The organism is Bradyrhizobium sp., assembly GCF_004799405.1.
Taxonomy (GTDB): domain Bacteria; phylum Pseudomonadota; class Alphaproteobacteria; order Rhizobiales; family Xanthobacteraceae; genus Bradyrhizobium.
The window spans coordinates 56888-107382 of the sequence record NZ_SSMW01000085.1 but is presented as its reverse complement, the minus strand read 5'-3'; the positions used below and the strand labels follow the sequence as shown (position 1 = coordinate 107382).

Here is a 50495-nt window from a genome sequence, read left to right as displayed (position 1 = left end):
GGTCACCACGCTCGGCCTGCCGCACGCGCCGCGGCGGATCGAGGTCTACGACAACAGCCATATCCAGGGCACCAACGCGGTGGGCGCCATGATCGTGGCCGGGCCGGACGGCTTCATCAAGAACCAGTACCGCAAGTTCAACATCAAATCCGAGGGGCTGACGCCGGGCGACGACTACGCGATGATGCGCGAGGTGCTGCAGCGGCGCTTCAAGCGGCTGTTGACGCCGCCGGCGGATGGCGATGCAGCCAGGACCAAACCGGACGACGATTCGTTCCCGCAATGGCCGGACCTCGTCATCATCGACGGCGGTCGCGGCCAGCTCAACGCCGTCCGGGAGATATTCGAGGGCCTCGGGTTGACCGAGGTGGCGCTGCTGGCGGTGGCAAAAGGGCCGGACCGCGACGCCGGCCGCGAAACCCTGTTCATGCCGGACCGCGAGCCGCTCAAGCTCGAGCCACGCGACCCGGTGCTGTACTTTATCCAGCGGCTGCGCGACGAGGCTCATCGCTTCGTGATCGGCTCACACCGCAAGCTGCGCAAAAAGGACATTCGCGAAGCGGGATTGCAGGAAATTCCCGGCATCGGCCCGTCACGCAAACGTGCCTTGCTGCATCATTTCGGAACCTTGAAGGAGATCGAGCGGGCGTCGATCGCCGACCTCGGCAAGGTTCCGGGCGTCAGCGCCGAGAGCGCGCGCAAGATTTTCGAGTTTTTCCACGCCCGGCCGGGGTAGGGCGTGGGGTTGGTGTCATATATGCGTCACCTGCAACGGATCACGTGCGCGGCACGGTTGACCTTGATGCTTTGGCGGTATTGGTAAGGCGGATGAACATTGCGACCACAAGGGCGGCGGCGAAGAGCTCGCTGTCGCTGCCGAACATCCTGACCTATGCCCGGATCGCCGCCATCCCGGTGGTGGTCGGTTGCGTATTTGCGCAATCCATCATGGACGGGCCGCTGTGGCTGCGATGGGTGGCTTTGGCGGTCTTCATCGCCGCCGGGGTTACCGATTTTCTCGACGGCTATTATGCGCGAATCTGGCACCAGCATTCGGCATTCGGCCGGATGCTCGACCCGATCGCCGACAAGCTGCTGGTGGCGTCCTGCCTGCTGATGCTGGCGGCGGAAAGCAGCATTCATGGCTGGACGCTGTGGGCCGCCATCGTGATCCTGTGCCGCGAAATCCTGGTATCAGGCCTGCGAGAATATCTTGCAGCGCTGCGCGTCAGCGTGCCCGTGACCAAACTGGCGAAATGGAAAACCACGATTCAACTGGTCGCGATCGGCTTTTTGATCGCCGGCGAAGCCGGCGAGGAGATATTGCCCCCCACCACCCTGATCGGCATCGCATTGCTGTGGATGTCGGCGATCTTCACCATCTATACCGGCTGGGATTATTTCCGCGCCGGCATCCATCACCTGATCGAGGAGGATGATGCGTGAAGGTCAAGTATTTCGCCTGGGTGCGCGAGCGCGTCGGCAAGGCTGAGGAAACCGTCGAGCCGCCAGCCAGCGTTCGCACCGTTGACGACCTGATGGCGTGGCTGGCAAAGCGCGGCGAGGCTTACGCCCATGCCTTCGAGACCCCGCGCGTGATCCGCGCCGCGATCGACCACGCCCACGTCAAGTCCGACACCGTGATTGCCGGCGCCGGCGAGATCGCGTTTTTTCCGCCGATGACCGGCGGCTGACCTTGTCATGCCCGTCCCCGTCACCATCCGCATCCAGCAAGCCGATTTCGACATCGCGCGCGAAATCGCGGCACTGACGGCGGGGCGCACCGATATCGGCGCCGTCGTCAGTTTCAGCGGCATTTGCCGGGGCAGCGAGAAAGGCGAGATCATCGCGGCGCTGACGCTGGAACATTACCCCGGCATGGCGGAAGCCGAAATTCTGCGGCACGCCGAGACCGCGATGTCGCGGTGGCCGTTGACGGGGCTAACGGTCGTACACCGTGTCGGCCGCATCATACCCGGCGAAAATATCGTGCTGGTGCTGACGGCATCGGCGCACCGGCAGGCGGCGTTTCAGGCGGCAGAGTTCCTGATGGATTACCTGAAGACCAACGCGCCGTTCTGGAAACGCGAAGAAAGTGCGGCAGGGACCAGTTGGGTGGAGGCGCACGATCACGATGACGCGGCCGCCGCGCGCTGGACCAAGCCCTGATGGCGAGGCGCGCGAAAGCGGTTGGCAAGCGCGGCCGCGCGGCTCCGAAATCCCCCAGGATCGCCGCGGGCGAGTTGCGGACGCTGCTCGATTTCGTCCGCTACGCGGCAAGCCGTTTCATCGAAGCCGGGCTCGTGTTCGCCCATGGCACCGCCGATCCCGTCGCCGAGGCAGCATTCCTGGTCTGCGAAACGTTGCACCTGCATCCCGACCGGTTCGAGACGTTCGCGGGCGCGCGCGTCACCGCGGATGAAGCGAAAAGGATTCTCGATCTGATCGAACGCCGCGTCACGACGCGAAAACCCGCCGCCTATCTGGTCAACAAAATCTACATGCGCGGCCTGCCGTTCTATGTCGACGAGCGCGTGATCGTGCCGCGTTCCTTCATCGGCGAACTGCTGGATTCGCATTTCGGCGGCGAAAGCGAAGCCGGCGCGCTGGTCGACGATCCCGCTGATGTTGCCAGCGTGCTCGACCTCTGCACCGGCTCGGGCTGCCTGGCGATCCTCGCCGCGCGCGCGTTTCCGCATGCGCAGATCGATGCAGTGGACATTTCCGGGGATGCGCTCGACGTCGCCGCGCGCAACATTGCCGAATACGGCCTTGGGGAACGCGTGACATTGCATCGCGGCGATCTGTTCAAGCCTATCGGCGGCAACCGTTACGACCTGATCATCACCAATCCGCCCTATGTCGATGCCGAAGGCATGGCGGCGCTGCCGCGCGAATGCCGCGCCGAGCCGAACCTCGCCTTCGACGGCGGCGCCGACGGGCTGGATATTGTCCGCCGCATTCTGAAAGAGGCGCCGCGGCATCTGACGCCCCGCGGCGGGCTGTTGTGCGAGACCGGCCGCGGTCGCGAGCGGCTCGAAGCCGCATTTCCGCAAACGCCGCTGCTGTGGCTCGATACCGAGGAGTCCGACGGCGAGGTGTTCTGGATCACGGCTGCGGACTTATAAAGTCCCGCCGCGCCAATATTCTCGGTCACAAGCCCCTTACTCCTATGTTCGCTACCGGAATTAGCCGCCCTATCGGGCGATAACCGTGGTAACAACGCCCCACACCAACCGAAATGGGAGTCCTCCGGGGCTATGTGATCGATGGCCGGCCCGACCGTTCCGCAGGAATTTCTAAAGGCCGAAAATGTCGGCCTGCGCACCCTCCTCGAACAAGCCAGTGTCGACGCCAAAGCTCTGCTGGCGCAGGCGGGGATCGAGGCCGAGGAGCGTGAGGCCGCCGACAAGCTGCAAAAACTCATCCTGGAAGAATTGCACCACCGCATCAAGAACACGCTGGCGACGGTAAGCGCCATTACCACGCAGAGCCTGCGCACCGCTGACAGCATCGAGCATGGCCAGCAGGCGATCGAGGGCCGGCTGCAGGCCCTGGGCCGAGCGCACGATTTGTTGCTGCAGGCGCGATGGTCGAGCGCCGGCCTCATGCACATCATCCAAAGCGCGACCGAACCCTATGACAGCAAGGGCGAGGGGAAATTTTCGCTTCAAGGCCCCGACCTCAAGATCACGTCCGGCGCGGTGATCGCGCTGGCGATGACGCTCAACGAACTCTGCACCAACACCACGAAATTCGGTGCGCTGTCGGTGCCGGCGGGACGCATCGAGATCGCCTGGTCGGTCGATGAGAAGAATGAGCGGCTGCATTTGACCTGGACCGAAAAAGACGGCCCGGCGGTCCACGCGCCGACCCGGCGGAGCTTTGGAACCCGGCTGATGGAGACGCTCGGCAAGCAGTTGAACGGCAAGGTCGAACTGACCTATGCGCCGGACGGGTTCATCTACGCGCTGGACGTTCCCCTGAGCTCCCTGAAACCGGCCGATTGAGCTGAAAACACCAGCCGGAAAAGCCGGGTTTCCGTCCCGGGCCTAAGCTGATAGCCTGCCGGCAGCCGCCACGCCCCCAACGCCAAGAGGCCACCATGCTGGACAAGAGCCCACGCCCCGCCGCCGTCAACGTCCCCAACGACCTTGCCGCGCACTGGATGCCGTTCACCGCCAACCGGGCCTTCAAAAAGGCGCCGAGGCTGCTCGCCGGCGCCAAGGACATGCATTATTTCACCGTCGACGGCCGCAAGATCATCGACGCCGCCTCGGGCATGTGGTGCACCAATGCCGGCCATGGCCGCAGCCAGATTTCGGCGGCGATCGCCAAACAGGCCGAGACGCTGGATTATGCGCCGCCGTTCCAGTTCGGCATCCCGCAGGCCTTCGAGCTTGCCAGCCGGATCGCCGATCTCGCGCCGGCGGGCCTCGACCACGTGTTCTTCTGCAATTCCGGATCGGAAGCCGCCGATACCGCGCTCAAGATCGCGCTGGCCTATCACCAGATCCAGGGCCAGGGCACCCGCACCCGCCTGATCGGCCGCGAACGCGGCTATCACGGCGTCGGCTTCGGCGGGACATCCGTCGGCGGCATCGTCAACAACCGCAAGATGTTCGGAACCTTGCTGGCCGGCGTCGACCACCTGCCCCATACCTACGACCGCGACAAGCAGGCCTTCAGCAAAGGCGAGCCGGAATACGGCGCGCATTTCGCCGACGAAATGGAGCGGCTGGTCAACCTGCATGGCGCCTCCACCATCGCCGCCGTGATCGTCGAGCCGATGGCCGGATCGACCGGCGTGCTGCCGCCGCCGAAGGGCTATCTCAAGCGCTTGCGCGAGATCACCCAGAAGCACGGCATTCTGCTGATTTTCGATGAGGTCATCACCGGCTACGGCCGGCTCGGCTATGCCTTCGCGGCGGAGCGTTACGGCGTGCTGCCCGACCTGCTCACCTTCGCCAAGGGCATCACCAACGGTGCCGCGCCAATGGGCGGCGTGATCGTGCGCGACACCATCCACGACGCCTTCATGAGCGGCCCGGAATACGCCGTCGAGCTGACCCACGGCTATACCTATTCGGCGCATCCGCTGGCCTGCGCCGCCGGGCTTGCGACGCTCGATATCTACCGCGACGAAAAGCTGTTCGAGCGCGCCAACAAGCTCGAGCCCAGGTTCGCCGACGCCGTCATGTCGCTGAAGGGCGCGCCGGGCGTGCTGGACATCCGCACCGTCGGGCTGACGGCGGGCATCGACCTTGCGCCGCGTCCGGACCTTCCGGGCAAACGCGGTTTCGACGCGCTGAACAGCGCGTTCCACGACAACGACATCATGCTGCGGATCGCCGGCGACACCCTGGCGCTGACGCCGCCGCTGATCGTCACCGAGGACCAGATCGGCGAAATCATCGAAAAGGTCGCCAAGGTGATCCGCGCGGTGGCCTAGGCCGGCATCCCTCTTAACCTCGCCCCGCTTGCGGGGAGAGGTCGAAATTCGCCGTTGCGAATTTCGGGTGAGGGGGTCGCGCTCTCACCGCATCGTCAGAATTCGCGGAAGCAACCCCTCTCCCCACCCCTCTAAGAGCGAGCTTCGCTCGTCTCGCCCCCGCGAAGGGCGGGGCGAGGGAGCGAGCTGCCGCTGGGAACCCTCGGAACAGGACCATTACCGATGGTCTCAAAGAACTCTAGCCCATCGAATCAACAATGGTGCTAAAGTGGCAACGCTTGGGGGAGTTTAGCGCGTTAGATGATCCGCATTTCCACGATTTTCATCGCCATCTGCATGGTGCTGGTCGCAGCATCGCTCGGCATGGTCCTGTATTCGGTGGCCGGCATCAGCGGGACGGAATCCGCGATCGTGGCGCTCACCGCGCTGACCTTCCTGATCCTCTACAACGCCGTATCGATGCGGCTGCGCGACCGCAGCGACGTCGGCGGCCAGATCGCTGACCTGTCGCGCGGTACCGCCGACCTTGCACGCCAGGTCGCCGAATTCGGGCGCCGGCTCGCCGCCGTCGAGGGCCGGGTGGTGTCGGCAAATTCGGCCAGCGCGGACCGCCTGCAGGCCGTGGCCGGCGAGATCGGCGAGTTGGGCGTGCTGGTCCAGCAGCTCGCAATCTCGGTGGCCAGCCATGACGACATGCTGTCGGCGGGAGTGACGCCCAACCCTCCCGCGGCCGCGCGCAAACCGGACAATGAACAGCAGAACGAACTGCCGCTGCTGGACGACAACGCCGGGATTGCGGCTGAACCGGCGGCGCCGGGGAATGCCGCCGGCGGGACGGTGCCTTCCCGCAGCCAGGTACAAATCCTCGCCGCGGTGAGGAAAGCGATCGACGAAAACCGGCTCGACATCCACCTGCAGCCGATGGTGACGCTGCCGCAGCGCAAGGTGCGCTTTTACGAAGCAGTGACGCGGCTGCGCGACGACAAGGACCAGATCATCACCGCCGACGATTTCATCGGGATCGCGGAAAGCGCCGGGCTGATCGGGCGGATCGATCACATGGTGATGCTGCGCAGCGTGCAGGTCCTGCGCCGGCTGATGGTGCGCAACAAGGAGGTCGGGGTATTCTGCAACATCGCCGCGGCGACCCTGGGCAACGCCGCCGCCTTCGCGCAATGCCTCGATTTCCTCGAAGCCAACCGCGCGCTGGCGCCCTCGCTGGTGCTCGAATTCAAGCAGGCGACGTTCCGCAATCTCGGTCCGACCGAGACCGAAAATCTCGCGGCTTTGGCGCAGCACGGCTACCGCTTCTCGATCGATCATGTCAGCGATCTGCGGATCGAGCCGCGCGAACTGGCCGACCGCGGCGTGCGTTTCATCAAGGTGCCCGCGGCATTGCTGCTCGACCAACGGCAGACCTCGGCGTCCGACATTCACCCCTCCGACCTTTCGGACCTGCTCGGCCGCTTCGGCATCGACCTGATCGCCGAGCGGATCGAGGGCGAACGTGCCGTGGTCGACCTGCTCGACTATGACGTGCGGTTCGGGCAGGGATTTCTGTTCGCGCCGCCGCGGCCGTTGCGGCCCGAGGGCGCATCTGCTAACGGCGGAGCGTCTTCCAACAAGGCGCAGGAATCCGTTGGCTCCGGCAAAACCACCTCCGTCGATGGTCCGGCCCTCGATCCCCCGCGGGCGACCGGCAACGCCGCGCTGGCGCGCCGCGCGGCCGGACCGGGCTGACCGGCCGTCTGTGCAATGACGACACTCAAGTTTGCCGAGAAACTGCGTGACCTCGTGGGCGACGTCGATGTCGTGCTCAGCGATATCTGGGGCGTGGTCCACAATGGCCTGGACGCATTCCCCGAAGCCTGCGGGGCGCTTCACAGTTTTCGCAAGCAGGGCGGCACCGTCATCCTGATCACCAACGCGCCGCGGCCTGCGGATCCGGTGCAGCGGCAGTTGCGCAAGCTTGGCGTAGCCCACGAGACCTACGACGCCATCGTTACTTCGGGCGACCTGACCCGGCATTTCGTCGCCGACCGTCCCGGCCAGAAGGTGTTCTGGCTCGGCCCCGAGCACCACAGTTCGATCTATCACGGGCTCAATGCGGTGTTCGCGCCACTGGAGCAGGCCGATTACATCGTCTGTACCGGTCCGTTCGACGACGAAACCGAATCCGCCGAAGACTATCGCGAGATGATGTTGCAGGCGCGCGAGCGCAGGCTGCCCTTGATTTGCGCCAACCCCGACATCGTGGTCGAACGCGGCGACCGGCTGGTCTATTGCGCGGGCGCGATCGCCGAACTCTATCGCGAACTCGGCGGCGAAGTGATCTTTTACGGCAAGCCGCACCGGCCGATCTACGAACGTGCCATGGAGCTGGCCGCCGAGCGCCGCGGCCGTACGACGGAACTCGACCGGGTTCTGGCGATCGGGGATTCGGTGCGGACGGATCTCGCCGGCGCCCACGGCTTCGGCATCGACTGCCTGTTCGTGACCCGCGGCATCCACGCCGGGGATTTCGAAGGCGTCGACCAGCTCGACCCTGCCTCGGTAAAGGAGCTGTTCGGCCACCCGCCGCGGGCCCTGATGCGGGAGTTGAGGTGGTAGGCTATCGGTGAACGCCTCTTCTCCCTCGCCCCGCTCTTGTCCGCCGAAGCCCGCCTTCGGGCGAAGGCGGATGCGGGGAGAGGTAGGAAAGACCGGCGCTACGCGGTCGCGAGATCCGGAAACACCGCCTCGATCTTGGTCTTCAGCGTGGCGGAGTTGAACGGCTTGACGATATAATTGTTCACGCCGGCCTTCTTGGCGGCGATGACGTTTTCGGTCTTGGATTCGGCCGTGATCATGATGAACGGCGTGGTGGCGAGGTTGGGGTCGGCCCGCACCTCCCGCAACAGGTCGTAGCCGGTCATCGGCTCCATATTCCAGTCCGAGATCACCAGCCCGTATTTCTTGCCGCGCATTTTGTTCAGCGCCGCCGATCCGTCGCTGGCATCGTCGATATTCTGGAAGCCGAGCTGCTTCAGCAGATTTCTGATGATGCGGATCATGGTGTTGTAATCATCCACCACCAGAACCGACATCGACAAATCAACCGCCATCTTGGATCCCCCAACGCGACGCTCAAGCCGCCAGCAAGCCCTGCACAGGGCCTCAACCCCACAGGTCCGCCTCCAGCACTAGCATCAGCCCTTAAACAGCCCGTTAACCGACCGCCCGGTGAGGTCTCCGCCGGGCCCGCTTGACTCCATCCGGGCCACCACGTCACGGTCCCGCCCCACCCGACCTTGCCGAAGATTCCACAAATGACGCCTGGTTTTACCGTTATCCGCGACACCACGCCGGCGGCCGATATCCCCAAGGGAGCGGTCATTGCGATGGGCAATTTCGATGGCGTCCATCTCGGCCACCGCGCCGTTATTGCCGCCGCCCTCCAGATGGCACAGGTCCATGGCCGGCCGGCGCTGGCGCTGACGTTCGAGCCGCATCCGCGCAGCTTCTTCAGCCCCAACACCCCCCAGTTCCGGCTCACCGACGAAGCCGGAAAGCTACGGCTACTGGCCGGAACCGGACTGGCCGGCGCGGTCGTGATGGCCTTCGACAAGACCCGCGCCGGGACCACCGCGCAGGATTTCATTCACCATGACCTGGTCGAGCGGCTCGGAATCAGCGGTATCGCGGTCGGCTACGACTTTCACTTCGGCAAGGGGCGCGTGGGCTCGCCAAGCCTGCTGGTCGGCGAAGCGCCGCGGCTCGGTATCGAGGTCGACGTGCAGCCCCATATCGACATCGACGAACGGCCGGTTTCCTCCAGCGCGATCCGCATGGCCTTGGCGGAAGGGCAGATCGCGGACACCACCGCCATGCTCGGCGGTCCCTGGTTCGTCACAGGCCAGGTGATCCACGGCGAGAAACGCGGCCGCGATCTCGGCTATCCGACCGCCAACATCCGCCTCGACAGGAATTGCGGCCTCAAGCACGGTATCTACGCGGTGCGGGTCGGCCGCGGCGCCCAGCGTTTCGACGGCGTCGCCAGCTTCGGCCGCCGTCCCACCTTCGACAATGGCGCGCCGCTATTGGAGGTCTTCCTGTTCGATTTCAACGGCGACCTCTATGGGGCGGCGCTGGATGTGGCTTTCATCGCTTTCATCCGCGACGAGCTGAAATTCGACGGTGTCGAGGCGCTGGTGCGCCAGATGGACGACGACAGCGCAAGGGCCCGCGCGGCGCTCGCCGCCGCGCCCGGGGCGTTTCCGAAATTGGGATGACGTCCCCTGCCCGGCGGGGCTTTGCGATTTTCCCGGTTGACTGCTAAGGAATGCCGCATGTTCGCGCGGCGCACCATCAGCATTAGTGGCCCGGCTTCCGCCTGAGTTTCAGCTCAGCGCAAGACCGGGTTCTCCTAATTCATCCGCGATTGAATCGCGTTTCAGCGCCCTTCGAGCAAAACCAGAGCATTCATGTCCGAGAAGCCGCAAAAGTCCGACGTTACCGACTATTCCAAAACCCTGTTCCTGCCGCAGACGGAATTTCCGATGCGCGCCGGCCTGCCGCAGCGTGAGCCGGAAATCCTCAAGCGCTGGAACGAGATCGGCCTCTACGATCGCTTGCGCGAGAACGCAAAGGGCCGCGCCAAATTCGTGCTGCATGACGGGCCGCCTTACGCCAACGGCAACATCCATATCGGCCACGCGCTCAACAAGATCCTCAAGGACGTGGTGACCAAGAGCCAGCAGATGCTTGGCTTCGATTCCAACTACGTGCCGGGCTGGGACTGCCATGGCCTGCCGATCGAATGGAAGATCGAGGAAGAGAACTACCGCTCCAAGGGCAAGCCAAAGCCGGATTTCAGGGATTCCGCGGCGATGGTCGCGTTCCGGAAGGAATGCCGCGCCTATGCCGGGCACTGGCTCGACGTGCAGCGCGAGGAATTCAAGCGGCTCGGCATCATCGGCGACTGGGACCATCCCTACGCCACCATGGATTATTTCGCCGAGGCCCAGATCGCGCGCGAGCTGATGAAATTCGCCGCCAACGGCACGCTCTATCGCGGCTCCAAGCCGGTGATGTGGAGCGTGGTGGAAAAGACCGCGTTGGCGGAAGCCGAGGTCGAGTACGAGGATTACACGAGCGATACGGTGTGGGTGAAGTTTCCGGTTGCGCAAGTCGAACTCGCATCCGGAAAAGACTCTTCGGCGGCGATCGTTCAGGCTGTGAGCGATGCAAGCATCGTGATCTGGACGACGACGCCCTGGACGCTGCCGGGCAACCGCGCCATCAGCTTTTCGCCGAAGATTGCCTACGGTCTTTATCGCGTCACCGAGTCGCCCGCGGACAATTGGGCAAAAACCGGCGATCTCCTGATCCTGGCCGACACGCTGGCCGAAGCGGTGTTCAAGCAGGCGCGGGTGACGGCCTATGAAAAAGTCGGCGCGGTGCCGGCGGCCGTACTCGCCACCATGGAATGTGCGCATCCGCTCGCGGGCTATTCCGGCGGTTATGAATTCAGGGTGCCTTTACTCGAAGGCGACCACGTCACCGACGACACCGGTACCGGCTTCGTCCACACCGCGCCGGGTCACGGCCGCGAGGACTTCGACGTCTGGATGGCGAATGCGCGCGAACTGGAGTCGCATGGCATCAATACCATCATCCCCTACACCGTCGACGAGAACGGCGCCTTCACCGATCAGGCGCCGGGCTTCACCGGAAAACGCGTCATCAACGACAAGGGCGAAAAGGGCGACGCCAACGAGGCCGTGATCAAGGCCTTGATCGAGGCCGGCATGCTATTGGCGCGCGGCCGGCTCAAGCATCAATACCCGCATTCGTGGCGCTCCAAGAAGCCGGTGATCTTCCGCAACACGCCGCAATGGTTCATCGCGATGGACAAGGATATTGCCGATCACGGCAGTGCCAAGCCCGGCGACACCCTGCGCGACCGCGCGCTGCATGCGATCTCCATCACCCAGTGGGTGCCGGAATCCGGCGAGAACCGTATCAACGGCATGATCGACTCTAAGCCCGATTGGGTGATCTCGCGCCAGCGCGCCTGGGGCGTGCCAATCGCGGTGTTCGTGCGCGAGAAGGGCGACGGCTCCGCCGAAATCCTGCAGGACGAAGCCGTCAACAAGCGCATCGCGGATGCCTTCGAAAAAGAAGGCGCCGACGCCTGGTACATGGACGGCGCCCGCGCGCGGTTTCTCGGGGCGCGCGGCAACGAGGAATGGAAGAAGGTCGACGATATCTGCGACGTCTGGTTCGATTCAGGATCGACGCATGCGTTCGTGCTGGAAGACCCCGCGCACTTTCCGGGCCTCGCCGGCATCAAGCGCAAGGTCGATGGCGGCGACGACACCGTGATGTATCTGGAGGGTTCCGACCAGCACCGCGGCTGGTTCCAGTCGTCGCTTTTGGAAAGCTGCGGCACCCGCGGCCGCGCGCCGTTCGACGTGGTGCTGACCCACGGCTTCACGCTCGATGAGAACGGCCGCAAGATGTCGAAGTCGATCGGCAACACCGTCGAGCCGCAAAAGGTCATCGCGCAATCCGGCGCCGATATCCTGCGGCTATGGGTCTGCGCGACCGATTACGCCGACGACCAGCGCATCGGCCCGGAAATCCTCAAGAACACCATCGAGACCTACCGCAAGCTGCGCAACTCGATCCGCTGGATGCTCGGCACGCTGCATCACTTCAGGCCGCAGGACGCGATCGCGTTCGCCGCGATGCCGGAACTAGAGCGGCTGATGCTGCATCAGCTCGCAGGCCACGCCACGATCGTGCGCAAGGCCTATGCCGAGTTCGACTACAAGACCGTGGTTGCGAGTCTTTCGGCGTTCATGAACACCGAACTGTCGGCGCTCTATTTCGATATCCGAAAGGACACGCTGTATTGCGATCCGCCGTCATCGCCGGCGCGCAAAGCCGCGCTCACCGCCATCGACAGGATGTGCGACGCGATCCTGAAATGGCTGGCGCCGGTGCTTTCGTTCACCGCGGATGAAGCGTGGCGGATGTACCGGCCGGACGCAGAGCCCTCGGTGCATCTGACATTGTTTCCGGAAGGGTTCGACAATTTCCGCGACGACGCGCTGGCTGCGAAATGGGAGATTATCCGCAATGTCCGCCGCGTCGTCACCGGCGCGCTGGAAGTCGAGCGCGCCGCCAAGCGGATCGGCTCGTCGCTGGAAGCCTCGCCGCTGGTCTACGTCGCGGACAGGAAGATTTTCGACACGCTGTTCGATGTCGACCTGGCCGAGGTCTGCATCACCTCGAATGCGATGGCGACTAACGAGGAAGCTCCGGCCGGCGCCTTCCGGCTGAACGAGGTGCCCGGCGTCGCCGTCGTGGTCGAAAAAGCCGTCGGCACCAAGTGCGCGCGATCGTGGAAAATTTCCGGCGATGTCGGCAGCGATCCCGAGTACCCCGACGTGTCGCCGCGCGACGCGCAGGCGCTGCGCGAATGGAAAGCGCTGGGAGTAACGGTCTAAGATTGTCGTCCCCGCGAAGGCGGGGACCCATAACCACGTCCGGGATAGACAAGAACGATGAGCGAACAGCTTTCAAAACTGCAACGGCACGGCGGCGCGATGAACGCTATTGCGCTCACGCTGGAGGTCCCGGCGTCCGCCGGGACGACGGCGTGTCCTGGATCGGCCGGCGCGCCATGAACCCTCGTTTGCGTCCCGGCGTGATCGCCGCTCTGGCCGTGCTTGTGCTCGACCAGCTCTCGAAACTCTGGCTGCTGCGGGTGCTCGACATCGGCCACCGCGGCGCGGTGCGGGTCACGCCGTTCTTCGACCTGGTGCTGGCCTTGAATCCCGGGATCAGCTTCGGCTGGTTTCAGAACGACAGCCCGGTCGCCCAGATCGTCCTGATGGCCGTCAAGGCGGCCGCAGTGATCGTGCTGGCGGTCTGGATGGCCTGGTCGCGAACCCTGCTGGCCACCGTCGGGCTCGGCCTGATCATCGGCGGCGCCGTTGGCAATGCCATCGACCGCTTTGCCTATGGCGCGGTGGTCGATTTCGCCCTGTTCCACCTCCAGATCGGCGAAAATACCTACAATTGGTACGTGTTTAACCTTGCCGACGTGGCGATTGTTGCCGGGGTAGCGGCCCTGTTGTATGATTCCTTCCTAGGGGTACCCGCCGCAAAAGCGCCCTGATCCCGGCGGATACGACCCTCGTGGGGTTTCGCCCCAAGCGGCGGCCCCTCGCGGAAAATTTGAACGGGAACAGCACGATGCGCGAGACCAAAGCCGGTGGCTGGATGGAATTGAATGCGTCGAGCGCGCTGACGCGCAGCGTACGGCTCGCCGTCGTCGCCCTGGGTATCGGCCTGGTAATGGCGGCCGGCGCCGCGCGCGCCCAGGACGATGAGGATGACGACCGGACGTTCGAGGAGAAGATCATCGGGAAAATCATGACCGGCCTCGGCGGCACCACGATGGAAAACCCCGGCATCGATTATCGCGAGCGGTCTCCGCTGGTGGTGCCTCCCAGGATCGATCTGCCGCCGCCCGTCAACGCGTCGGCCGAACCGAAGATTGCGAACTGGCCGAAAGACCCCGATGAAGCGCGGCGCAAAGCCGCGATTGCGCGCCGAAAGAAAGAAAACAAGGATCCGATCGAAGCCGCCCGGCCGCTGTCGCCGAGCGAACTCAACGCTGGCCGGACTTCGGCTCCCGCGCGCACCAACAACGATCCGGTCGAGCCTGGCGTTTCCAACAATCCGCTCCTCAGCCCGTCGCAGCTCGGTTTTGACGGCAAAGTCACCTCCTTCTTCCATGGCAACGCATCGGAGTCGGCGCCGTTCAAGGGTGAGCCGACCCGCGAGTCGCTCACCCAGCCGCCGGCCGGATACCAGACCCCGTCACCGAATTTCGCCTACGGCACCGGGCCGAAGGAATCGCTGAACAACAAGAAATACGATCCGGCTTCCGGCCAGCCGGTCGAATAGTTTCGTCCGTCTCTCAGCTTCGTGACGCTCTCGAACAGCCCCGCGGTGTACGATGCCGCGGTGTCACGCCGAAGCGCTACTGTTCAACCGGCATGCGCGCCAGACAGGTCATGATGTCCCCAGCCCGCTTCGCCGTAGCTCTCGCCGCCCCGATCCTGCTGACGTTGGCGACCTCCGCAAGCAGCGTTTGCGCCCAGACCACCGTCACTTCGCAGCGTCCGGCCGAGTTTACGCTTTCCAACGGCCTGCACGTCGTGGTGATTCCGGATCACCGGACTCCCGTCGTCACGCAGATGGTCTGGTACAAGGTTGGCTCCGCCGACGAGACGCCCGGCAAATCGGGGCTCGCGCACTTCCTCGAACACCTGATGTTCAAGGGAACCAGCAAACATCCATTCGGTGAATTTTCCAAGATCGTCCGCAAGATCGGCGGCGAGGAAAACGCGTTTACCTCCTACGACTACACCGGCTATTTCGAGCGCGTGCCGCGCGAGCAGCTCGCCAGCATGATGGATTTCGAGGCCGATCGCATGACCGGCCTCGTTCTAAAGGACGAAAACGTGCTGTCGGAGCGCGATGTCGTGCTTGAAGAATACAACATGAGGACCGCCAACAGTCCGGAAGCACGGCTGACCGAGCAGATCATGGCGGCGCTGTATCTCAATCATCCCTATGGCCGCCCGGTGATCGGCTGGCACCAGGAAATCGAGAAGCTCAACCGCGAAGACGCGCTGGCGTTCTACAGGCGCTTCTATGCCCCGAACAACGCGACGCTGGTAATCGCCGGCGACGTCGACGCCGGTGAGGTCCGCCAGATGGCCGAGCAGACCTTCGGCCAAGTCGCGGCGCAGCCGGCGATCTCCGCGCAGCGCCTTCGTCCGCAGGAGCCGACGCCGGCCGCCTCCCGCACCGTCACGCTGGCCGACGCCAGGGTGGAGCAACCCGGCATGCGGCGCTATTATCTGGTTCCGTCCGCCGCCACGGCCGCCGCCGGGGAAAGCCCGGCACTCGACGTGCTCGCGCAATTGATGGGCAGCGGCAGCAATTCCTATCTGTATCGCGCGCTGGTGATCGACCGGCCGCTCGCGGTAAACGCCAGCGCCGGATACCAGAGCAGTTCGCTCGACCCGACGCAGTTCGTGATCTCGGTAGAGCCGAAACCCGGCGTCGAGTTCGCGCAAATCGAGCAGGTCGTCGACGGCGTGATATCGGATATCGGACAAAATACCGTGCGCGCGGAGGATCTCGAGCGCGTCAAGACCCAGCTCATCGCCGGGGCGATCTACGCCCAGGACAACCAGGCGACGCTGGCGCGCTGGTATGGCACGGCACTCACCACCGGCCTCGGCATCGATGACATCAGAACCTGGCCGGACCGGATCCGCGCCGTCACCGCCGAACAGGTCCGCGAAGCCGCGCAAAAATGGCTCGACAAGAAACGCTCGGTGACCGGCTATTTGATCAAGGATACCACGCCGAAACGCGAGGAGAAGCGTTCGTGATGTGTCACCGCAATCGCAAGAATGGCTCCAGGCCTTTTCTCAACGCTGGCGCGCCGCGCCTGGCGTCGATGTTCGCTGCCTGCCTGGCGCTGATGGCGCTGGCGTCGACGCCTTCCGACGCCGCGACGAAAATCCAGCGTCTGGTTTCACCCGGCGGGATCGAAGCCTGGTTCGTGCAGGACGCTACCGTTCCGCTGATTGCGATGGAGTATGCCTTCGGCGGCGGCGCGACCCAGGACCCCGCCGACAAACCCGGCGTCGGCAATATGGTTGCCGATCTGCTCGATGAAGGTTCGGGCGACCTCGATTCCAAGACGTTCCACGAGCGTCTCGATCGCCGCGCCATCGAATTGAGCTTCAGTTCGACGCGAGACCATTTCCGCGGCTCGCTGCGCATGCTCAGGGACAACAAGGACGAGGCGTTCGACCTGCTCCGGACGTCGCTGACATCGCCGCGCTTCGAGAGCACCGATGTCGAACGCATTCGCACCCAGCTCATGTCCGGTTTGCGCACCGACAGCTCCAATCCGAGCGCGCTTGCCGGACGCAAATTCCTGCAAGTCGCCTTTGGCGATCATCCCTACGGCCGGTCAGCCAACGGTACCCTGGAGAGCGTTCCGACGATCAATGTCGCCGATCTCAAGGACTACGTCCGCCGCGTGCTGGCCAAGGATACGCTGCGGATCGCCGTGGTCGGCGATGTCGACGCAACCACGCTCGGCAAACTGCTCGACCGTACCTTCGGAGGCTTGCCCGAAAAGGCCAGCCTCACGCCGGTCGCCGACGTCGAGGCCGCCAAACCGCCGCAGCGCGCGTTTATTCCGCTCGATGTGCCGCAGACCGTGGTGACGTTCGGCGGCCCCGGCATCCGGCGCCACGACCCGGATTTCATGGCCGGTTACGTGCTGAACCAGATCCTGGGCGGCAGCGGGTTGTCATCCCGGCTCTATCACGAAGTCCGCGAGAAACGCGGTCTGGCTTATTCGATCTATGAAGCGCTGCTGTGGATGGACCACTCCGCGTTGTTCGTCGGCAATACCGGGACCCGCGCCGACCGCGCCGGCGAAACCGTCGAGGCCATCGACAAGGAAGTCCGCCGCATCGCCGAGGACGGCCCGACCCAGCAGGAACTGGACGAAGCCAAGTCCTATCTCAAGGGCTCGCAGATGCTGGCGCTGGATACGTCATCGAAGCTCGCCTCGGCGCTGCTGCAATACCAGCTCGACAAGCTTCCCATCGATTACATCGAGAAGCGCAACGCCATCGTCGACGCCGTGACCCTCGACGATGCGAAGAACGCCGCCAGGCGGCTATGGGGGCAAGGCCTTATCACCGTGATCGTCGGCCGCGCCCCGCAAGCGGCCGTCCAGCCCGCCGCCGCGACGCCGCCCGCGCCCACGGCGAACTGAGGCACCTTTCCAGCTTTTCCACAACCACGGTCGTCATCCTGAGGGCGCGCCCTTCGCGCGCGTCTCGAAGGATGTGCTACACATCCCGTCACCCTTCGAGGCTCGCCAAGTGGCTCGCACCTCAGGATGACGTTCTTGCGCCTCTTCCGGTGACCCATGCTGCGGATCTCCCGCGACCTCACGATCGACGAGAATGACATCGAGATCAGTTTCGTCCGCGCCTCCGGCCCGGGCGGGCAGAACGTCAACAAGCTTTCGACCGCCGCGCAACTGCGCTTCGACACCAGGCGCGTCGTGCTGGCGGCCGACGTCGCGGCGCGGCTCGGCCGGCTGGCGGGAAGCCGCATGACCAAGGACGGCGTGATCGTGATCCATGCGCAGCGTTTCCGCACCCAGGAGCGCAACCGTGCCGACGCGCTGGACCGGCTGCTCGAATTGCTGCGCGAAGCGGCGACGCGCCCGACGCCCCGCCGCGCCACAAGACCGACGCTGGCCTCGAAAAAGCGCCGGCTCGAAGGCAAAAAGCGCCGAGGCGACATCAAGGCCCGGCGCGGTTCGGGCGGTTATGACGATTGAGGCGACGTGAACAACGGGGAGAGGTCGGAAGCTGCCCTCCCGCCCGCCGGCAAAAGCCTCTAAATTGCGCTTCCACACCAGCGAGTCTCCAATCCAATGCCGGTCCGCCAGCTCCCCGAACAGGTCGTCAACCGCATCGCCGCCGGCGAAGTGGTCGAGCGTCCGGCGAGCGTGGTCAAGGAACTGGTGGAAAACGCCATCGATGCCGGCGCCAGCCGGATCGATATCTTCACCGACGGCGGCGGGCGGCGCCGGATCGGCATCACCGACGATGGCGGCGGCATGACCTGCGACGATCTTGCGCTGGCGGTGGATCGCCATGCCACGTCCAAGCTCGACGACGAGGACCTGTTGCGAATTCGCACGCTGGGGTTTCGCGGCGAGGCGCTGCCCTCGATCGGCGCGGTGGCGAAACTCGGCATCACCACCCGCCACGCCGGCGAGCCGCATGCCTGGTCGCTGTCGGTCGAAGGCGGCGAGAAATCCGGCATCATGCCGGCGGCGCTGAGCCAGGGCACCCGCGTCGAGGTCAGCGATCTCTTCTATGCGACGCCGGCGCGCCTGAAATTCCTCAAGACCGACCGCACCGAGGCCGAAGCGATCCGTGAGGTGGTGCGCCGGCTTGCGATGGCGCGGCCGGAAGTTGCCTTCACGCTGGCCGGCGAGGAACGCGCGCCGGTCACCTGGGCCGCCGCGTTGCCCGGCGCCGCCGGCCGGCTGACTCGGCTCGGCGACATCTTGGGCGCAGACTTTCGCGCCAGCGCGATCGAAGTCCGCGCCGAGCGCGAGGGCGTGGTGGTCGAGGGTTTTGCTGCCGCACCCTCGCTGACCCGCGCCAATGCGCTCGGGCAATACCTGTTCGTCAACGGCCGACCCGTGCGCGACAAATTGATTCTCGGCGCGGTGCGCGCGGCCTACTCCGACTATCTGCCGCGCGACCGCCATCCGGTGGTGGCGCTGTTCGTCACGCTCGATCCGGAAGGCGTCGATGCCAACGTGCATCCGGCCAAGACCGAGGTGCGCTTCCGCAATGCGGGCCTGGTCCGGGCGCTGATCGTGCATGCGTTGAAAGAGGGTCTTGCCCGCGAAGGCAAGCGCACCGCGGCCAATAGCGACGGTGCTGCCATTGCCTCGTTCCGCCCGTCATTCGCCCCGCGCGGCAATTGGGATTGGCGGCGCTCACCGGCCTATCCTGCCGGACCGTTATCGTCATTCGATGGCTCGGCGGCGACGGCGTTTGCCGAACCTGGTCAGGCCGCGTTCGACGTCGGCGCGCCGACCGCCGATGTGCGTTTTCAGGAAACACCCTCGGCGGACCTGCTCGATCGTCCGCTGGGTGCTGCACGGACGCAAATTCACCAGACCTATATCGTCTCGCAGACCCGCGACGGATTGATCGTGGTCGACCAGCACGCCGCGCATGAGCGTATCGTCTACGAGAGACTGAAGGCTTCGCTGGCGCGCAATGGCGTGCAGCGGCAGATGCTGTTGATTCCCGAGATCGTCGAACTCGATGAAGCAACGGTAGAGCGGCTGATGGCGCGGGCCGAAGAACTGGCCTCGTTCGGGCTCGCCATCGAATCCTTCGGCCCCGGTGCGGTGGCGGTGCGCGAGATGCCGTCGCTGCTCGGCAAGACCGACGCCGCGTCGCTGTTGCGCGATCTCGCCGAGCACATGGCGGAATGGGACGAGGCATTGCCGCTGGAGCGGCGTTTGATGCATGTCGCCGCCACCATGGCCTGCCACGGCTCGGTCCGCGCCGGGCGCATCCTCAAGCCGGAAGAAATGAACGCGCTGCTCCGCGAGATGGAAGACACGCCGAACTCCGGCCAGTGCAACCACGGCCGGCCGACCTACGTGGAATTGAAGCTGGCAGATATCGAGAAGCTGTTCGGGCGGAGATAAGACGACGCGCTTCGGGCATGACGAGCTAGAGTGGCGCAATCACCCGCAAGAACACAAACTCTGTGTCGTCATAGACGCGCCGCTCCAGTTCCTCAAAACCCTCCGGCGCCACAAATTCCGCAGCCTTGTGTTCTTCCACCACCAGCAACGCGCCTGATGTCAGCCAGCCGCCGTCGCGCAACGAGGCCAGCGATTTCTCGGCGAGTTTCATCCGATAGGGCGGATCGAGAAACACCAGCGAGAACGGCTCGACGGGGTGCGCCGGACCGAGATGGGTGGCGTCGCGGCGGTAGACCTTGGTGACCCCGCCCAGGCCCAGCGCCTCGACATTATTGCGCAACAGCGCACGCGCCTCGGCGCCGTTGTCGACGAACAGCGCAAACGCCGCCCCGCGCGAAACTGCCTCGATGCCGAGCGCCCCGGTGCCGGCGAACAGGTCGAGCACGCGCGCCTCGACGATGGGATCGTCATAGGCGTGGACCAGGATATTGAACAGCGACTCGCGCAGGCGATCGGCGGTGGGACGGATGTCGCGCGACGTCGGCGAAGCCAGGTTGCGGCCCTTCAATCGTCCGCCGACGACGCGCATTATCGAGAACACACGAATAGGAAGGTGCGCTCCCTTCCCCCTTGTGGGGTCGAGACGAGCAAAGCTCGCTCTGAAGGGTTGGGGAAGGGGGTGCCACACCCACCGACCTCTCGTGAAACACCCCCCTCCCTAACCCTCCCCCACAAGGGGGGAGGGAAAAGGAAGATTGATCGTGTACACGATGAATCCATCGCGAAGTCTCTTACTCGTCCCGCGGCTTCAGGTCGCGCTTGCCGTGATAGCCGCGCTGCGGGCGACGCGGCGGGCCGTAGCCGTTGGCCTCGGCTTCGTTGCGCGCGCGGGCTTCGTCGCTGCCGGTGCGCTGAACCAGGATGCGGCGGCCCTTGCGGTCGGCAATCAGGCCGCTCTTGCCGGCCGGCTTGAACGGCTTTTTGCCGTCCGGCGCGGCGGCCTCTTCATCCCCGGATTTTTCCTGAGTCTCGCCCTGCATCGGCCGGTTGAAATCCGCGCCCGCCAGCAAGGCAATCTTTTCGCCGAGTTGCTCGCGCAGCACGCGGGTCTTGACCTCCTCGACCTCGCCTTCGGCGAGTTCGCCCAATTGAAACGGACCATAGGACACCCGGATCAGCCGGTTCACCTCAAGACCGAGATGCGCCATCACGTTGCGGACTTCGCGGTTCTTGCCCTCGCGGATCGCAAATACCAGCCAGACATTGGCACCCTGGTCGCGCTCCAGCGTGGCGTCGATCGGGCCATATTTGACGCCGTCGACCTCGACGCCCTTTTTCAGTTCATCGAGCTGCGCCTGCGTGACTTCGCCATGGGCGCGGACGCGATAGCGCCGCAGCCAGCCGGTGTCGGGCAATTCGAGCGCGCGCGCCAGGCCCCCGTCATTGGTCAGCAGCAACAGGCCCTCGGTGTTGAAATCGAGCCGGCCGATCGAGATCAGCCGCGGCAGGCCTTCCGGCAAGTTGTCGAACACCGTCGGCCGCCCTTCCGGGTCGGCATGGGTGGTCATCAACCCGCGCGGCTTGTGGAACATGAACAGGCGCGTGCGCTCGCGCGGCGGCAACGGCTTGCCGTCGACCGATATGACGTCGTTGGCGGTGACATCGAGCGCCGGCGAATTGATTACGCGGCCGTTGACCGTGACGCGGCCCTGCACGATCCATTGCTCGGCATCGCGGCGCGAGGCCAGCCCTGCCCGCGACACCACCTTGGCGATGCGTTCGCCGGATTTCTTTTCGCGTGGAGGCCGCGGCGGACGGCGCTCGTCGGGCTGGCGTTCGCGATAGGCGCCGCGGCCGCCGAACGCCGGACGCTTGGCGAAAACCTTGGCATCGTCCTCGTTGTCGCGGCGCGGGCGTTCGTCCCGCGAGGTGCTGCGCGGATGCTCCTGCCACGAATGGCGATCCTCGCGGGGACGTTCGAATTTCGGACGGTCGCTGCTTTCGCGCGTCCGCTCGAACGTTGACCGTTCACGGAACGGACGGTCTCCCTGCGGACGATCTTGTTGGGGACGATCTTCGCGCGGGCGCGAGAAACGGGGACGATCATCGCCGCCGCGGTCCTCACGCGGTTTGTCATAGCGCGGCTTGTCGAAGCGCGGCTTGTCGAAATTTCTCGCGCCATCGCGCGACGGTCGCGAATTGCGGCCGGCGTGGTCGGGGGAACTTGCGTCGCGCTTGTGCCATGGTTTTGAATCGCTGCGATCTGGTCCGCGTTCGGGACGGCTGCCGAAATCCTTGCGCGGCCCACGGTCAGGCGCGCCGCGCGAAAACTTCCTGTCGCCGCCGAACTTCCTATCGCCCTGCGGACGGTCGCCATAGGGCCGATCGCGTTGCGGACGATCGGCGAAAGGCCGATCGCCGCGGGGACGATCACCTTCCTTGCGGAAGCCTTCGCCGCGCGGCGTGTAAGGTCGCTTCTCACCACCGCCGTCACGCGGCGTATAGGGTCGCTTGTCGCCGAACTTCTTGTCCTGGAATCGTCCCGCGGGGCGCCCGTCGGAGCGCGGCGCGCGGTCTTCGCGGTTGAAGTTCGGGCGGTCACCGCGTGGAGCATAGGCGCGCTTCTCGCCTTCGCCGCGGGACGGACGATCGGCAAACGGCCGGTCGCTGCGGGGACGGTCATCCCGGTTGAAGCGTGGCGGACGCGGCGCGTCACCATAATCACGGCGCGGAGCGTCGCCATCGCGGCGCGGCGGCGGACCCTCGCGTTTGCCGGCATACGGTTTGCCGGAACCCGAATAGGGCTTCTTGCCGTAAGACTTGGCACCGTCGGATTTGCCGGCATAAGGGCGCCGCTCGCCGTCGCTTTTGCCTTCAAAGCCGCGCTTGGCGAACTTCTTCTCGGGTCCACGGGCAGCGCCGGAGCGGCCCTTGCCGCCAGATGGCCGATCGCGGCGGCCGCGGGAATCGTTGTTTTTATCGTTATCGCGGGGCATTAAGGGGCTCGCTGGTGTCGACGGAATGACGATCAGGCTGATGTGGATGGGCTGTCATAGCGATAACGCGCGCGCTCTTGGCTCAAGGCGCATTCTCACGCAAAATCGGAATCCACTTTTGCTGAAGACGCATCTACTAGCAGGTTTCTTCCGATGATACGAGGCATGACTGCCCCTTCCTTCATGGATTTGGCGCTGAAAACGGCGGAAAACGCCGGCAAATCGGGCGAAGTTCCGATCGGATGCGTGATTGTGCGAGATTACGAGGTGATCGCGACCGCCGGCAACCGCACCCTCACCGACTGCGACCCGACCGCGCATTGCGAAATACTGGCCATCCGGCAGGCCGCCAAGGCCATTGGGACCGAGCGGCTGGTCGATTGCGACCTCTATGTCACGCTGGAGCCGTGCACGATGTGCGCCGCCGCGATCTCGTTTGCGCGCATCCGCCGGCTGTATTACGGCGCCGCCGATCCCAAGGGCGGCGCGGTGGATTCCGGCGTGCGGTTCTTCGCATCGAAGACCTGTCATCACGCACCGGAGGTTTATTCAGCCGTCGGCGAAACCGAGGCGGCGACGCTGCTGCGGGAATTTTTCAAGGCGAGGCGCTGAAGCTCCTCATCCTGAGGAGCCCGCGCTTGCGGGCGTCTCGAAGGATGGCGCAGACTCTCCTTCGAAACGCATCGCTTCGCGATGCTCCTCAGGATGAGGGCTGAGCTCTCTTCGCCTACCCCGCCGCAAAAAATTCCTTCAGCGCCTTCGCCGTGCCGTCCGGATCTTCCTCGGGCAGGAAATGCCCGGAATTGACCGGTGCGCCCACGACATTGGTCGCCCACGTCTTCCAGGTGTCGAGCGGCGTGGCCGCGGCGCTGGCGATGCCGGCATCGCCCCACAGCGCCAGCATCGGGATCGTGATCTTCTTGCCCGCATCGTGATCCGCCTTGTCGATCTCGAAATCGGCATAGGCCCCGGCGCGGTAATCCTCGCACATCGCATGCACCCGGGAAGGATCGCGGAATGGCGCGAGGTAATGCTCCAGCGCGCGCGGATCGAGCGCGCTGAGGTTCTTCGACTTGGTCTGGCTCGCCATCTTCTGCCTGAGAAAAAACTCAGGGTTGCCGCCGATCAGCGTTTCCGGCAGCGGAAACGGCTGCGCCAGAAAGCTCCAGTGATAAATCTTCAGCGCGTAGAGGCGATCCATCTTCTGCCAGTAATCGTAGGTCGGCAGAATATCCAGCACCGCAAGCCGCGACAGCCGGCCGGGATGATCGAGCGCAAGCCGATAGGCGACGCGTCCGCCGCGGTCATGCCCGGCGAGCGCAAAATGCACATGGCCGAGTTGCTCCATCGCTTCCACCATCGTCTTCGCCATCGCGCGCTTGGTGTAGGGCGTATGATACCTGTCGCTTTCCGGCATGTCCGACCAGCCATAGCCCGGCAGGTCGGCGATGATCAGCGTGAACCTGTCCGCCAGTTGCGGCGCCACCTTGTGCCACATCACATGGGTCGACGAAAAACCGTGCAGCAGCAGCAGCGGCGGACCCTTGCCGCCGACGCGGGCGAAAATCCGTCCCGCAGTGGTATTGATCCATTTGGAAGCATAGCCGGGATAGAGGTCGGCGAGATCGGGCACGGATTGCACTCCTTCGCGGCGGAGCCCGACGCCGTCCTTTCAAGCCGGGGAACGGCGAGGGCTCGTGCTTTAAACTTTGTTTGTCGTTGCCGCTGGCTCGCTGCAGATATATGCCATCCCCCAAGCCCGACCAACAAGAACCACAGCGAGGAAACCTGCCATGTCGATCGATTTCGAAGTCCCGGCCGAGGCCAAGGCGATCCGCGAGAAAGTCCGCAAATGGGTGCAGGAAGAGTGCATCCTCGCGGAGAAGGAACTGGACACCAAGCCGTTCGACGAAGTCCTGGCCAAGCTGCGCGCCAAGGCGCGCGCGCAAGGATTATGGTGCCCGTTCATCCCCAAGGAATATGGCGGCATGGGCCTCGGTCCGCTCGCCAACGCGCTGGTGCAGATGGAGCTCGGCGAAAGCTCGCTCGGCGCGCTGTCGATGAACACCCAAGGGCCGGACGACGCCTCGATGATGACGATCATGGCGCACGGCACCGACTACCAGAAAGAGAAGTTCCTCAAGCCGCTGCTGAACGGCGACAAGCGCATTTGCTTTTCGATGACGGAAAAGGCCTCGGGCGCCGACGCCACCGGCATGCAGACCCGCGCCGACAAGGACGGCAACGCCAACTACATCCTAAATGGCGAGAAGTGGTTTTCCTCATCCGCCAGCGTCGCCGACATGGCGCTGGTGATGGCCAAGACCGATCCCGATGCGCCGCGCCACAAGCAGTTCTCGACCTTCATCGTCGAATTGCCGAACCCCGGCTACCGGATCAAGCGCAACGTCAAGAACATGGCGATCGAGGGTGAGCATTACGACGAGATCCACGGCGGCCATTCCGAGATCGAGATCAAGGATCTCAAGGTGCCCGCGGAAAATCTGCTCGGCGGCGAAGGCAACGGCTTCAACATGGGCCAGCACCGCCTCGCTTACGGCCGGCTGCGCCACGGCATGCACAACATCGCCAAGGCCCAGCGCGCGCTCGACATGGCGACCAAGCGCGTGACCGAACGGTCGACCTTCGGGGTACTGCTGGCCGACCGCCAGGCCGTGCAGTTCATGCTCGCCGAATGCGCCAGTCAGCTCTACATCGGGCGGCTGATGCTGCTGCACATCGCCTACAAGGCGGAAAAAGGCATGGACCTGACCCAGGAGAATTCGATCGCCAAGGTGTACCTGGCTCACATGGTGCACAAGGTGATCGACACCGCGATCCAGCTGCACGGCGCGCTCGGCTACAGCCAGGATACCATCCTGGCCAAATGGTACACCCAGGTCCGCTCGCAGCGGCTGGTCGACGGCCCCGATGAAGTGCACAAATGGAAAGTCGGCCGCAACGTCATCAAGGCGTTCAGAAAGCACGGCACCACCGCAAGCGCTGCGGGCGGCGATTTGCTGTAATTCTGGTCATTGCGAGGAGCCACCGGGTCGCGCGAACGCACCGCCCGTTGGCTCGCAATGACGGAAACGAAACACAACGTTACGTCTGTTTCTCCCGCGCCACCGCCTGCCAGCCGATGTCGCGCCGGCAAAAGCCCTCCGGCCATCGAATCCGATCCACCGCCTGGTAGGCGTGCCGCTGCGCCTCGGTGACGGTCTTGCCTGACGCGCAGACGTTGAGCACGCGGCCGCCGTTGGCCAGAATATGCCCGTCCTTCGCGATCGTGCCGGCGTGGAAGATTTCCGCGCCCTCGACCTCTGCGGCATCATCCAGTCCCTCGATGCGGGTGCCCCTGGCGTAGTCGCCGGGATAACCCCTGGCCGCCATCACCACCGTGAGGGCTGGTTCCGGAAACCAGCGCAGATCGAAGTTCTTCAGCTGCCCGTCGCATGAGGCCAGCAATGCCGGCACGATGTCCGACATCATCCGCAGCATCAGCACCTGGCATTCCGGATCGCCGAAGCGGACGTTGTATTCGAACAGTTTCGGCCCCTCGGCCGTCAGCATCACGCCGGCATAGAGCACGCCGTGAAACGGCGTGCCGCGGGCCTTCATGCCGGCCACGGTAGGAAGGATGATCTTCGCCATGATCTCGCCGTGGATTTCCGGCGTCACGAACGGCGTCGGCGAATAGGCGCCCATGCCGCCGGTGTTCGGCCCCTTGTCATGATCGAACACGCGCTTGTGGTCCTGCGCCGAGGCCAGCGCGATTGCGGTCTCGCCGTCGGACAGCGCGAAGAAACTGATCTCGCGGCCCGACAGAAATTCCTCGATCACCACTTCGGCGCCCGCTGCCCCAAACGCGCCGTCGAACATCATGGCGATGGCGTCTTCGGCCTCGCGCGGGGTCATCGCTACGACGACACCCTTGCCGGCGGCGAGCCCATCGGCCTTGACCACGATCGGTGCGCCCCGCTTGCGGACATAGGCGATTGCGTCGCCGGCGTTGGTGAAACGGCCGTAGGCGCCGGTTGGAATGCCGAACTCGGTACAGAGCGCCTTGGTGAACCCCTTGGAGCCCTCCAACCGGGCCGCCTGCTTGCCGGGACCGAACGCCTTGACGCCGGCGGCGGCGAGATCGTCGACGATCCCGGCCGCCAGCGGGGTCTCCGGGCCGACCACGACCAAATCCACCGCGTTGATTTTGCAGAAATCGATCACCGCGGCATGGTCGGCGATATCGAGCGCCACGCATTCGGCTTCCCGTGCGATACCGGCATTACCCGGGGCGCACCACAGCCTCGTCAGCAGCGGCGAAGCGGCGATCTTCCATGCCAGCGCGTGTTCGCGGCCGCCGGAACCGAGCAGAAGGATATGCATCAGGAAGCCAATGAGGTCTGCGGAACCGAAGTCGGTCGCATGAGTCTCCCTCTCGCCGCAAGAGGAAGATTCTCTTCGTTCCGGAATGACGGCAGCGTCAGGGCTGCCGCGCCGAGGCTGCGATGATTTCCTGCAGCGTCGCGACGTGGCGGGCGAAGGCGCCGCGCCCCGCCGCCGTCGCGGTCACCGTGGTCTGCGGCTTCTTGCCGACAAAGGCCTTGTCGACCGCGACATAACCGGCCCGCGCCAGCGTTTCGATATGCGCGCCGAGATTGCCGTCGGTGGCGTCGGTCAACTTCTTCAGGCGGGAGAATTCCAGCCCATTGCCTGAAGGCAGCGCGTTCAGTGCCGCCATGATCTTCAGCCGCAAGGGCTGGTGGATGATGTCGTCGAGTTCCGCCATCGGTCAGCTCCGGCGCATCCAGAGGCCGCCCAGGATCAGCCCACCGCCGTTGACGAAGGCCATCCACAGGTCGAACTCGCCGATCAGGAAATAACCGGCCAGCGTTAGCGCGATAATGCCGAGGCCGATCGCCACGAACGCACGCCCGACCCACAGGCCGGCGACGGTGTAGATCAGCATGAAATAGATCGGCCAGAACGTTCCCATCTGCCGCGGCCCGAAATGCCCGAGCCTGCCGCAGAACATTCCGAATGCGATGAACAGCAGGAACGCGGCGAGCATCCGGTAGTCCAACGTGCGAACGCCGGTCCGCAGCCGGTTGGACACGCTGATGGCGATCGATCCTGCGATCCCTGCGAGATAGACCGCGACCCACGCATAGCCCGCGCTGCGCGGTGACAGCCAGGTTACCAGGTAGCCCGCGAAGGTCAGCGCCCCCCACAGGATCAGCATAAGGCTGGCCAGATGGTAGATCGTCGATTGGCGAACCCGGCGCGCGATCTCGTTGATATCGGACAGCGCCGAGGCGGCTTCCCTGGGATCGATCGACGTCATGATGCACTCCCTGCTTTGACCAGGTCATCCGCGATCACTGAAGGAGGCGATGCCGAAGCCGCGACGCTGGTCGAGCGACGGCGGTTGCGCGCAGCGCCAATGGTGCGCATGACGGCGTACCCGATCAGGAACATCACGGCCTTGCTGGCGATGCCATAGATCGACATCGTCGCCGACCAGGTCACCACGCTGAAATTGAGCGCCACGACCAGGTTCAGCGCTGCGGAAAAAAACATCAGACCCGACCATGCATAGCCCAAAATGACCGCGATATCCGGCACCAGTTCGAGCGCGATCGGCGGCAGATAGCGGTTCATCCATCCCCGCTTCAGCATCACGACGCCGACGATGAGATAGATCACGCTCGGCTTGATCATCACGAAGCGCGGATCGTTGGTGATCAGCGTGACGGTGCCTGCGCCCAGCACCAGAAACAGGCTCATCCACTGCATGGTGTCGATCGGCTTGCGGCGTGCGAGTTGCCAGCCGATCTGGGCTGCGCCCAAGGCCATGCCGAGCACGACCGACAACGCGACATTATGGGTCAGCAGAAAAAGCATCAGGAAAAACAGCGTCGCAGCCATGTCGAGAAGCAACAGCCTGCCGGCTTCAAGCAGGTTCCTCATCGGATTCTCCAGGCGTTGTTGCAATCGGTCATGAGTTCAGGGCTGCTGTGGCGACGTCGGCGGCGATGATGGATATGGCGGCTGGGTCGCTCACGATACCCATGTGATTGACGCCGGCGACCAGCTTCACGTCGACCGACGGCTTCACGCCACGCACCGCCTCGGCGTAATTGCCCGCAAGCATCAACTCGTCATCCGCGCCCGAAAAGATCGTAAGCGGCCTGGTCGCGCCTGCGAGATCGCGGCGGAAGTCCGGATGATTGGCAAAATTGCGCATCAGCCGGTCGGTATAGGTCTGCACCAGAACCTTCTCGGAATTCGGCGGCACCGCGAACGCCAGCACCGGCAGCGCCTCGCAGCAACGGATCCCGACGGCGCGCAACGCCAGCAGTCCGAGGATGCGCGGAATATCGGCGCTCGCCCAGCCGCCGGAATCCGGCCGGTTGGTCGGGGCGGCATAGCCGAGATAGGGCGCCAGCAGCACGGTACGCGCGAACAATCCTTGAATCGGCGAAGCGGCGACACGCAGCGCGAAGCCGCCGCCGGAGGAATGTCCCACCAGCGTCAGGGGCGCCGTCGGAACCGTCTTGCGGACCACCGCGATGAAATCGGCGAGATCGTCCTCGAGCTGGCCGACATAGGCGATATCGCCCCGAGTCCCGGAGGCACCATGGCCGCGAATATCCACCGCAAAGGTTTCGACGCCATGCGCCGCCAAGGCTCCTGATAATGCGTGGATCGTGGTTCCGCTGGAGCCCGACGAGCCGTGAATCACAACGGCCACCCGTCCTGTGGCGGGGCTGCCGGCGGGATAGTGCCGGTACGCCAGTTCGGTGCCGTCGCGGGCCTGAAATCGCTCGATAACCGGCAACGCGCTGAAATCGACCGATTTGCGGGCCTGCGAAATCGAGGCCAGTTCCGGCGGCTGCCGCACCGGCCAGGCGATCAGTCCCGCCAGCACCACTGCGATGAAACCGCTGGCGGCAAGGCCCCAGACAATGGCCTTGAAGCCGCCTGACACTAATGTCGCGACCATGATGACTCCTCTGTTCGTCCATGAAATTCTATTTTTATAGATTACTCTATACTATAGAGTACTTTGCTTTGCAAGCGCCGATTTGCGGGCACGGCCGAAAACCCTACCTTGCGTGCGAGCCTCAAAAGCCCGATTCGATTGAGTGAGATGACCGCAGCCGAAGCCCTGATCAACGCGCCGGAATTCACGGTGTCCGAACTGTCCTCCGCCCTGAAACGGACGGTGGAGGACGCCTACGGGCATGTCCGGGTGCGCGGCGAGATCTCGGGTTTTCGCGGGGCGCACTCTTCCGGGCACTGTTACTTCGCGCTCAAGGACGAGAACGCCAAGATCGAGGCGGTGATCTGGAAGGGCGTCCATGGCCGGATGCGGTTCAAGCCGCAGGAAGGCCTTGAGGTCATCGCCACCGGCAGGCTCACGACCTACCCCGGTTCGTCGAAATACCAGATCGTGATCGAGGCGCTCGAGCCCGCCGGGGTCGGCGCGCTGATGGCGCTGATGGAAGAGCGCAAGCGCAAGCTTGCTGCCGAAGGGCTGTTCGACGAAGCCCGCAAGCAGCTTTTGCCGTGGCTGCCGGAAGTGATCGGCGTCGTCACCTCGCCGACCGGCGCTGTGATCCGCGACATCCTGCATCGATTGCAGGACCGTTTTCCGCGCCGCGTGCTGGTGTGGCCGGTGCGGGTGCAGGGCGAAGGTTCGGCCGAACAGATTGCGGCGGCGATCCGCGGCTTCAATGCGCTACCCGAGGGCGGCAGAATTCCTCGGCCGGATCTGTTGATCGTCGCCCGCGGCGGCGGCTCTCTGGAAGACCTCTGGTCGTTCAACGAGGAGATCGTGATCCGCGCCGCCGCCGACAGCATGATCCCGCTAATCTCGGCGGTCGGTCACGAGACCGACATCACGCTGATCGATTTTGCCGCCGACAAGCGCGCGCCGACGCCTACGGCCGCCGCGGAAATGGCAGTGCCGGTGCGGGCCGAATTGTTCGTCGAGGTTTCGACCTTTGCAAGACGGGTGCTGGTATGCTGGCAGCGCGGCCAGGAGGGCCGCCGCAACGAATTGCGCGCCGCGGCGCGCGCACTGCCCGCCGCCGGCGAGTTGCTGGCGATCCCGCGCCAGCGGCTGGATGGCGCCGCCAGTTCGCTGCCCCGCGCCTTGAAGGCCAACACCCACGCCCATTTCCGCCGCTTCGCCAGCGCCGGCGCGCGATTGACCTTGCGGGTGCTGCGGGCGCAGGTCGCCCAGGCCAACCAGCGGCTGACCGCGTCGGGCGAAAGGATGGCGCATGCCGCGGGCGCGCTGTTGCGCCATCGCAGGGACCGCTACGCCGGACTTGCGATCAGGCTGAAGACCTCAAAACTCTCCAACGCCAATGCGCAGCGCCAGGCCATTTTGCGCGACCGCGAATGCGCGCTGCGGCTGGCCGAGCGGGCGCGGCGGGCATTGTCGACCCTGATGCAGCGTCAGCAGGCACGCGTGGGACACAGCGGCCAATTGCTGGCGGCGCTGTCGTATCGCGGTGTTCTCGCGCGCGGTTTCGCACTGGTGCGCGATGAGCAGGGGTTCGCGGTGCGCGCTGCAGCCGCGATCGGACCCGGCGCGCGGCTCAACCTGGAATTTGCCGATGGACGGGTCGCGGCCACCGCGGATGCGGACCGGGCTGCGGCGGTCCACGCAGCCAAACCGGTAGCCGGCGAACCAAAACCCGCCGCGCCCAAGCGCACCGTCAAACCGGCCGGCCAAGGCAGCTTGTTTTAAGGCAGTCTGTTCTAAGTCAGTTTGTTTCAAGTTCTAGCGCGCCAGCCATTCCGCGACGCGCTTTTGCGAATCGGCGCGCGCTTCCGCGTCGGTACCGACATGGCCGTGTTCCGGCGCGGCCGCATCGGGTGTACCCGCAACGGCATGAAGCGGAAAATTCGCACGATCGAAATCGTGATAGGCGCCGGGATAGACCACGATCCGCGCCAGCGCGCTACGCCCGCGGGCGCCATCGACCATCTGGCGGCAGGCCGGTGGCGAACTGACGTCGTCCTTGGCGCCGATCAGCAGCAGCGTCGGAACGCGCGCGCTCCATCCCAGCCCGGATGAGATGCGGCAGTCCGGATAGAAGGCGATCGCCGTGCGGAAATCCGGCCCGATGCTGCGCGACGACAATTGCGGACGCACCGCCCATAACAGCGCGCTGGCGCCGTTCGCCCACCCCATCAGGCTGATGCGATCACGTGCCGCCCAAGGCTGCTGCACCAGCCATTGCCGGGACGCCATGATATCGGCCACCCGTTCGCGACGGGCGAGCACGCGGCGCTCCTTGACCCGGCACTGCGGGCCGAGTTCGCGCGAACCGTAGCTGTCCGGCAGCAACACCGCCTTGCCGGCCTTCAGCAATTGCTCGGCCCAATCGCGATAGCGCGGCAGCACCGGTTCGGAATGGCCGGCCAATCCGCCGCAACCATGCAGGGCAATCACGGTCGGAAACGGACCGTCGCCGTCGGGCTTGAAAAGCTGCGCATGCAGCACCCCGTTGGCGAGGGGAATGTCGACCTCCTGCGGCGCTACCTCCGCGGCGACCGGCGCGGCGAGCAGCATCGTCACTATGATGGCAAAGAGAAGCCGCATCGCGTAGCCGATCAGCCATGGCGCCGGAGAAAGCCGCCCATGCTCACGTTATCATGTGGCAGAAGCGAAAATTCATCACAAATCGGTGGGTTTGACCGGCGGACAACAGCACCTATTTATGATAGATCGCATCACGAAACATTTTGCCCCGGTTCGCCCGGGATCAATCAGAGAGTCCAACCGTGCTGAATAAATTCGGTCCCTCGGGCCATGGCGAAGCCCAGGTACAATATCTGGATGGCGATTTCCGCGTGATCTCGCCGGGAACCTATGTGCGCTGTGCGGTGACCGACGCGCGGATTCCGCTCGACGAGCTCAAATACTGGAGCGTTGACCTGCAGGAGGCCTACGCCGTTCCGTCCGCGGTGCTGCGGCGGCATTTTCCCGCGGCGCTGAAAACGCAGGATTAATTATTCAAGCGATAATTTTTCTGGCGCGCCTGAAACAGCCGCTCCGAAACGAATTTGCGCAATTGCGCGGAATCGTCGAACTCAAGCGTCACCGCGAACGGCACAATATCTTTCGCCTGGCACGGCAACCCCGCCGCCGTCGCTAGCCGCGCCAGATCCTTTTCCGTCGTCACCAATGTCAGCGCATCGCGCCCGGCTTCCGCAATCAGTGTTTCGATTTCGTCGTTGGAAAACCGATGGTGATCGGCGAAAGCGCGCTCCGCGACGACGGCGATCCCGCTGCCGCGCAGCGTTCTGAAGAATCTCGCGGGATCCCCGATCCCGGCAAAAGCCAGCACCCGCTTGCCGCTGAGTGCCGCCACCGATGCGTCGGCGGCCTTGAGATGTGCCGATAGCACCGGCTTGCCCTGTGCGGCGGCCTCCGCAGCGACCGCTTCGGCCGCCCGGCCATCGCCGATAACAACAAGGGCATCGGTGCGGGCCAGCTGCGGCAGCAGCGGCGCGCGCAAGGGACCGGCGGGAAATACACAGCCGTTGCCGAGGCCGCGGTTGCCGTCGATCACGATCAGCGAAGCATCCTTGGCAACCGCCGGATTCTGAAAACCGTCGTCCATCAGGATCACGCTGGCGCCTTGCGACCGCGCCAACGCGACGCCGCCGATGCGGTCGCGCGCGACCACCACCGGCACTGTCCGCGCCAGCATCAGCGGCTCGTCACCGACATCGGCGGCAACGTGCCGCCCGGTATCGACCTTGACCGGTCCGCGCAATCGTCCGCCATAGCCACGGCTGAGCACCACCGGCGTCTCGCCGAGATCGCGCAGTAGACTAGCCAACGCCAGCACCGTCGGGGTCTTGCCGGCGCCGCCGACATGATAGTTGCCGACGCAAAGCACGGGGACGCCGGCGTCAAGACCCCGGCGCTGCAATCGCCAGCCCGCGGCCAGGCCATAGATCGCGCCAAGCGGCATCAGCAATCGGGACATCCATGAAGACGGCCGGTACCAGAAGGCCGGCTCACGCATTGGCCGCCCCCATCTCGAGCCGCAACTGCAAAAGATACGGCTCGAGGGCCGCCAGCGTACGGTCGAGCGCGCCGCCGAGCTGCTCGACCACGCGCGCGGCGGCGGCAGCCGATAATTCGCGCGCCGCCGGATCGGCCAGCCACTGGCCGAGCTGCTTGACCAGCGCCTCCTGCGTGTCCGCCCGCTTGGCGCCGCCGACGCTGTCGAGTGCCGCATAGACATCGGTGAAGTTGAAGACATGCGGGCCGTGCACGATCGACGCGCCGAGCTTGATCGCCTCGATCGGATTCTGCCCGCCATGCGCGACCAGCGACCCGCCCATGAATACGACCGGCGACAGCCGATAGAACACTCCCAGCTCGCCCATGGTGTCGGCGACATAGATGTCGGTGGTCGCGGTCGGCAATTCCTCGCGCGAGCGCAGCGCGACGCGCAGGCCGGAAGCCACGACGGTGCGGGCGATGGCCTCGCCGCGATCGGGATGCCGCGGCACGATCACGCTCAGCAGCGACGGAAAGAATCCGGCAAGCGTTCGATGCGCCTCAAGCAGCAGCTCCTCTTCGCCGGGATGGGTCGATGCGGCGACGACGATCGGACGGCCGCGTGTCACCGACATCAACCGTTCCAGCTTGGCGGGATCGGCGGGGGGCGCCGGAACATCCAGCTTCAAATTGCCGGTGGTGATGACGTTGCGGCTGCCGAGCGCCGTGAAACGTTCGGCGTCGACCTGTGATTGCGCCATGCAGATATCGAACCGGCCAAGCAGCGCCGAGATGGTGCCGGTCAGCCTGCGCCAGCGCGGAAACGAGCGGTGCGACATCCGGCCGTTGATGAGGACCATCGGCAGCCGGCGCGCCGCGCTCGACAAAATGAGATTGGGCCACAGGTCGGACTCGATGAACAGCGCAAGACTCGGCCGCCAGTGATCGAGAAAGCGCGCGACATAGCGCGGCGAGTCGTAAGGGACATATTGATGGATGATGTCGGCGGGAAACCGCTTGGCGACGATCGCCGCCGAGGTTACGGTGCCGGACGTCAGCAGGATGCGGATACGCAGCGCCCGCAACTTCTCGATCAAGCCCGCTGCAGCCAGCACTTCGCCGACGCTGGCGCCGTGAATCCAGACCAATGGACCGGGCGGCCGGATGTCCTTGCTGATGCCGCGGCGCTCGCCGATGCGGGCCGGATCTTCCTTGCCTTGTTTCAGCCGCCGCTTGATCAGCGCCGGCGACAGCGGCACCATCGCGGTGGACAGCTTCTGGTAGACGCGCAGCGTCATCGGCAACGAATTAGCCATCACCCGTCCCCTCCGGACGGCCGACCAGCGCATAGGCGCGGCGGGTCGCCTCGTTCAGGTTGGCTTCCAGTTGCACGCGCAGTTTTTCCATGGTCTCGGCATCGGCATCGGACGGCACGGAAATCGCTTCGATGCCCACCACTGCGCCCCGTCCGAATGGCAAATTAATGGTGGTGCGGTCCCAATTGTCGAGGCGGATGAACCGGCTGGTCGCCAGCGCAAATGCCATGATCGGCCGTCCGGATTCTCTCGCCAGCATGATGATGCCGAGACCCGCAACGCGCGAGCGCTTCGGTACATCGGCGGTGAGCGCGATGTTATAATTGTCGGCCAGCGCCCGCTTCATTTCCCTGAATGCGCCGACACCACCCTTGCGGTGGAATGCCGATCCGTGGTCGCCGGAACCGCGGATGGTGCCGATACCCAGCCGTTCGGCCACGATCCCATTGAATTCGCCGTCGCGATGCCGCGACACCAATACCTTGGCGCGGTAACTCTTCTTGACCTTGATGAACGGCGTCATGAAATGCTGGCCGTGCCAGAAGGTGACGATCACCGGCTGCTGAGGGTCGAAAAATTCATAGAAGTCGGGAGGGTCGTAGCTGAATCTGTTGGTCAGCCAGACCAGCCGCAGGTACTCGGCCGCGAGAAATCCCGCAGCGCGCGGGAACCAGCTGCCGCGCAGCAAATTGCGGAGTAGTTTTTTCAACGGGGAGGCTTCGCGTCTTGACTTGGATCGAGCAGCCGATGGAGATGGACGACGAAATAGCGCATATGGGCATTGTCCACCGTCTGCTGCGCTTTCGCTTTCCAGGCCGCGTAGGCGGTCGCGTAGTTGGGGAACACGCCGACGATTTCCACCTGATCGAGATCCTTGAAGGTCGTGTGTTCGAGATCAGTCAACTCGCCCCCGATGACGAGATGGAGCAATTGCTGCTGGGCACTATCTGGCATAATCGCTTTCCTAACACGGTGCCCGGCAGGCAAAATCACCAACGCCTATCGAGAGCGCTCAGAACGGCGAATGGTTTCGAAAATGCTCGATAATACGTGCATGACGATCGCGCCCCGCTGCCACCAACACCCCATGCGTCACCTCCCGGCGATTGTAAGATATCGCATCCCCCGAGAGCGCGGTCATATTACCATTCGCTTCCTGCACGATCAAATTGGCCGCCGCAAGGTCCCAGTCGCGGCTTTGGCCGCCCGCGAAGGCGGCATCGAGCCGGCCCTGCGCGACCCGGCACAACCGGAGCGCGAGCGAGCCGATGCGGGGATGAAGGGAGATTTCACCCGTGGATTGATTGAACCGCTGGACCAGCGGCTTCGGACCCGCCACGCGGGAAAAATCCAGCTCGGTACCGGTCGCGACATGGACAGAAACATTGTTGCAGGTGGCGCCCTGCCCGCGTGCGGCGAACAAGAATTCATCGCTGACCGGCGCAAACACGGCCGCCAGCACCGGAGACGCGTCCTCGATCAGCGCCACGCTGACGCACCAGTCCTCGCGGCCGGCAAGATAACCCCGGGTGCCGTCGATCGGATCGACAATCCAGACCCGGTGCTTGGCTAGGCGCGCCTCGTCGTCGGCGCTCTCTTCCGACAGCCAGCCATAGTCCGGCGTAGCCGATCGCAGCCGCGTCTCGATCAGGTCGTTGACCGCGATATCGGCTTCGGATACCGGGGACGACACCCCCTTGGTCCAGTTCTTCAGGTCGGTGCGGAACAGCGACAGCGCCAGCGCGCCCGCCTCCCGCACCGTGTCCGTCAGCAACGCCGCGTCGCGCGTCAAAACCTGGTCATGCGGGCTGTCCGCGCTAGCGTCCGCCAACCGTCAATCCCTCGATGCGCAGCGTCGGAGCGTCGACGCCGTAACGGAATTTCAGGTCGTTGGCGGGCACCAGCGATTTGAATATCCCGAGCAGATGTCCCGCGATCGTAACCTCGCTTACGGCATACGTAATCTCGCCATTCTCGATCCAGAAGCCGGATGCGCCTCGGCTATAGTCGCCGGTGACGCCGTTGACGCCCGAGCCGATCAGGTCGGTGACGTAAAACCCCTGCTTGATGTCGGAGATCAGCTCGGCGGGCGTCGGCTCGCCGGCTTCGAGATACAGATTATACGATCCCGGCGACGGCGACGACGACACGCCGCGCTGGGCGTGGCCGTTGGTCACCAGACCCAGTTCGCGCGCGGTCGCGCAGTCCAGCAGCCACGAGGTCAGCACGCCCTGATCGATGATGGCGAGCTTCTTGACCTTGACGCCCTCGGCGTCGAACGACTGCGACCGCAGCCCGCGCACCCGCAACGGATCGTCGACGATGCGGATATTTTTTGCGAACAACTGCTCGCCGAGACGGTCTTTCAGGAAACTGGTCTTGCGCGCGATCGAAGCGCCGTTCACCGCGCCGACGAGATGGCCGACCAGCGATCCGGAGACGCGGGGATCGAACACCACCGGCACCTTGCAGGTCTCGACCTTGCGTGGATTGGCGCGCGCGACCGTGCGCTCGCCCGCGGTGCGGCCTACGCTTTCGGGCGATGCAAGGTCCGAGGCATGCGGCGCCGAGGTGAAGTCATAGTCGCGCTCCATGCCGGTGCCTTCGCCGGATATCGCCGTCACCGAGATGCCGTGGCCCGAACGCAGGTAAGAGCCGTGGAAGCCGGTGGATGTCACCAGCACCATGCCGCCAATTCCGGTGGAAGCCGACGCGCCGCCCGATTTGGTAACGCCTTTGACGGCGAGTGCCGCCGCCTCGGCTTCACGAGCGCGGCGCTCGAGCTCCGACGTCGAGGGTATCTCGGGGTCGAGCAGATCGAGTTCGGGGAAATCGCGCGCCAGCAGGGACGGATCGGCAAGACCGACATATTTGTCGTCCGGCGCGACGCGCGCCAACGCAACCGCGCGCTCGGCGAGCCTGGCGACGCCATCGCCGCTGACGTCGTTGGTCGAAACCACCGCCTGCCGCTGTCCGACCAGGACGCGCAACCCGACGTCGTCGCCTTCCGAGCGTTCGGATTCCTCGACCCGCCCGTCGCGCACCTCAACGCCTTGCGAGATGCCGCGCACCGCCACCGCGTCGGCGGCGTCCGCGCCGGCGCGCCGCGCGGCCTCGACCAGCCGCTGCGCCAGCGTGCTGAGGGCGGATTGATCGAACAGATCGGATGTCGCGGCGCCGGATGAAAGCGATGATGTGGCTGATGGTGAAGAGATCACGAACAAAATCCCGGGGATTGCAGGAGGATTCAGGGAGCACCGAACGAGGCCCGGATGCAAATCAATGAACCCATGAGATGTGCCTGATTCATGCGGACTTCAAGCATTTCGCGGGCTCGAAGCCAAGCAATTTCACCGGTCTTTCGCAAGGTCTCGTCAATCATGTGAGCCAAGGTCTTGTCAATCATGCGGGCGGAAGCTGGGCAGGTGACCTCCGATTAACCAGCCTTTTTAAGCCGATTCGGACGCGGCTCGACTAGGGTCTCACGTATCGACCGGGAGCATAATCCCGGCGGGGAGATAAAGCCGTGAGGCGTCAAACTGCAACAAGCGGGATCAATCCCGCCGGGTCGAGCCGCGCCATGCGGCTCGACCCTCTCTCTCTACCCGTAAGCTTCCCTGCGCACGATACCCGCGCGGACGGCGGCTTGCGTCAAATCGAACTTCATCGCGAACGCGTCGTATTGCATCGCGCCGTCCACGGCATGCGGATGGCGATCAACGTCCGCGTCAGCGATTTTCTCGGCGTTGGCCTGCGCGGCATCGACGATGCCCAGATGCTGGCGCTGGTCCATCGCGATCCGTCCTTGACCATTCCGCTGTGCGTGAGTTCCGACAGCGAAGAGATCGCTGCGGCATGGCGGATGTGGAGCGACATCTTCGCGCTTCCGCAATTGCCGGAAGACAAAGCGAGCGAACCGGCGCAGCGGCGGCGGCGGCATAACGCGATCCGGGCTCGGCGGCCGAAATTCCTGGTGCGCCGGCGCGGCGGCGATCTGCTCAATCCGGCGAATGCCCATCGGGGCGAGCGCGAAATCATCGCGCGGGATTGAAGAGTTCCATCCCGCGACGCCCATGGGCGTCATCCCGAACTGCGGCTCAAGCCGCCCGCATCACCGCATCCGCCAGCAGTCCTGCAAACAGCAACAAACCGGCATCGCGGTTGGATTTGAAAATCCGCAGGCATAATGCGGGGTTCGAAATATCAAGCCGCGCAACCTGCCACGCCAGATGCGCCGCAAACGCGGCAAGCCCGATCCAGGCCGGCCATCGCGCCTCCGCAAGCGCCAGCGATACCCCGATCAGCGCCACCGCCGCTGCGTAAAACGCCATCAACGCCGGACCGGTGCGGGCGCCGAACAAAAGCGCGGTCGACTTGATGCCGATCAGCGCGTCGTCCTCGCTGTCCTGGTGGGCGTAGATGGTATCGTAGCCGATCACCCAGGCGATCGAGCCGGCATACAGCATCAGCGCGGTCGCATCGATCCGCTGCCGTATCACTGCAAATCCCATCAGCGCGCCCCAGGAGAATGCCAGGCCGAGCACGATCTGCGGCCACCAGGTGATCCGCTTCATGAACGGATAGACCGCGACGATGACCAGCGAAGCGATCCCGGTCGCGACTGCCGTGCGGTTGAATTGCAGCAGCACCGCCAAACCGATCAGCGCCTGAACGACAAGAAACGCCATCGCCTGCGGCACGCTCACCTGTCCCGCCGGAATCGGCCGCGACCGCGTCCGTTCGACCAGCGCATCGAGATCGCGATCGGTAATGTCGTTCCAGGTGCACCCGGCGCCGCGCATGACGAAGGCGCCGATGAAGAACAGCGCAAGGATCAGGGGTAATCGGCTGGGATCATGGGCGACACCGGCGGCCAGCGCCGCCGACCACCAGCACGGCATCAACAGCAGCCACGATCCGATCGGACGGTCCAGACGGGAGAGCCGCAGGTACGGCCGCGACCATAGCGGCGCGCGGTTATCGACCCAGTTGCCGGTCGCGTCAGCAACACGGGCCGTCGCACCGCTCATGTTTTGTCGGTCATCGCGCCAGCACGTTGCCGTTCAGTGTATCGAACGTGCTGCCGCCGCTCCTCTTCGCCGCCTTGGCGTCCGGAAGCTGGGCCGCAGAGCCCAGCACTTCGCTCAGGCTCGGGCCGGCCGGTGCTTTTTGCTGCTGTTGCTGCGCCACCGCGCAGACCTTCTTCTGCATGCCCTCGGTGTTCTTGTGGCCGTTCTTCAACTGTTCCGATATCTGCACCGGAATCCCGCACTTGGCGGCGTGAGCTTCAACATATTTGATCATCTTCATTTCGGCCGCGCCGAAATTTCCGATCAGCTTGCAGGCTTCTTCAGCGGACGCGTGCCGGTCGCTGGCTTCCTTGATCATTTTGCCACGCTTCTCGGCGTCTTCCCGCAGCGGGAGGAATTCCTTCATGCAATCCACCTGGCCTCCCGCCTGCTGCGACGGCGGCGCGGGCGGCGCGAAAGACCCCCCGGAGAGCGGCGCCGCTCCGGTGGCCGGGAACGAACCAGGGCTGGGAGCGGCCATGGTCGCTCTTGGCGCAGCGCCATTCACCGGCGGAAATGCCGGGTCGTTAGCCGGGGGAGAAGTCTGACCGGGCAACGGCGCCGGAAAGGCGCCTTGCGCGAAGCCGTGGCCGGCATGAACGACAGCAAAGGCCACGGTCAGCGGCACGATCCAGCGGCGGATGGTCAAAGCTGTTCCTCCGGCAAGGTCCGATGGTCCCACATGTGATAGACAGGTTTCCCGGTGACGGAACGATTTCCGATCGCGGCTTTTTACGATGCTTTCTACGATTCCTGCCAGCCCTTAACAACCCGTGGAATTTGGCAACAGCGCGGCGTAGGGCCGCGCCTGATGGCGATAATTGCGTATTTTGGTCTAAAAGACGCCGCGGATTGGAACATTGACCATGCCTCAACTCGATTTTCGCAAGCCCCGGCTGTTTGCCGACGCCGCGCTTGCAGCGGGCGAAACCGTCGTGCTTGAGCGCGACCAGAGCAACTATCTCGGCAATGTGCTGCGGCTTGCCGCGGGGGACACCATCCTGGTGTTCAACGGGCGCGATGGCGAATGGCAGGCGACCATCGCGGGCCGCAAGCGGCCGGACGGTCTCCATATCGTCGCCCGGACCCGGACCCAGGATCACCTGCCCGACCTCGTTTACGTTTTTGCGCCGCTGAAACATGCCCGGCTCGACTACATGGTGCAGAAAGCGGTCGAGATGGGCGCATCCTCGCTGCAGCCGGTTTTGACCCGCCACACCCATGTCAGCAGGGTCAACGGCGAGCGGATGCGGGCCAACGTCATCGAGGCCGCCGAGCAATGCGGCATCCTGAGCATCGCCGGTGTCGCCGAGCCGATCGCGCTCGATCGCTATCTGAGCCGTCGCGAGCCCCAGCGCCTGCTGATCTTCTGCGACGAGGCCGCCGAGACCGCCAGTCCGTGGCAGGCGCTGCAGAGCGGGCCGGCACCTGGCGGCGGCATCGATGTCCTGATCGGCCCCGAAGGTGGATTTGCCGAGGAAGAGCGCGCCATGCTGCTGCGCCAGCCCCGGATCTTGAGGCTTTCGCTGGGGCCGAGGATCCTGCGGGCCGACACCGCGGCGGTGGCGGCGCTGGCGCTGGTGCAGGCGGCGCTGGGCGACTGGACCGGACCCGGCTCGCGCGGATAGGTTACGGCCTTAACCATTTGTGCTTGGCCGGGATTTTGGCAGGTCATTAAGCGACTTGGCCGATCCCGGTCGAAACCCGGCCCGAGCCATGCTAAGGGGCTGCTCCGCCTGAACTTGCAAGCCCGTTCGCCGGGATACCTGGACCTTGAGATGACCGTGACCGCCGCCCCTCGTGCGACCGGATCCGCCGCATGGGCGGAGGCGCTGCTATTGTCGTTCGCGCAGGCCGGTTACGTCCAGGCCGAGCCGGCGATCCTGCAGCCTGCCGAGCCGTTCCTCGATCTGTCGGGCGAGGACATCCGGAAAAGCCTCTATTTGACCACCGACGCCAGCGGCGAGGAACTGTGCCTTCGCCCCGACCTCACCATCCCGGTGGCGCGGGATTATCTCGCCTCCGGTCGCGCTGGCCAGCCCGCCGGCTTCAGCTATCTCGGGCCGGTGTTTCGCTATCGCGGCGGGCAACCGAGCGAGTTTTTGCAGGCCGGCATCGAATCCTTCGGCCGGCAGGATCGCGCCGCCGCCGATGCGGAGATGCTCGCATTGGCGCTGGAAGCCACCAGCGCGCTCGGGTTGACCGAGGTTGAAATCCGCACCGGCGACGTGGCGCTGTTCATCGCGCTGATCGACGCACTCGGGCTGTACCCGGTGTGGCGGCGGCGGCTGATCAAGGACTTCAACCGCAAGATCAGCCTGGAACAGGACATCGAGCGGCTGACGCTGGCGACCGGTTCGAGCCGCAACGAATATGAGGGCGTGCTCGCCGCCCTTGCGGGCTCCGACCGCAAGGCGGCGCTGGCGCTGGTCACCGACCTGATGTCGATCGCCGGCACCACCAATGTCGGCGGCCGCTCGGTCTCCGAAATCGCCGATCGCTTCCTCGAACAGTCGACCCTGAAGGGCGGCGCGCTGCCGCGCAACGCGCTCGACCTGATCAAGCGATTCCTGGCGATCGCGGGTGACCCGGACGAGGCGGTCGCGCAGTTGCGCGCGCTGGCCGAAGACGCAAACCTCGATATCACTGCCGCGATCGACCAGTTGGAAAGCCGCATCGGTTTCATGGCCGCGCGCGGCATCGATACCAGTCTGACGCGCTTTTCCACCTCGTTCGGACGCGGCCTCGATTACTACACGGGATTTGAGTTCGAACTGCACGCCAGGGGTAACGGCGCCGAGCCGCTGGTGGCGGGCGGGCGCTATGACGGATTGATGACCCAGCTTGGTTCCGGCACGCCAATTCCGGCGGTCGGGTTTTCGATCTGGGTCGAAACCTTGACGCAACTGGGCCGCAAGGCTGCCGAACAAGGCATCAGCGGGAGCGCGTCATGACAGCGCCGTTCGTTCTTGCCGTTCCGTCGAAAGGCCGCCTGCAGGAAAACACCGAGGCGTTCTTCACCCGTGCCGGACTTTCACTGGCGAAACCGCGCGGCGCCCGCGACTATCGCGGTACCATCAACGGGCTCGACAATGTCGAGATCGCCTATCTTTCGGCCAGCGAAATCGCCTCGCAACTGGCGCGCGGCGCCGTGCATCTCGGGGTGACCGGCGAAGACCTGGTGCGCGAAAGCATCGCCGAGGCGGACAAGCGCGTTGCCATGATCGACAATCTCGGCTTTGGCAACGCCAATGTCGTGGTGGCGGTGCCGCAGGCCTGGATCGACGTCCGGACCATGGCCGATCTCGACGATGTCACCACCGGATTCCGCGCGCAGCATAACCGGCGGATGCGGATTGCGACCAAATACATCAACCTCACAAGGGCATTCTTTGCGTCACACGGCGTGGTCGATTACCGGATCGTCGAGAGCGCCGGCGCGACCGAGGGCGCACCGGCGGTCGGGACCGCCGAGATGATCGTCGATATCACGACGACCGGCGCCACGCTCGCCGCCAACGGCCTCAAGGTACTCGACGACGGCGTGATCCTGCGCAGCCACGCCAATCTGGTGGCCTCGCGGGATGCCGACTGGTCGGATCAAGCCCGCGAGACCGCGCGCGTCATCCTGGATCATATCGCCGCCCGCGCCCGCGCCAGCAAATACCGGGAGGTCCGCACCCGCTTTACCGGATGCGACGCGACGCTGCTGGCCGAAGCGCATAATCGTTTCGACGTGGTGTCGCCGTTCGGCGGGCCGACATCTTCGGGCATGGTGACGCTGCACTGTCCGCCGGCGCAGCTTTACGCGCTGGCCAGCTTTCTTCGCAGCCACGGCGCCGAGACGGTATCGGTGGCATCGCTCGACTACGTGCTCGACCGCGACAACCCGTTGTTCACCAAACTCGAACAGTTCCTGGCGCGGTGAGGCAAAGAGCCGCCGCATCCGGTGGCGACAACCTGCAGCGACTGTCATATGTTTGTTATCTTTTACGCTTGAGACCTGATCGATGATGCTCGGTACGGATGTTTCTGGCCTGTCGACCACCGCAGCCAACGCCGCGGCACAGGGGCTGTCGATCGTCGTCCCCTTGTACAACGAGGCCGCCGGGCTGGCACTTCTGCACCAGCGGCTGAGTGGAATGGCGAAAGCGCTGCGGCAGCGCTTCGGCCTTGCCAGCGAGGTCGTCTATGTCGATGACGGCAGCGCCGACGCGACGCTCCGCATCGCGCGTGGACTTGCGGCCGATGCGCTCGATGTCCAGGTGGTGTCGCTGTCACGCAATTTCGGCAAGGAAGCCGCGTTGATGGCCGGATTGGACCATGCCCGGCGCGGCGCCGTGCTGTTCATGGACGGTGACGGCCAGCATCCGCCCGATCTGGTCGAGAAGCTGGTCGGCTACTGGATCGATGACGGCTACGATGTGGTCTACACCGCCAAGGCCCATCGCGACAATGAATCGCTGTTCCGGCGGCTTGCCGTGCACGGGTTCTACGCTCTGATCAACTGGGGCGCGCGGCAGAAAATCCCGGAAGATGCCGGCGACTTCCGCCTGCTGTCGCCGCGCGCCGTGGCAGCGTTGCGGCAGCTTCCCGAGCGCAACCGTTTTTTCAAGGGTCTCGCAAGCTGGATCGGCTTCCGGCAGATCCGCGTCGACTACGAACCCGCCGCCCGCGCCCACGGCGTCACCACCTTCAGCCCCGGCCGGCTGGTCGGGCTTTCGATCGAAGGCCTGACGTCTTTCTCGGTGGCGCCGCTGCGGCTGGCCAGCCTGCTCGGCGTGTTGCTCGCTACCGTGGCTTTCCTGTTCGGGCTTTCCATCCTCTGGGAAACCTGGATGAACGGAAAATCCGTCCCCGGTTATCCGTCGCTGGTGGTCGGCCTGATGACCATCGGCGGCGTCCAGCTCATCATGATCGGCATCGTCGGCGAATATATCGGCAAGATTCTTTCCGAGCTGAAGGCACGCCCGATTTATTTCGTGGCCGAGCACAGCGAAAAACGCGCCGCGGCGCAAGTTAGCGACAGCGAACGGACCGCCGCCGAATGAACGAGGCCGCGCCGCCGCGCCGGATTTGGCTGTGCGCCGACGATTACGGTCTTAGCCCCGGCGTCAACCGCGCCATTCGCGAACTGATCGAGCGCGGACGGCTCAATGCCACCTCGGTGATGGTGGTCGGCCCGGCGATCGGCCGCGACGAAGTCAGCGCACTCCAGGCCGTCGTCGCCAGCAGCCCCCGATGCGCGGTCGGCCTCCATGCCACCCTGACCGCGCCGTTCCATCCGCTGACGATGCACTTTCGCCCGCTCGATGGCGGCATGTTCTTTCCGTTTCCGAAGTTGCTGCGCGCGGGCCTGCTCGGGCGGCTCGATCCCGAAATCATCCGCGCGGAATTGATGGCGCAGTTCGCGGCTTTCCAAGAACGGTTTGGGCGCACCCCGGATTTTGTCGACGGTCACCAGCACGCGCAGCTTTTCCCCGCAGTGCGTCACGCGTTTCTGGCTGCGGTGAAGGAAGTCGCGCCCGATGCCTGGGTTCGCCAGGGCGGACGCGATCAACCGCTGGCCAGGCGGCTCGGCGCGCCGAAGGCGTTGTTTCTCGACATTCTCAGCGCGCAATTCCGCAGGCGCGCCGCGCGCGCCGGTATCGCCTTTAATCCCGCTTTCGCCGGCGCCTATGATTTTTCCAGGCAGCCCGACTTCGGCGCGCTGATGGCGCAATTTCTCGAGGGGCTGCCGGAAGATAGCCTAGTGATGTGCCATCCGGGTTTCGTCGACGAAACCCTGGTCAGCCTCGATCCGCTTACGACCCAGCGCGAACATGAATACGCTTTTCTGGGCGGTGAGCATTTCCCGCCATTGCTGGCTGCGAACAATGTTACGTTGGGCTGACGCCGCCCTCGAAAGGCCGCCAGGCATCTTGTCGCAGCCATAAATTAATCTCCGGCGGCACTACTTGCGACACAAAACGCCCCTACATTTCCCCCGCGCTTCGAAAGCGAGGGAGAGAACCCATGACACCGCAAGAACGCCAGTTGGTTGACGATCTTTTCGGCCGGCTTTCCGGAATGGAGAGCGCGCCGCGCGATCCGGACGCCACCGCTGCTATCGCGCAAGGTTTGCGCAGCGCGCCCAATGCGGTTTACGCATTGGTGCAAACGGTGCTGGTTCAGGACGAAGCGCTCAAGCGCGCCAACAGCCGCATTCAGGAACTGGAGGCCGGCGACGCGCCGGAACAAACCCCTTCCGGCGGGTTTCTCGATTCGATGCGCGATGCGATCTTCGGGCAAAACCAGCCACGCGGTTCGGTGCCGAACGTCCGGCCGCCGGAGATCGCCAGCCGCCCGGTCTGGAACAGCGGCCAGGTGCTGCAGCAGGCACAATCTCCGGGATCCTACGATCAGGGTCCGGGGCACTACGATCAGGGTTCATACGGTCAGCCCTATGGTGCGCCCCAGTCGCCCATGGGCGGTGGCGGCTCGTTTCTGGGAACGGCCGCGGCTGCAGCGGCCGGCGTGGTCGGTGGATCGCTGCTGCTCGGCAGCATCCGCTCTATGATGGGCGGCAGCCGTCACGGCTTCGGCGACACCGGCTTGATGGGCGATAAGACCGCCAGCCAGACTCCGTGGAGCGATCAATCCGGCAGCGCGATGGCGCATGATGCCGGAATCGACGACATCGGTTCATCGGCCGGCCGCGCCGGCGATGGTTCACGCGCCGGACTGTTCGATACCGCGCTGAACGATGATGACGACCGTGACGAAATGGATCTCGATTCGGATGACGTCGGCGACGGAGACAGCGACTACGCCTGACGAATTTTCAGACCTGTAAAAGCAAACCGGCCGCTCGATTTGAGCGGCCGTTTTATTTTTGGTTCGCGAAGCCTCGAGATGACGGCAAAGCCGCATCAGATGACGGCGAGCCGCTTCAGATCACGACGACCCGCGCGCCGACGTTGACGCGGCCGTAGAGATCGATGACGTCCTCGTTGCGCATCCGGATGCAACCGGACGAGACGTTGGTGCCGATGGTCCATGGCTCGTTGGAACCGTGGATGCGATAGAGCGAGGATCCCAGATACATCGCGCGGGCGCCGAGCGGGTTCTGCGGGCCGCCCTCCATGTGCCGCGGCAGATCGGGGCGGCGCTGCAACATTTCCGGCGGCGGCGTCCAGTCCGGCCATTCCTTCTTCGCCGAGATCTGCTTGATGCCCGACCAGGTAAATCCCGGCTTGCCGACGCCAACACCATAGCGGAGCGCCTTGCCGTTGCCCTGCACCAGGAACAAAAACTTGTTGGGCGTATCGATGATGATGGTGCCGGCGGCTTCCTTGCCGTGATAGTCGACCTCTTGCTTCTGGTATTTCGGATCGAACGGGCGCTGGGCTGGATCGGTGGCCTCTTCCTGCTGGCGCATGACCTGCTGCGGTTCGGCCCGCGGCAACAGCGGACGCCGCGGCTCGTAGGAGGGTTGCTGCTGATAGACCGGCTGCTGCGGTTGATAACCGCCTTGAGGCTGCCCGTCCCCAAACAGGAACTCGATGAAACCGCCGCCCATGCTGGAGCGCTCGGCATACGCCGTTCGCACCGGCGCAACAGGCCGCTGCGCGGGTTGATCGGCGTAGATCACCGAGGGTTCGGGGAGCGGCGCGGTTTCGAACGCCGCGGCCTGCGGAAGTCCGGCCACCAGACAGGATGCGCTGGCGAGCAACGCAAGAGACATTGTTTTGGACATCGACGTACTCTGTACTGTTTCGTCGTGGAAGCGCCTGACCGGCGCCTTTGCACGCCACCAATTAAAATCAAAACCGCATCGGTTTGGTAAACAGAAACGGCGTTTCGATTCACCACGTCGTCGATTTGGCGCGGTTTTGTCCGGTAGCGTTTATTTTGAGTGAACGCGCGACGCGCATGGTTAATCGTTGGTGTGCGGCGGCTTGTTTACGCTGCAGCCGGGGATTTCCGGCGTGAACCCGGCGTTAAATCGCCTCTGTGTAAAACCTGACGAGTGGAGCTTCAGGAAAATCTCATGCCGGTTCAGCGCAAGCGCTTTCGCATCGAAGAAGCATTTACCGGCGATATGCCGATGTCATCCGGCGGCGGCGATGCCAATCCGATACATCTCGAGATCATGAACGAATTGCGCGCGATCCGCGCCCAGATGGCAAGTCCGTCCCGCGGCATCGTGGCAGCAAATGCGGAAGAGCATTCGGCGTCGCAGAAGGTTGCCGAAGCAACCGCGCTGCTTGAAACCTATCGCGCGCAAATCGAGCAATGCGAGAAGCTCAAGGTCGAACTCGATCTCATTCACGATGCCATCAGCCGCACCAAGCATGAAATAGCGGTCCTGCACGGCAAGAGCTTCAGCGGCGGGGAAATGGCCAAGGCGACCGGCGAACTCGGCGCCGTGGTCGGCGGTACCGAAGAGGCGACCCAGCAGATTCTGGAAGCCGCTGAGGCGATCGACCAGGCGGCGACCGCGCTGACCAAGGTCAATTCGCCGGATCAGCAGAAGCTGCTCAGCGAGGAAATCGGGGAGCGCGTGGTTTCGATCTTCGAGGCCTGCAATTTCCAGGATCTCACCGGCCAGCGCATCAGCAAAGTGATGGCCACGATGAAATTCATCGAAAGCCATATCACGGTCATGATGGACATCTGGGGCGGCGTCGATGCGATCCGGGCCCATGCGCCGCCGCTCGTCGACGAGCGGGAAGGCGACGCCCGCCTGCTGAACGGCCCGAAAAGTGAGGGCGATGTCGGCCACGCCTCGCAGAACGACATCGACGCGTTGTTCGACTGAGCTTCGACTTATGGAAGCTGCCGGGCCACAGCACCCGGCGAGCTAATCACGCCCGCGGCGCGCAGCGGACATAGACCATGTTGCCGTAACGGGTGGCGGCGTCCTTGTCGGTAAAGCGGGTGATCAGCACGCGGCCGTCGAAGGAGACGATTTCGCGATCCTGCTCGCCACCGGCCGGTCCGGGCGGGCCGATATAATTCTTGCCGCTCGGGCTGCCCTTGAGGCGCAATTCCTGCGGCGTCGCCTGGTCGGCCAGATGCATGATCACGCCCCCGGTGGCGCCGGATCCGATCACATAGGGCTGCTTGCACTGCAACCGCGCCGCGGCCTCGGTGCGCGCGCGGTCATTGGGATTCTGGTACGACGCGAGGCCCCAGCGGCCGACAATCTCGTCGGCGCGGATCGTCGCCGGCACTTCGGGCGCCACGCCGGGCTCCTGCGCCGGCCCCGGATTCGACGTCAGGTTAAAGCTGCTGCATGCCCCCAGAAATATCGTCAGCGCCGAGGCGATCCCCAGACTGGCAACCGTCCGCGCGCTACATGACTTGACCATGGTATCCCCCGAACAAAACTCCTGGCCGCACCCGTCCCGCAACCAAGCGCAAAACTCCTGTCGGAGCAACGATATCCAGCAGATTACGCCGGGACCCCGATTTGGTTTCCGAAAAAGCATCCTATATCGGCCTCACCAAGGGCTTAACTCCCTTTGCTTGACAGGATCGGCCTCAAGCCATATTCCCGGGTCACAATTAGCACTCCAAGAGCCCGATTGCTAAGGATACGAGCCGTTGCGCCCCTGGCGGCGCCGAATTCGCTCCGTGTTCCCACCGCTTTCGATCGGCACCAGACCTGAAAACGTAAGCCTCCAAACGGGGCAAATCTTTGGAAGGGAACGTCATGGCTAAAACCAACTTTCGCCCACTGCATGACCGTGTCGTGGTCAAGCGGATCGACGCCGAAGAAAAAACCAAGGGCGGCATCATCATTCCCGACAGCGCCAAGGAAAAGCCCCAGGAAGGCCGGGTCGTCGCCGTCGGCCCGGGCGGCCGCGACGAGGCCGGGAAGCTGATCCCGATCGACATCAAGACCGGCGACCGCGTGCTGTTCGGCAAGTGGTCCGGCACCGAAATCAAGCTCGACGGTGAGGAACTCCTGATCATGAAGGAATCCGACATCATGGGCGTGCTGGCCTGAGACCAACGAGAGAGCCGCTGACCTGGTCGTCGCGTGCGTTGCCTTCTTCCCTTCTCCCCTTGTGGGAGAAGGTGGCGCGGACAAAGTCCGCGCCGGATGAGGGGTCTCGAAGAGAAGCCCGCCAAGCACGATAAAGGGTGCGGCAAGCAAACATATCCAATTCATCCAGGAGTAAATTCAAATGGCTGCCAAGGACGTCAAATTTTCCGGAGACGCGCGCGATCGCATGCTGCGCGGGGTCGATATTCTCGCCAATGCGGTCAAGGTGACG

General features: G+C 64.5%; 51 protein-coding genes (1 of these 51 cut by a window edge). 31 read left to right on the top strand and 20 right to left on the bottom strand.

Features of this window, described 5'->3' with window-relative positions; genetic code table 11:
* The 9 genes from E7813_RS14240 to E7813_RS14200 all read left to right on the top strand — a co-directional run.
* On the top strand, positions 1-736 hold a 736-nt coding region (locus tag E7813_RS14240), incomplete at its 5' end, for a helix-hairpin-helix domain-containing protein (RefSeq protein WP_291574949.1).
* A 92-nt stretch (positions 737-828) separates the two neighbouring features.
* Positions 829-1446, top strand: coding sequence for a CDP-diacylglycerol--glycerol-3-phosphate 3-phosphatidyltransferase (pgsA, locus tag E7813_RS14235; protein ID WP_291574948.1), 618 nt, complete (start codon positions 829-831; stop codon positions 1444-1446).
* Complete coding sequence (moaD, locus tag E7813_RS14230) at positions 1443-1694, top strand: molybdopterin converting factor subunit 1 (protein ID WP_291574946.1); 252 nt, start codon at positions 1443-1445, stop codon at positions 1692-1694. Before pgsA ends, moaD begins: the two co-directional genes overlap by 4 nt.
* A gap of 7 nt (positions 1695-1701) precedes the next feature.
* Positions 1702-2169, top strand: a complete 468-nt coding sequence (locus tag E7813_RS14225; RefSeq protein ID WP_291574945.1) for a molybdenum cofactor biosynthesis protein MoaE — start codon at positions 1702-1704, stop codon at positions 2167-2169.
* On the top strand, positions 2169-3128 hold the full coding sequence (gene prmB, locus E7813_RS14220) for a 50S ribosomal protein L3 N(5)-glutamine methyltransferase (RefSeq protein ID WP_291574944.1): 960 nt from the start codon (positions 2169-2171) through the stop codon (positions 3126-3128). Before E7813_RS14225 ends, prmB begins: the two co-directional genes overlap by 1 nt.
* Positions 3129-3269: 141 nt before the next feature.
* Positions 3270-4010, top strand: a complete 741-nt coding sequence (locus E7813_RS14215) for a sensor histidine kinase (RefSeq protein ID WP_291574943.1) — start codon at positions 3270-3272, stop codon at positions 4008-4010.
* 95 nt (positions 4011-4105) lie between these two features.
* Entirely contained in the window at positions 4106-5452 is a 1347-nt protein-coding gene (locus E7813_RS14210) for an aspartate aminotransferase family protein (protein WP_291574942.1), read from the top strand.
* Between the two features lie 300 nt (positions 5453-5752).
* Positions 5753-7192 (top strand): EAL domain-containing protein, encoded by a 1440-nt coding sequence (locus tag E7813_RS14205; RefSeq protein ID WP_291574941.1) that lies wholly within the window; start codon positions 5753-5755, stop codon positions 7190-7192.
* Between the two features lie 15 nt (positions 7193-7207).
* Entirely contained in the window at positions 7208-8062 is an 855-nt protein-coding gene (locus E7813_RS14200) for a TIGR01459 family HAD-type hydrolase (protein ID WP_291574940.1), read from the top strand.
* 98 nt (positions 8063-8160) lie between these two features.
* Here the strand turns inward: E7813_RS14200 and E7813_RS14195 are convergent, their stop codons facing one another.
* Positions 8161-8556, bottom strand: coding sequence for a response regulator (locus E7813_RS14195; RefSeq protein WP_291574939.1), 396 nt, complete (start codon positions 8554-8556; stop codon positions 8161-8163).
* Positions 8557-8760: 204 nt separating this feature from the next.
* Here E7813_RS14195 and E7813_RS14190 point away from each other — a divergent pair, with 204 nt between their 5' ends.
* The 8 genes from E7813_RS14190 to mutL all read left to right on the top strand — a co-directional run bounded on the left by E7813_RS14190 (position 8761) and on the right by mutL (position 19808).
* The gene (locus tag E7813_RS14190; RefSeq protein ID WP_291574938.1) at positions 8761-9723 is read left to right on the top strand and encodes a bifunctional riboflavin kinase/FAD synthetase; all 963 of its coding nucleotides are present in this window, start codon (positions 8761-8763) and stop codon (positions 9721-9723) included.
* Between the two features lie 192 nt (positions 9724-9915).
* A complete protein-coding gene (gene ileS, locus E7813_RS14185) occupies positions 9916-12948 on the top strand; it encodes an isoleucine--tRNA ligase (RefSeq protein ID WP_291574937.1) in 3033 nt (1010 codons plus the stop codon).
* Between the two features lie 176 nt (positions 12949-13124).
* On the top strand, positions 13125-13622 hold the full coding sequence (gene lspA, locus E7813_RS14180) for a signal peptidase II (protein WP_291574953.1): 498 nt from the start codon (positions 13125-13127) through the stop codon (positions 13620-13622).
* A 77-nt stretch (positions 13623-13699) separates the two neighbouring features.
* Positions 13700-14416, top strand: coding sequence for a hypothetical protein (locus E7813_RS14175; protein WP_291574936.1), 717 nt, complete (start codon positions 13700-13702; stop codon positions 14414-14416).
* A 110-nt stretch (positions 14417-14526) separates the two neighbouring features.
* A complete protein-coding gene (locus tag E7813_RS14170) occupies positions 14527-15918 on the top strand; it encodes a pitrilysin family protein (RefSeq protein WP_291574935.1) in 1392 nt (463 codons plus the stop codon).
* 68 nt (positions 15919-15986) lie between these two features.
* Entirely contained in the window at positions 15987-17327 is a 1341-nt protein-coding gene (locus E7813_RS14165) for a pitrilysin family protein (RefSeq protein ID WP_291574934.1), read from the top strand.
* Positions 17328-17483: 156 nt separating this feature from the next.
* Positions 17484-17903 (top strand): alternative ribosome rescue aminoacyl-tRNA hydrolase ArfB, encoded by a 420-nt coding sequence (arfB, locus tag E7813_RS14160; RefSeq protein WP_291574933.1) that lies wholly within the window; start codon positions 17484-17486, stop codon positions 17901-17903.
* 96 nt (positions 17904-17999) lie between these two features.
* On the top strand, positions 18000-19808 hold the full coding sequence (gene mutL, locus E7813_RS14155) for a DNA mismatch repair endonuclease MutL (RefSeq protein ID WP_291574932.1): 1809 nt from the start codon (positions 18000-18002) through the stop codon (positions 19806-19808).
* Between the two features lie 25 nt (positions 19809-19833).
* On the opposite strand, the gene rsmD is transcribed toward mutL, so the two are convergent.
* Both rsmD and E7813_RS14145 read right to left on the bottom strand, forming a co-directional pair.
* Positions 19834-20397: a 16S rRNA (guanine(966)-N(2))-methyltransferase RsmD gene (rsmD, locus tag E7813_RS14150; protein ID WP_291574931.1), complete on the bottom strand. Its 564-nt coding sequence runs from the start codon at positions 20395-20397 to the stop codon at positions 19834-19836.
* Between the two features lie 202 nt (positions 20398-20599).
* On the bottom strand, positions 20600-22804 hold the full coding sequence (locus tag E7813_RS14145) for a pseudouridine synthase (RefSeq protein WP_291574930.1): 2205 nt from the start codon (positions 22802-22804) through the stop codon (positions 20600-20602).
* A gap of 165 nt (positions 22805-22969) precedes the next feature.
* Between E7813_RS14145 and E7813_RS14140 the strand changes: the two genes are divergently transcribed.
* A complete protein-coding gene (locus tag E7813_RS14140) occupies positions 22970-23416 on the top strand; it encodes a nucleoside deaminase (RefSeq protein WP_291574929.1) in 447 nt (148 codons plus the stop codon).
* A 115-nt stretch (positions 23417-23531) separates the two neighbouring features.
* Here E7813_RS14140 and E7813_RS14135 read toward each other — a convergent pair whose 3' ends face one another.
* The gene (locus E7813_RS14135; RefSeq protein ID WP_291574928.1) at positions 23532-24437 is read right to left on the bottom strand and encodes an alpha/beta hydrolase; all 906 of its coding nucleotides are present in this window, start codon (positions 24435-24437) and stop codon (positions 23532-23534) included.
* A gap of 160 nt (positions 24438-24597) precedes the next feature.
* Between E7813_RS14135 and E7813_RS14130 the strand changes: the two genes are divergently transcribed.
* A complete protein-coding gene (locus E7813_RS14130) occupies positions 24598-25830 on the top strand; it encodes an acyl-CoA dehydrogenase family protein (RefSeq protein WP_291574927.1) in 1233 nt (410 codons plus the stop codon).
* A 79-nt stretch (positions 25831-25909) separates the two neighbouring features.
* On the opposite strand, the gene purD is transcribed toward E7813_RS14130, so the two are convergent.
* From purD to E7813_RS14105, 5 genes are all read right to left on the bottom strand, one after another.
* Positions 25910-27190 carry a phosphoribosylamine--glycine ligase gene (gene purD, locus E7813_RS14125; RefSeq protein ID WP_291574926.1) on the bottom strand — a complete coding sequence of 427 codons (1281 nt, stop codon included), beginning with the start codon at positions 27188-27190 and terminating at the stop codon, positions 25910-25912.
* Between the two features lie 97 nt (positions 27191-27287).
* Entirely contained in the window at positions 27288-27593 is a 306-nt protein-coding gene (locus tag E7813_RS14120) for a transcriptional regulator (protein ID WP_291574925.1), read from the bottom strand.
* Between the two features lie 3 nt (positions 27594-27596).
* Positions 27597-28148 carry a hypothetical protein gene (locus E7813_RS14115; protein WP_291574924.1) on the bottom strand — a complete coding sequence of 184 codons (552 nt, stop codon included), beginning with the start codon at positions 28146-28148 and terminating at the stop codon, positions 27597-27599.
* Complete coding sequence (locus E7813_RS14110) at positions 28145-28774, bottom strand: septation protein IspZ (RefSeq protein ID WP_291574923.1); 630 nt, start codon at positions 28772-28774, stop codon at positions 28145-28147. Before E7813_RS14110 ends, E7813_RS14115 begins: the two co-directional genes overlap by 4 nt.
* A 28-nt stretch (positions 28775-28802) precedes the next feature.
* Positions 28803-29810 (bottom strand): alpha/beta hydrolase, encoded by a 1008-nt coding sequence (locus tag E7813_RS14105; RefSeq protein WP_291574922.1) that lies wholly within the window; start codon positions 29808-29810, stop codon positions 28803-28805.
* 147 nt (positions 29811-29957) lie between these two features.
* On the opposite strand from E7813_RS14105, the gene xseA reads away from it, so the two are divergent.
* Positions 29958-31568: an exodeoxyribonuclease VII large subunit gene (xseA, locus tag E7813_RS14100; RefSeq protein ID WP_291574920.1), complete on the top strand. Its 1611-nt coding sequence runs from the start codon at positions 29958-29960 to the stop codon at positions 31566-31568.
* 33 nt (positions 31569-31601) lie between these two features.
* Here the strand turns inward: xseA and E7813_RS14095 are convergent, their stop codons facing one another.
* Positions 31602-32426: a dienelactone hydrolase family protein gene (locus E7813_RS14095; protein WP_291574918.1), complete on the bottom strand. Its 825-nt coding sequence runs from the start codon at positions 32424-32426 to the stop codon at positions 31602-31604.
* A 182-nt stretch (positions 32427-32608) separates the two neighbouring features.
* On the opposite strand from E7813_RS14095, the gene E7813_RS14090 reads away from it, so the two are divergent.
* A complete protein-coding gene (locus tag E7813_RS14090; protein ID WP_291574916.1) occupies positions 32609-32836 on the top strand; it encodes a DUF2093 domain-containing protein in 228 nt (75 codons plus the stop codon).
* On the opposite strand, the gene lpxK is transcribed toward E7813_RS14090, so the two are convergent.
* From lpxK to E7813_RS14060, 6 genes are read right to left on the bottom strand one after another with little or no spacing between them, the layout of a single operon-like run.
* On the bottom strand, positions 32833-33861 hold the full coding sequence (gene lpxK, locus E7813_RS14085; protein WP_291574914.1) for a tetraacyldisaccharide 4'-kinase: 1029 nt from the start codon (positions 33859-33861) through the stop codon (positions 32833-32835). The genes E7813_RS14090 and lpxK overlap by 4 nt on opposite strands.
* The gene (locus E7813_RS14080; protein WP_291574912.1) at positions 33854-35191 is read right to left on the bottom strand and encodes a 3-deoxy-D-manno-octulosonic acid transferase; all 1338 of its coding nucleotides are present in this window, start codon (positions 35189-35191) and stop codon (positions 33854-33856) included. Before E7813_RS14080 ends, lpxK begins: the two co-directional genes overlap by 8 nt.
* Complete coding sequence (locus tag E7813_RS14075; protein ID WP_291574910.1) at positions 35151-35867, bottom strand: lysophospholipid acyltransferase family protein; 717 nt, start codon at positions 35865-35867, stop codon at positions 35151-35153. The genes E7813_RS14080 and E7813_RS14075 overlap by 41 nt, the downstream gene beginning before the upstream one ends.
* Complete coding sequence (locus tag E7813_RS14070; RefSeq protein WP_291574908.1) at positions 35864-36112, bottom strand: DUF4170 domain-containing protein; 249 nt, start codon at positions 36110-36112, stop codon at positions 35864-35866. Before E7813_RS14070 ends, E7813_RS14075 begins: the two co-directional genes overlap by 4 nt.
* 58 nt (positions 36113-36170) lie before the next feature.
* The gene (locus E7813_RS14065; RefSeq protein ID WP_291574906.1) at positions 36171-36989 is read right to left on the bottom strand and encodes a 3'(2'),5'-bisphosphate nucleotidase CysQ; all 819 of its coding nucleotides are present in this window, start codon (positions 36987-36989) and stop codon (positions 36171-36173) included.
* Positions 36976-38376 (bottom strand): TldD/PmbA family protein, encoded by a 1401-nt coding sequence (locus E7813_RS14060; RefSeq protein ID WP_291574903.1) that lies wholly within the window; start codon positions 38374-38376, stop codon positions 36976-36978. Before E7813_RS14060 ends, E7813_RS14065 begins: the two co-directional genes overlap by 14 nt.
* Before the next feature lie 308 nt (positions 38377-38684).
* Here E7813_RS14060 and E7813_RS14055 point away from each other — a divergent pair, with 308 nt between their 5' ends.
* The gene (locus tag E7813_RS14055; protein ID WP_291574901.1) at positions 38685-39209 is read left to right on the top strand and encodes a DUF6101 family protein; all 525 of its coding nucleotides are present in this window, start codon (positions 38685-38687) and stop codon (positions 39207-39209) included.
* 46 nt (positions 39210-39255) lie between these two features.
* On the opposite strand, the gene ubiA is transcribed toward E7813_RS14055, so the two are convergent.
* Both ubiA and E7813_RS14045 read right to left on the bottom strand, forming a co-directional pair.
* A complete protein-coding gene (ubiA, locus tag E7813_RS14050; protein WP_291574900.1) occupies positions 39256-40188 on the bottom strand; it encodes a 4-hydroxybenzoate octaprenyltransferase in 933 nt (310 codons plus the stop codon).
* 10 nt (positions 40189-40198) lie between these two features.
* Positions 40199-40858: a hypothetical protein gene (locus tag E7813_RS14045; RefSeq protein WP_291574951.1), complete on the bottom strand. Its 660-nt coding sequence runs from the start codon at positions 40856-40858 to the stop codon at positions 40199-40201.
* A gap of 235 nt (positions 40859-41093) precedes the next feature.
* On the opposite strand from E7813_RS14045, the gene E7813_RS14040 reads away from it, so the two are divergent.
* The 6 genes from E7813_RS14040 (at position 41094) to E7813_RS14015 (ending at position 47043) form a co-directional block, all read left to right on the top strand.
* The gene (locus tag E7813_RS14040) at positions 41094-41855 is read left to right on the top strand and encodes a 16S rRNA (uracil(1498)-N(3))-methyltransferase (RefSeq protein ID WP_291574898.1); all 762 of its coding nucleotides are present in this window, start codon (positions 41094-41096) and stop codon (positions 41853-41855) included.
* 150 nt (positions 41856-42005) lie between these two features.
* A complete protein-coding gene (locus E7813_RS14035; RefSeq protein ID WP_291574897.1) occupies positions 42006-43181 on the top strand; it encodes an ATP phosphoribosyltransferase regulatory subunit in 1176 nt (391 codons plus the stop codon).
* Complete coding sequence (gene hisG, locus E7813_RS14030; protein WP_291574895.1) at positions 43178-44155, top strand: ATP phosphoribosyltransferase; 978 nt, start codon at positions 43178-43180, stop codon at positions 44153-44155. The genes E7813_RS14035 and hisG overlap by 4 nt, the downstream gene beginning before the upstream one ends.
* Positions 44156-44237: 82 nt before the next feature.
* The gene (locus tag E7813_RS14025) at positions 44238-45278 is read left to right on the top strand and encodes a glycosyltransferase family 2 protein (RefSeq protein ID WP_291574893.1); all 1041 of its coding nucleotides are present in this window, start codon (positions 44238-44240) and stop codon (positions 45276-45278) included.
* Positions 45275-46120, top strand: coding sequence for a ChbG/HpnK family deacetylase (locus tag E7813_RS14020; RefSeq protein ID WP_291574891.1), 846 nt, complete (start codon positions 45275-45277; stop codon positions 46118-46120). The genes E7813_RS14025 and E7813_RS14020 overlap by 4 nt, the downstream gene beginning before the upstream one ends.
* A gap of 122 nt (positions 46121-46242) precedes the next feature.
* Entirely contained in the window at positions 46243-47043 is an 801-nt protein-coding gene (locus tag E7813_RS14015) for a DUF2076 domain-containing protein (RefSeq protein WP_291574889.1), read from the top strand.
* Positions 47044-47158: 115 nt separating this feature from the next.
* On the opposite strand, the gene E7813_RS14010 is transcribed toward E7813_RS14015, so the two are convergent.
* Positions 47159-47965, bottom strand: coding sequence for a L,D-transpeptidase (locus E7813_RS14010; protein WP_291574887.1), 807 nt, complete (start codon positions 47963-47965; stop codon positions 47159-47161).
* Positions 47966-48259: 294 nt separating this feature from the next.
* On the opposite strand from E7813_RS14010, the gene E7813_RS14005 reads away from it, so the two are divergent.
* Positions 48260-49030, top strand: a complete 771-nt coding sequence (locus tag E7813_RS14005; RefSeq protein ID WP_291574885.1) for a protein phosphatase CheZ — start codon at positions 48260-48262, stop codon at positions 49028-49030.
* A 46-nt stretch (positions 49031-49076) separates the two neighbouring features.
* Here the strand turns inward: E7813_RS14005 and E7813_RS14000 are convergent, their stop codons facing one another.
* The gene (locus E7813_RS14000) at positions 49077-49583 is read right to left on the bottom strand and encodes a hypothetical protein (protein ID WP_291574883.1); all 507 of its coding nucleotides are present in this window, start codon (positions 49581-49583) and stop codon (positions 49077-49079) included.
* A 344-nt stretch (positions 49584-49927) separates the two neighbouring features.
* Here E7813_RS14000 and groES point away from each other — a divergent pair, with 344 nt between their 5' ends.
* The gene (gene groES / locus E7813_RS13995) at positions 49928-50224 is read left to right on the top strand and encodes a co-chaperone GroES (RefSeq protein WP_291574880.1); all 297 of its coding nucleotides are present in this window, start codon (positions 49928-49930) and stop codon (positions 50222-50224) included.
* 181 nt (positions 50225-50405) lie between these two features.
* On the top strand, positions 50406-50495 hold the 5' end (the start) of the coding sequence (groL, locus tag E7813_RS13990; RefSeq protein WP_291574878.1) for a chaperonin GroEL. The gene runs 1557 nt beyond the window's last position; only the first 90 of its 1647 coding nucleotides appear in the window; it begins with the start codon at positions 50406-50408; the stop codon falls past the right edge of the window.

Excerpts from the sequence above, each read along its gene's own strand:
- pgsA (WP_291574948.1), top strand. The coding sequence starts at position 829 with ATGAACATTGCGACCACAAGGGCGGCGGCGAAGAGCTCGCTGTCGCTG.
- E7813_RS14225 (WP_291574945.1), top strand. The coding sequence starts at position 1,702 with ATGCCCGTCCCCGTCACCATCCGCATCCAGCAAGCCGATTTCGACATC.
- prmB (WP_291574944.1), top strand. The coding sequence starts at position 2,169 with ATGGCGAGGCGCGCGAAAGCGGTTGGCAAGCGCGGCCGCGCGGCTCCG.
- E7813_RS14215 (WP_291574943.1), top strand. The coding sequence starts at position 3,270 with ATGGCCGGCCCGACCGTTCCGCAGGAATTTCTAAAGGCCGAAAATGTC.
- E7813_RS14210 (WP_291574942.1), top strand. The coding sequence starts at position 4,106 with ATGCTGGACAAGAGCCCACGCCCCGCCGCCGTCAACGTCCCCAACGAC.
- E7813_RS14205 (WP_291574941.1), top strand. The coding sequence starts at position 5,753 with ATGATCCGCATTTCCACGATTTTCATCGCCATCTGCATGGTGCTGGTC.
- E7813_RS14200 (WP_291574940.1), top strand. The coding sequence starts at position 7,208 with ATGACGACACTCAAGTTTGCCGAGAAACTGCGTGACCTCGTGGGCGAC.
- E7813_RS14195 (WP_291574939.1), bottom strand. The coding sequence starts at position 8,556 with ATGGCGGTTGATTTGTCGATGTCGGTTCTGGTGGTGGATGATTACAAC.
- E7813_RS14190 (WP_291574938.1), top strand. The coding sequence starts at position 8,761 with ATGACGCCTGGTTTTACCGTTATCCGCGACACCACGCCGGCGGCCGAT.
- ileS (WP_291574937.1), top strand. The coding sequence starts at position 9,916 with ATGTCCGAGAAGCCGCAAAAGTCCGACGTTACCGACTATTCCAAAACC.
- lspA (WP_291574953.1), top strand. The coding sequence starts at position 13,125 with ATGAACCCTCGTTTGCGTCCCGGCGTGATCGCCGCTCTGGCCGTGCTT.
- E7813_RS14175 (WP_291574936.1), top strand. The coding sequence starts at position 13,700 with ATGCGCGAGACCAAAGCCGGTGGCTGGATGGAATTGAATGCGTCGAGC.
- E7813_RS14170 (WP_291574935.1), top strand. The coding sequence starts at position 14,527 with ATGATGTCCCCAGCCCGCTTCGCCGTAGCTCTCGCCGCCCCGATCCTG.
- E7813_RS14165 (WP_291574934.1), top strand. The coding sequence starts at position 15,987 with ATGTTCGCTGCCTGCCTGGCGCTGATGGCGCTGGCGTCGACGCCTTCC.
- arfB (WP_291574933.1), top strand. The coding sequence starts at position 17,484 with ATGCTGCGGATCTCCCGCGACCTCACGATCGACGAGAATGACATCGAG.
- mutL (WP_291574932.1), top strand. The coding sequence starts at position 18,000 with ATGCCGGTCCGCCAGCTCCCCGAACAGGTCGTCAACCGCATCGCCGCC.
- rsmD (WP_291574931.1), bottom strand. The coding sequence starts at position 20,397 with ATGCGCGTCGTCGGCGGACGATTGAAGGGCCGCAACCTGGCTTCGCCG.
- E7813_RS14145 (WP_291574930.1), bottom strand. The coding sequence starts at position 22,804 with ATGCCCCGCGATAACGATAAAAACAACGATTCCCGCGGCCGCCGCGAT.
- E7813_RS14140 (WP_291574929.1), top strand. The coding sequence starts at position 22,970 with ATGACTGCCCCTTCCTTCATGGATTTGGCGCTGAAAACGGCGGAAAAC.
- E7813_RS14130 (WP_291574927.1), top strand. The coding sequence starts at position 24,598 with ATGTCGATCGATTTCGAAGTCCCGGCCGAGGCCAAGGCGATCCGCGAG.
- purD (WP_291574926.1), bottom strand. The coding sequence starts at position 27,190 with ATGCATATCCTTCTGCTCGGTTCCGGCGGCCGCGAACACGCGCTGGCA.
- E7813_RS14120 (WP_291574925.1), bottom strand. The coding sequence starts at position 27,593 with ATGGCGGAACTCGACGACATCATCCACCAGCCCTTGCGGCTGAAGATC.
- E7813_RS14115 (WP_291574924.1), bottom strand. The coding sequence starts at position 28,148 with ATGACGTCGATCGATCCCAGGGAAGCCGCCTCGGCGCTGTCCGATATC.
- E7813_RS14110 (WP_291574923.1), bottom strand. The coding sequence starts at position 28,774 with ATGAGGAACCTGCTTGAAGCCGGCAGGCTGTTGCTTCTCGACATGGCT.
- E7813_RS14105 (WP_291574922.1), bottom strand. The coding sequence starts at position 29,810 with ATGGTCGCGACATTAGTGTCAGGCGGCTTCAAGGCCATTGTCTGGGGC.
- xseA (WP_291574920.1), top strand. The coding sequence starts at position 29,958 with ATGACCGCAGCCGAAGCCCTGATCAACGCGCCGGAATTCACGGTGTCC.
- E7813_RS14095 (WP_291574918.1), bottom strand. The coding sequence starts at position 32,426 with ATGCGGCTTCTCTTTGCCATCATAGTGACGATGCTGCTCGCCGCGCCG.
- lpxK (WP_291574914.1), bottom strand. The coding sequence starts at position 33,861 with ATGCGTGAGCCGGCCTTCTGGTACCGGCCGTCTTCATGGATGTCCCGA.
- E7813_RS14080 (WP_291574912.1), bottom strand. The coding sequence starts at position 35,191 with ATGCGCTGGTCGGCCGTCCGGAGGGGACGGGTGATGGCTAATTCGTTG.
- E7813_RS14070 (WP_291574908.1), bottom strand. The coding sequence starts at position 36,112 with ATGCCAGATAGTGCCCAGCAGCAATTGCTCCATCTCGTCATCGGGGGC.
- ubiA (WP_291574900.1), bottom strand. The coding sequence starts at position 40,188 with ATGAGCGGTGCGACGGCCCGTGTTGCTGACGCGACCGGCAACTGGGTC.
- E7813_RS14040 (WP_291574898.1), top strand. The coding sequence starts at position 41,094 with ATGCCTCAACTCGATTTTCGCAAGCCCCGGCTGTTTGCCGACGCCGCG.
- E7813_RS14035 (WP_291574897.1), top strand. The coding sequence starts at position 42,006 with ATGACCGTGACCGCCGCCCCTCGTGCGACCGGATCCGCCGCATGGGCG.
- hisG (WP_291574895.1), top strand. The coding sequence starts at position 43,178 with ATGACAGCGCCGTTCGTTCTTGCCGTTCCGTCGAAAGGCCGCCTGCAG.
- E7813_RS14025 (WP_291574893.1), top strand. The coding sequence starts at position 44,238 with ATGATGCTCGGTACGGATGTTTCTGGCCTGTCGACCACCGCAGCCAAC.
- E7813_RS14020 (WP_291574891.1), top strand. The coding sequence starts at position 45,275 with ATGAACGAGGCCGCGCCGCCGCGCCGGATTTGGCTGTGCGCCGACGAT.
- E7813_RS14015 (WP_291574889.1), top strand. The coding sequence starts at position 46,243 with ATGACACCGCAAGAACGCCAGTTGGTTGACGATCTTTTCGGCCGGCTT.
- E7813_RS14010 (WP_291574887.1), bottom strand. The coding sequence starts at position 47,965 with ATGTCCAAAACAATGTCTCTTGCGTTGCTCGCCAGCGCATCCTGTCTG.
- E7813_RS14005 (WP_291574885.1), top strand. The coding sequence starts at position 48,260 with ATGCCGGTTCAGCGCAAGCGCTTTCGCATCGAAGAAGCATTTACCGGC.
- E7813_RS14000 (WP_291574883.1), bottom strand. The coding sequence starts at position 49,583 with ATGGTCAAGTCATGTAGCGCGCGGACGGTTGCCAGTCTGGGGATCGCC.
- groES (WP_291574880.1), top strand. The coding sequence starts at position 49,928 with ATGGCTAAAACCAACTTTCGCCCACTGCATGACCGTGTCGTGGTCAAG.